This is a genomic window from Nocardioides limicola, from assembly GCF_016827675.1.
Lineage (GTDB): Bacteria > Actinomycetota > Actinomycetes > Propionibacteriales > Nocardioidaceae > Nocardioides > Nocardioides limicola.
The window spans coordinates 109,438-162,416 of sequence record NZ_JAERJA010000009.1; the positions used below are offsets into that span (position 1 = coordinate 109,438).

50 protein-coding genes and 1 tRNA gene (1 of these 51 running past the window's edge) are annotated in these 52,979 nt (G+C 69.4%); 33 read left to right on the forward strand and 18 right to left on the reverse strand.

Annotation, left to right across the window (positions count from 1 at the left end; genetic code table 11):
- Window positions 1–36, reverse strand: the beginning of a protein-coding gene (locus JKG67_RS14855; protein ID WP_203338113.1) for an NUDIX hydrolase. Its footprint begins 675 nt before the window's first position; only the first 36 of its 711 coding nucleotides appear in the window; the start codon lies at window positions 34–36; the stop codon falls past the left edge of the window.
- A 92-nt stretch (window positions 37–128) separates the two neighbouring features.
- Here JKG67_RS14855 and JKG67_RS14860 point away from each other — a divergent pair, with 92 nt between their 5' ends.
- Complete coding sequence (locus JKG67_RS14860; protein WP_203338114.1) at window positions 129–1,169, forward strand: SPFH domain-containing protein; 1,041 nt, start codon at window positions 129–131, stop codon at window positions 1,167–1,169.
- A complete protein-coding gene (locus tag JKG67_RS14865) occupies window positions 1,166–2,047 on the forward strand; it encodes a diacylglycerol kinase catalytic domain-containing protein (protein WP_203338115.1) in 882 nt (293 codons plus the stop codon). The genes JKG67_RS14860 and JKG67_RS14865 overlap by 4 nt, the downstream gene beginning before the upstream one ends.
- 4 nt (window positions 2,048–2,051) lie before the next feature.
- On the opposite strand, the gene JKG67_RS14870 is transcribed toward JKG67_RS14865, so the two are convergent.
- Window positions 2,052–2,864, reverse strand: coding sequence for a septum formation family protein (locus JKG67_RS14870; protein ID WP_307816585.1), 813 nt, complete (start codon window positions 2,862–2,864; stop codon window positions 2,052–2,054).
- Between the two features lie 219 nt (window positions 2,865–3,083).
- Between JKG67_RS14870 and JKG67_RS14875 the strand changes: the two genes are divergently transcribed.
- The gene (locus JKG67_RS14875; RefSeq protein WP_203338116.1) at window positions 3,084–3,584 is read left to right on the forward strand and encodes a hypothetical protein; all 501 of its coding nucleotides are present in this window, start codon (window positions 3,084–3,086) and stop codon (window positions 3,582–3,584) included.
- Between the two features lie 53 nt (window positions 3,585–3,637).
- Here the strand turns inward: JKG67_RS14875 and JKG67_RS14880 are convergent, their stop codons facing one another.
- Window positions 3,638–4,132: an NAD(P)H-dependent oxidoreductase gene (locus JKG67_RS14880; RefSeq protein WP_203338117.1), complete on the reverse strand. Its 495-nt coding sequence runs from the start codon at window positions 4,130–4,132 to the stop codon at window positions 3,638–3,640.
- Window positions 4,133–4,291: 159 nt separating this feature from the next.
- Between JKG67_RS14880 and leuA the strand changes: the two genes are divergently transcribed.
- Window positions 4,292–6,022 carry a 2-isopropylmalate synthase gene (leuA, locus tag JKG67_RS14885; RefSeq protein WP_203338118.1) on the forward strand — a complete coding sequence of 577 codons (1,731 nt, stop codon included), beginning with the start codon at window positions 4,292–4,294 and terminating at the stop codon, window positions 6,020–6,022.
- A gap of 6 nt (window positions 6,023–6,028) precedes the next feature.
- On the opposite strand, the gene JKG67_RS14890 is transcribed toward leuA, so the two are convergent.
- Window positions 6,029–6,514, reverse strand: a complete 486-nt coding sequence (locus JKG67_RS14890; RefSeq protein ID WP_203338119.1) for a gluconokinase — start codon at window positions 6,512–6,514, stop codon at window positions 6,029–6,031.
- Between the two features lie 42 nt (window positions 6,515–6,556).
- Between JKG67_RS14890 and JKG67_RS14895 the strand changes: the two genes are divergently transcribed.
- Window positions 6,557–7,252 carry a FadR/GntR family transcriptional regulator gene (locus JKG67_RS14895; protein ID WP_203338120.1) on the forward strand — a complete coding sequence of 232 codons (696 nt, stop codon included), beginning with the start codon at window positions 6,557–6,559 and terminating at the stop codon, window positions 7,250–7,252.
- Between the two features lie 22 nt (window positions 7,253–7,274).
- On the opposite strand, the gene JKG67_RS14900 is transcribed toward JKG67_RS14895, so the two are convergent.
- Together JKG67_RS14900 and JKG67_RS14905 are read right to left on the reverse strand one after the other, a co-directional pair.
- On the reverse strand, window positions 7,275–8,729 hold the full coding sequence (locus JKG67_RS14900) for a GntP family permease (protein WP_203338121.1): 1,455 nt from the start codon (window positions 8,727–8,729) through the stop codon (window positions 7,275–7,277).
- 110 nt (window positions 8,730–8,839) lie between these two features.
- Window positions 8,840–10,423 (reverse strand): acyl-CoA synthetase, encoded by a 1,584-nt coding sequence (locus JKG67_RS14905; RefSeq protein WP_203338122.1) that lies wholly within the window; start codon window positions 10,421–10,423, stop codon window positions 8,840–8,842.
- A 307-nt stretch (window positions 10,424–10,730) separates the two neighbouring features.
- On the opposite strand from JKG67_RS14905, the gene JKG67_RS14910 reads away from it, so the two are divergent.
- On the forward strand, window positions 10,731–12,131 hold the full coding sequence (locus tag JKG67_RS14910) for a Fic family protein (protein ID WP_203338123.1): 1,401 nt from the start codon (window positions 10,731–10,733) through the stop codon (window positions 12,129–12,131).
- 217 nt (window positions 12,132–12,348) lie between these two features.
- On the opposite strand, the gene JKG67_RS14915 is transcribed toward JKG67_RS14910, so the two are convergent.
- Window positions 12,349–14,172: an SLC13 family permease gene (locus tag JKG67_RS14915; RefSeq protein WP_203338124.1), complete on the reverse strand. Its 1,824-nt coding sequence runs from the start codon at window positions 14,170–14,172 to the stop codon at window positions 12,349–12,351.
- A 38-nt stretch (window positions 14,173–14,210) separates the two neighbouring features.
- On the opposite strand from JKG67_RS14915, the gene recO reads away from it, so the two are divergent.
- Window positions 14,211–14,945 (forward strand): DNA repair protein RecO, encoded by a 735-nt coding sequence (gene recO, locus JKG67_RS14920; RefSeq protein WP_203338125.1) that lies wholly within the window; start codon window positions 14,211–14,213, stop codon window positions 14,943–14,945.
- 22 nt (window positions 14,946–14,967) lie between these two features.
- On the opposite strand, the gene JKG67_RS14925 is transcribed toward recO, so the two are convergent.
- Window positions 14,968–15,429: a MarR family winged helix-turn-helix transcriptional regulator gene (locus JKG67_RS14925; RefSeq protein WP_203338126.1), complete on the reverse strand. Its 462-nt coding sequence runs from the start codon at window positions 15,427–15,429 to the stop codon at window positions 14,968–14,970.
- A 35-nt stretch (window positions 15,430–15,464) separates the two neighbouring features.
- Between JKG67_RS14925 and JKG67_RS14930 the strand changes: the two genes are divergently transcribed.
- Window positions 15,465–16,244, forward strand: a complete 780-nt coding sequence (locus JKG67_RS14930; RefSeq protein ID WP_203338127.1) for an isoprenyl transferase — start codon at window positions 15,465–15,467, stop codon at window positions 16,242–16,244.
- Here JKG67_RS14930 and JKG67_RS14935 read toward each other — a convergent pair.
- Genes JKG67_RS14935 through JKG67_RS14950 form a run of 4 tightly spaced genes read right to left on the reverse strand, consistent with a single transcriptional unit; the run spans window position 16,241 to window position 19,578 of the window.
- On the reverse strand, window positions 16,241–16,660 hold the full coding sequence (locus JKG67_RS14935; protein WP_203338128.1) for a Fur family transcriptional regulator: 420 nt from the start codon (window positions 16,658–16,660) through the stop codon (window positions 16,241–16,243). The genes JKG67_RS14930 and JKG67_RS14935 overlap by 4 nt on opposite strands.
- Window positions 16,647–17,666, reverse strand: a complete 1,020-nt coding sequence (locus JKG67_RS14940; RefSeq protein WP_203338129.1) for a metal ABC transporter permease — start codon at window positions 17,664–17,666, stop codon at window positions 16,647–16,649. The genes JKG67_RS14935 and JKG67_RS14940 overlap by 14 nt, the downstream gene beginning before the upstream one ends.
- Window positions 17,666–18,463: a metal ABC transporter ATP-binding protein gene (locus JKG67_RS14945; RefSeq protein ID WP_238998497.1), complete on the reverse strand. Its 798-nt coding sequence runs from the start codon at window positions 18,461–18,463 to the stop codon at window positions 17,666–17,668. Before JKG67_RS14945 ends, JKG67_RS14940 begins: the two co-directional genes overlap by 1 nt.
- Entirely contained in the window at window positions 18,460–19,578 is a 1,119-nt protein-coding gene (locus JKG67_RS14950) for a metal ABC transporter substrate-binding protein (RefSeq protein WP_203338131.1), read from the reverse strand. The genes JKG67_RS14945 and JKG67_RS14950 overlap by 4 nt, the downstream gene beginning before the upstream one ends.
- Window positions 19,579–19,679: 101 nt before the next feature.
- Between JKG67_RS14950 and JKG67_RS14955 the strand changes: the two genes are divergently transcribed.
- From JKG67_RS14955 to JKG67_RS15045, 19 genes are all read left to right on the forward strand, one after another.
- Complete coding sequence (locus tag JKG67_RS14955) at window positions 19,680–20,018, forward strand: antibiotic biosynthesis monooxygenase (RefSeq protein ID WP_203338132.1); 339 nt, start codon at window positions 19,680–19,682, stop codon at window positions 20,016–20,018.
- A gap of 116 nt (window positions 20,019–20,134) precedes the next feature.
- Window positions 20,135–20,575 carry a hypothetical protein gene (locus JKG67_RS14960; RefSeq protein ID WP_203338133.1) on the forward strand — a complete coding sequence of 147 codons (441 nt, stop codon included), beginning with the start codon at window positions 20,135–20,137 and terminating at the stop codon, window positions 20,573–20,575.
- A gap of 554 nt (window positions 20,576–21,129) precedes the next feature.
- Window positions 21,130–22,527, forward strand: coding sequence for a glycine--tRNA ligase (locus tag JKG67_RS14965; RefSeq protein WP_203338134.1), 1,398 nt, complete (start codon window positions 21,130–21,132; stop codon window positions 22,525–22,527).
- A gap of 29 nt (window positions 22,528–22,556) precedes the next feature.
- Window positions 22,557–23,312 carry a hypothetical protein gene (locus JKG67_RS14970; RefSeq protein ID WP_203338135.1) on the forward strand — a complete coding sequence of 252 codons (756 nt, stop codon included), beginning with the start codon at window positions 22,557–22,559 and terminating at the stop codon, window positions 23,310–23,312.
- A complete protein-coding gene (gene dusB, locus JKG67_RS14975) occupies window positions 23,296–24,453 on the forward strand; it encodes a tRNA dihydrouridine synthase DusB (protein ID WP_203338136.1) in 1,158 nt (385 codons plus the stop codon). The genes JKG67_RS14970 and dusB overlap by 17 nt, the downstream gene beginning before the upstream one ends.
- Window positions 24,454–24,735: 282 nt before the next feature.
- Complete coding sequence (locus JKG67_RS14980) at window positions 24,736–25,521, forward strand: VldE C-terminal domain-containing protein (protein ID WP_203338137.1); 786 nt, start codon at window positions 24,736–24,738, stop codon at window positions 25,519–25,521.
- Window positions 25,522–25,689: 168 nt separating this feature from the next.
- Window positions 25,690–26,817: a tyrosine-type recombinase/integrase gene (locus JKG67_RS14985; RefSeq protein ID WP_307816586.1), complete on the forward strand. Its 1,128-nt coding sequence runs from the start codon at window positions 25,690–25,692 to the stop codon at window positions 26,815–26,817.
- Window positions 26,814–27,170 (forward strand): helix-turn-helix domain-containing protein, encoded by a 357-nt coding sequence (locus JKG67_RS14990; protein WP_203338138.1) that lies wholly within the window; start codon window positions 26,814–26,816, stop codon window positions 27,168–27,170. Before JKG67_RS14985 ends, JKG67_RS14990 begins: the two co-directional genes overlap by 4 nt.
- Before the next feature lie 307 nt (window positions 27,171–27,477).
- Window positions 27,478–29,388, forward strand: a complete 1,911-nt coding sequence (locus JKG67_RS14995; RefSeq protein ID WP_203338139.1) for a hypothetical protein — start codon at window positions 27,478–27,480, stop codon at window positions 29,386–29,388.
- A gap of 10 nt (window positions 29,389–29,398) precedes the next feature.
- Complete coding sequence (locus JKG67_RS15000) at window positions 29,399–29,899, forward strand: DUF2716 domain-containing protein (RefSeq protein WP_203338140.1); 501 nt, start codon at window positions 29,399–29,401, stop codon at window positions 29,897–29,899.
- Window positions 29,900–29,960: 61 nt separating this feature from the next.
- A complete protein-coding gene (locus JKG67_RS15005; RefSeq protein WP_203338141.1) occupies window positions 29,961–31,490 on the forward strand; it encodes a hypothetical protein in 1,530 nt (509 codons plus the stop codon).
- Window positions 31,491–31,802: 312 nt separating this feature from the next.
- Window positions 31,803–33,026 (forward strand): deoxyguanosinetriphosphate triphosphohydrolase, encoded by a 1,224-nt coding sequence (locus tag JKG67_RS15010; RefSeq protein WP_203338142.1) that lies wholly within the window; start codon window positions 31,803–31,805, stop codon window positions 33,024–33,026.
- Between the two features lie 236 nt (window positions 33,027–33,262).
- On the forward strand, window positions 33,263–34,192 hold the full coding sequence (locus JKG67_RS15015) for an LLM class F420-dependent oxidoreductase (RefSeq protein WP_203338143.1): 930 nt from the start codon (window positions 33,263–33,265) through the stop codon (window positions 34,190–34,192).
- 51 nt (window positions 34,193–34,243) lie between these two features.
- Window positions 34,244–37,072, forward strand: a complete 2,829-nt coding sequence (gene dnaG / locus JKG67_RS15020) for a DNA primase (protein WP_203338144.1) — start codon at window positions 34,244–34,246, stop codon at window positions 37,070–37,072.
- 68 nt (window positions 37,073–37,140) lie between these two features.
- Window positions 37,141–37,213 (forward strand) — tRNA-Asn (locus tag JKG67_RS15025).
- A 97-nt stretch (window positions 37,214–37,310) separates the two neighbouring features.
- Complete coding sequence (locus tag JKG67_RS15030; protein WP_203338145.1) at window positions 37,311–37,817, forward strand: flavin reductase family protein; 507 nt, start codon at window positions 37,311–37,313, stop codon at window positions 37,815–37,817.
- A gap of 94 nt (window positions 37,818–37,911) precedes the next feature.
- Window positions 37,912–38,961 (forward strand): MaoC family dehydratase, encoded by a 1,050-nt coding sequence (locus JKG67_RS15035; protein ID WP_238998499.1) that lies wholly within the window; start codon window positions 37,912–37,914, stop codon window positions 38,959–38,961.
- Between the two features lie 72 nt (window positions 38,962–39,033).
- Window positions 39,034–39,699, forward strand: coding sequence for a response regulator (locus tag JKG67_RS15040; RefSeq protein ID WP_203338147.1), 666 nt, complete (start codon window positions 39,034–39,036; stop codon window positions 39,697–39,699).
- Entirely contained in the window at window positions 39,696–40,535 is an 840-nt protein-coding gene (locus JKG67_RS15045) for a hypothetical protein (protein WP_203338148.1), read from the forward strand. Before JKG67_RS15040 ends, JKG67_RS15045 begins: the two co-directional genes overlap by 4 nt.
- Window positions 40,536–40,600: 65 nt before the next feature.
- Here JKG67_RS15045 and glpK read toward each other — a convergent pair whose 3' ends face one another.
- Window positions 40,601–42,100: a glycerol kinase GlpK gene (gene glpK, locus JKG67_RS15050; RefSeq protein WP_203338149.1), complete on the reverse strand. Its 1,500-nt coding sequence runs from the start codon at window positions 42,098–42,100 to the stop codon at window positions 40,601–40,603.
- Window positions 42,101–42,194: 94 nt separating this feature from the next.
- On the opposite strand from glpK, the gene JKG67_RS15055 reads away from it, so the two are divergent.
- From JKG67_RS15055 to JKG67_RS15065, 3 genes are all read left to right on the forward strand, one after another.
- Window positions 42,195–43,223 carry a 6-phosphofructokinase gene (locus tag JKG67_RS15055; protein ID WP_203338150.1) on the forward strand — a complete coding sequence of 343 codons (1,029 nt, stop codon included), beginning with the start codon at window positions 42,195–42,197 and terminating at the stop codon, window positions 43,221–43,223.
- A gap of 92 nt (window positions 43,224–43,315) precedes the next feature.
- Window positions 43,316–44,668 carry a class II 3-deoxy-7-phosphoheptulonate synthase gene (locus JKG67_RS15060; protein ID WP_372442110.1) on the forward strand — a complete coding sequence of 451 codons (1,353 nt, stop codon included), beginning with the start codon at window positions 43,316–43,318 and terminating at the stop codon, window positions 44,666–44,668.
- A 61-nt stretch (window positions 44,669–44,729) separates the two neighbouring features.
- Complete coding sequence (locus JKG67_RS15065) at window positions 44,730–45,719, forward strand: threonine aldolase family protein (RefSeq protein ID WP_203338151.1); 990 nt, start codon at window positions 44,730–44,732, stop codon at window positions 45,717–45,719.
- 39 nt (window positions 45,720–45,758) lie between these two features.
- On the opposite strand, the gene JKG67_RS15070 is transcribed toward JKG67_RS15065, so the two are convergent.
- The 5 genes from JKG67_RS15070 to pknB form a co-directional block, all read right to left on the reverse strand.
- Window positions 45,759–46,694 carry an NADase-type glycan-binding domain-containing protein gene (locus JKG67_RS15070; protein WP_203338152.1) on the reverse strand — a complete coding sequence of 312 codons (936 nt, stop codon included), beginning with the start codon at window positions 46,692–46,694 and terminating at the stop codon, window positions 45,759–45,761.
- A 76-nt stretch (window positions 46,695–46,770) separates the two neighbouring features.
- Window positions 46,771–47,808 (reverse strand): 3-deoxy-7-phosphoheptulonate synthase, encoded by a 1,038-nt coding sequence (aroF, locus tag JKG67_RS15075; protein ID WP_307816587.1) that lies wholly within the window; start codon window positions 47,806–47,808, stop codon window positions 46,771–46,773.
- 109 nt (window positions 47,809–47,917) lie between these two features.
- Entirely contained in the window at window positions 47,918–48,421 is a 504-nt protein-coding gene (locus JKG67_RS15080; RefSeq protein WP_203338153.1) for an SRPBCC family protein, read from the reverse strand.
- 72 nt (window positions 48,422–48,493) lie between these two features.
- Window positions 48,494–49,378, reverse strand: coding sequence for a deoxyribonuclease IV (locus JKG67_RS15085; RefSeq protein ID WP_203338154.1), 885 nt, complete (start codon window positions 49,376–49,378; stop codon window positions 48,494–48,496).
- Window positions 49,379–49,406: 28 nt separating this feature from the next.
- On the reverse strand, window positions 49,407–51,449 hold the full coding sequence (gene pknB / locus JKG67_RS15090; protein WP_203338155.1) for a Stk1 family PASTA domain-containing Ser/Thr kinase: 2,043 nt from the start codon (window positions 51,447–51,449) through the stop codon (window positions 49,407–49,409).
- A gap of 142 nt (window positions 51,450–51,591) precedes the next feature.
- Here pknB and JKG67_RS15095 point away from each other — a divergent pair, with 142 nt between their 5' ends.
- Genes JKG67_RS15095 through JKG67_RS15105 form a run of 3 tightly spaced genes read left to right on the forward strand, consistent with a single transcriptional unit; the run spans window position 51,592 to window position 52,741 of the window.
- On the forward strand, window positions 51,592–51,945 hold the full coding sequence (locus tag JKG67_RS15095; RefSeq protein WP_203338156.1) for an Rv2175c family DNA-binding protein: 354 nt from the start codon (window positions 51,592–51,594) through the stop codon (window positions 51,943–51,945).
- Window positions 51,942–52,439 (forward strand): guanyl-specific ribonuclease, encoded by a 498-nt coding sequence (locus JKG67_RS15100; protein ID WP_307816588.1) that lies wholly within the window; start codon window positions 51,942–51,944, stop codon window positions 52,437–52,439. Before JKG67_RS15095 ends, JKG67_RS15100 begins: the two co-directional genes overlap by 4 nt.
- Window positions 52,436–52,741 (forward strand): barstar family protein, encoded by a 306-nt coding sequence (locus tag JKG67_RS15105; RefSeq protein ID WP_203338157.1) that lies wholly within the window; start codon window positions 52,436–52,438, stop codon window positions 52,739–52,741. Before JKG67_RS15100 ends, JKG67_RS15105 begins: the two co-directional genes overlap by 4 nt.
- Window positions 52,742–52,979 lie beyond the last annotated feature (238 nt).

The following is a 52,979-nucleotide window of genomic DNA, read 5'->3' on the forward strand; positions in this document are numbered from 1 at the left end:
CGCGAAGGGTGGATGGTCGGACGCGGCGTACTCCATGGCCACACCCTACTACTTATCGTCGCCTTGACGAGAGCCATTGATTCAGTTATCGTCAATCTCACGATAACTAGGAGGAGAGGGGTCCCCCGATGGCTGACATCACCCGCTATCCGTTCCGCCGCCACCTGCGCGGCAACGCCACCACCCACATCCAGGTGGTACGCCGTGGCAAGGTCGCCAAGCAGGGCGTCGGGGCGTCGTTCTGGTTCCGGCCACTGAGCACCGTGCTGACCGAGGTGCCCGTCGACGACCGGGAGTTGCCGCTCTTCTTCCACGCCTGGACGGCCGACTTCCAGGACCTGACGGTCCAGGCCACGGTGAGCTTCCGGTTCGCCGACCCGGCACTGGTCGCCCGACGGGTCGACTTCTCGATCGACCAGGTCGACGGCGTCTGGCGCAGCAACCCACTGGACCAGGTCGCCGGGCTCCTCACCGAGACCGCCCAGCAGTATGCGCTGGATCAGATCGCCGGCAGCACTCTGACCGAGGCGATGCGCGCCGGCGTCGGCCCGGTCCGGGACGCGATCGCGGCCGGTCTCGGTGCCGACGAACGACTCGAGGACACCGGGATCGCGGTGATCGGAGTCCGGGTCGTCGCCCTGCGACCAGAACCGGAGTTGGAGAAGGCGCTGCTCACCCCGACCCGCGAACAGGTCCAGATCGAGGCGGACCGGGCCATGTACGAACGCCGCGCCGTGGCCGTCGAGCGTGAGCGGGCGATCGGTGAGAACGAACTGCAGACCCAGATCGAGCTGGCCAGACGCGAGCAGCAACTGGTGGCCCAACGCGGCACCAACGCCCAGCGCGAGGCGACCGAGCGGGCCGCGGCGGACCGGATCGCCGTCGAGTCGGAGGCCGACCGGGTGCGGGCGATGGCGGACGCCCACGCCGAGGCCGAGCGGACCACCGGCCTGGCGCTGGCTGAGGCCGACGCGGCCCGGCTGGAGGCCTATCGCGATCTCCCCGAGCACGTGCTGCTCGGGCTGGCTCTGAAGGAGTTGGCCAGCCAACTGCCCCAGATCGACCACCTCGTCCTCACCCCGGACCTGTTGGCGCCGGTGCTGGCCAGAATCGGCGTCGGCCGCCCCGTCTCGGCGGGCGTCGGCCCCGCAGCCGCGGGGGAGTCGTGAGTCTCGCCCCCCGGGTCGTCGTGGTGCACCGGCGTACCGAGTTGGAGGAGTTGCTGGCTCGCCACGGGACCCTCGGCCAGGCCGCCTTCTTCCTGTCCAGCCGCGGCCGGGACCTGGCCGAGGTGCAGGCACGGCACGGAGCGACCCGGCGCGCCATCGACCGGGTCGCCGGCGCGATCCCGGTCGACTGGCGCCGGGGGGCCGTCGAACGGGCCGACCTCGACCGGTTCCTGTTCGCCCCGGGCGACATCGTGGTCGTCGTCGGACAGGACGGCCTGGTCGCCAACGTCGCCAAGTACCTCGACGGTCAGCCGACGATCGGGATCGACGTCGACCCGGGCCGGAACCCCGGGGTGCTGGTCCGCCATCGCCCGGACGCCGTCGACGACCTGCTGCGCCGCACCGACGAATGCCGCGAGCTCACCATGGTCGAGGCGACCTCGGACGACGGTCAGCGACTGGTCGCCCTCAACGAGGTGTTCGTGGGCCACCCCTCACATCAGACGGCCCGCTACCGGCTGGCCGCTCCCGCCGGCGGCGTCGAGCGCCAGGCATCGTCGGGCCTGATCGTGGCTTCGGGCACCGGCGCCACCGGCTGGTGCCGCTCCATCTGGGAGTCACGCCACAGCACCCGGCAACTACCCGGCCCGACCGAGCAGCGACTGGCCTGGTTCGTCCGGGAGGCGTGGCCGTCGCCGGCAACCGGCGTGGGTCAGGTCGAGGGCGAGCTGCTGACCGACGACGCGCTCACCGTCGAGGTCGAGTCGGACCGGCTGGTCGCCTTCGGCGACGGGATGGAGTCCGACGCGCTGTCGCTGTCGTGGGGGCAGCGGGTGCGGGTGGGGCTGGCGCCTCAACGGCTCCGACTCGTCGGGTGAGCGGTCACTGGCTGGTCTTGGCCCAGCAGACCGAACGCCGGTTGCCGACGCGCCACTGCGCCTCGTGGAACCAGGTGTAGCCGTACTCGAAGTCGAGCGGGTAGTTCATCCAGGCACCGACCGACTCGGAGCAGAAGTCCCGGGTGCGCACCTCCACCAGCGCATCGCCGGGGTACTCGTCGTCGTCGCGGCCGAGCCGGATGGTGGTGACGGCCCGCCAGTCGTGGTCGGCTGAGCAGGGCACCTTCACCGAGCCCTCCACGGTCGGCCCCACCGCGCAGGCCATCCACTCGTCCGGCGGCGGAGGCCTGAGCAGCCCCTTCGCGGTCTCCGGCAGCTCCACGAACTCCACGCTCTGGTCGCCGCCGCCGACCGCGTCGCAGCGATACCAGCGGGCCCCCGCTTCCCAGGCCTTCTCCGAGGGGCGGAACCAGGCCCAGCTCAGCATGCTGCGCATCACTGCGCTCTCGTCGGCACCCAGGAACTCCTCGAACGCCTCGCTGCACCGGCGGTAGGCGAAGTTCCCGAGCCGGCTGCTGTCATAGCTCTCCTCGACGAGGCGCTCCGGGAGCTCTCCGACGGCGTACGTCTCAGCCGTGTGCGGTTCCGCGCAGTCCACGATCCGAGTGGCGTTGCTCGGCTCGGCCACATCCTCGGGCGTGAGCATCCGGCAGGCCCCCAGCTCGGGCAGCTCCACCGAGTCCACCTGGTCGGGGTCGAGGTCCCGCTCCGTGGCGCCACCGCAGGCGGTCGTGCTGAACAGCGCCACCGCGGCCGCGACGGCAGCGGCGCGGACGGTACGGCCAACGGGTTGCACGGAGCCTCCTGCGAGAACGGTCCGGCCGATCGTACCCGCGCTCACTCACCCACCGGACGTGCCATCGACAGGTGGCCCGAAGTGGCTATGTACGCCGGGCCGTTCGGTGCCTAGCGTCAATGGGAGTGCGGTCGTGGGCTTCGGACGAGCCGCCGGATCACGGGGAAGATACGGGACCGCCCAATCGAAGAGGGTGAACCTGTCATGCGCAGAATGTGTGTGGCACTCATCGCTGCCCTGGTGGCAGTGATACTGGTCGGCACTCCGGCACACGCGGGGAACGGCCACTTCATCAAGAGCCAAACCTCGGCAAGCATGGACGCCAACGGCGTGCTGACGGTGAAGTTCAAGGAAGCCGGCCTTTCGTCCGGCAGCACGCAGGACATCACGATCGGCGCCACGATGAACGCCACCTACGCGTGCATCAACAACGGCGGCAACCAGCCGTCGGATCCCAAGAAGGAGCTGGTCACAGCCCATCCGACGGCCAGTGGAAGTTTCCCCGCCGCCAAGAACGGGCACGTCACCGGGGAGCTGAGCCTGGCGCCGGTGGCTGCGTCGGACGCCCTGTCCTGCCCGGGCGGGCAGACATCGACGCTGCTGGCGGTGAGTTGGTCGAACATCTGGGTCCGCGATGAGGACACCGGGGCCTATCTCGACATCCCCGGCACCTTCAGCGTGGACTTTGGTGCGCCCGGCAAGGGCAAGGGCAAGAAGTGAGGTACTGACCTAGATGAGGGCGACGGGCGACGCCGCGGCGCCGCCCGTCGTGGTCACTCGCTGAGCAGCGCGGCGATGGTGCCTCCCAACTCGTACGCCGCAGCCTCGGCCTCGGCGGTCACGTCACCCATCACCTCAAGCACGTCGTAGGCCTGCCGCCACCCCAACGCCCCGGTGATGGCCAGCACCGAGCGGACCGCGCCGGTGGTGTCGTACCGGCCATGCACGAGCAGGCCGAAGGGCCTCTTCGCTGTTGCACCGGCGCCTTCGCCCGACGCGCCGCCCGAGTCGTCCAGGGCGCCACCGACGCCCAGGAACGTGGAGTCGAAGAAGTGCTTCAGGGCCCCGGACATGTAGCCGAAGTTCGCCGGAGTGGCCAGCAGATAGCCGTCGGCAGCCAGCACGTCCTCGACGGTCGCCTCCAGCGCGGGACGCTCGCTGAGCTGCACCCCGGAGATCTCGTCGTCACCGGCGCCGGCGAGCAGCGCCGCCACCAGGGCACGCATCGAACGGGTCGGGGAGTGGTGCACCAGCAGCAGGCGGGACATGTCTCCACCTTAGGCGGGATGCGCTACCCTGAATCTGTCATGACGCGCGCGTTCCTGCTCCTTGGTCGCCGCAGCGAGGTCTGACTCGAGCCGGACCCCCTCGCTGCGGAGAGCGTGCTGCGCCCGGCGCCCTTGAACGAAACCCAGCCGAGGACTCTCATGACCGACCTGAGCAACACCGCCAACAATCAGACTCCGTCCGGGATGCCGGTGCGCCGGTACTCCCCGTTCGTGCCCGTCGACGTGCCGGACCGCACCTGGCCGACCAAGAAGATCGAGCGGGCGCCCCGCTGGCTCTCCACCGATCTGCGCGACGGCAACCAGGCGCTGATCGATCCGATGACGCCGGCCCGCAAGCTGAAGATGTTCGACCTGCTGGTGAAGATGGGCTACAAGGAGATCGAGGTCGGGTTCCCCAGCGCCAGTCAGACCGACTTCGACTTCGTGCGTCAGCTGATCGTCGAGGACCGGATCCCCGACGACGTACAGATCTCGGTGCTGACCCAGGCCCGCGAGGACCTGATCGAGCGGACCATCGCGTCCCTGGTCGGCGCACCGCGGGCCACTGTGCACCTCTACAACGCCACGGCGCCGCTGTTCCAGCGCGTCGTCTTCGGGGTCACCCCCGACGAGTGCCGGGGGATCGCGGTCCGCGGCACGGAGATGGTGATGAAGTACGCCGAGGAGTTGGTCGGCGACCTGGTCGGCAGCGAGCGTTTCGGCTACCAGTACTCCCCGGAGATCTTCACCCAGTCCGACACCGACTTCGCGCTGAGCGTCTGCGAGGCCGTCTCGGACGTGTGGCAGCCCGAAGCCGGCCGGGAGATCATCTTGAACCTGCCGGCCACCGTGGAGATGTCCACGCCGAACACCTACGCCGACCAGATCGAGTACTTCGGCCGCGGCCTGACCCGGCGCGAGCACTCCGCGATCAGCCTGCATCCGCACAACGACCGCGGCACCGCGGTGGCGGCCACCGAGCTCGCCCTGATGGCCGGCGCGGACCGGGTCGAGGGCTGCCTGTTCGGCCATGGGGAGCGGACCGGCAACGTCTGCCTGGTCACGCTGGGGATGAACCTGTTCAGCCAGGGCATCGACCCGCAGATCGACTTCTCCGACATCGACGAGGTGCGGCGGACCGTCGAGTACTGCACCACCCTGCCGGTGCACCCGCGTCACCCCTACGCCGGTGATCTGGTCTACACCGCCTTCTCCGGCTCCCACCAGGACGCCATCAAGAAGGGCCTGGAGGACCTGGACCGGCGAGCCGCCGAGCACGGCATCCCGGTCGGAGAGATCCCCTGGGAGGCGCCCTACCTGCCGATCGACCCCAAGGACGTCGGCCGCACCTACGAAGCGGTGATCCGGGTCAACTCCCAGTCCGGCAAGGGCGGAGTGGCCTACATCCTCAAGGCCGAGCACAAGCTGGAGTTGCCGCGTCGGGCCCAGATCGAGTTCAGTCGGGTGATCCAGGAGCACACCGACGCTGCCGGTGGTGAGGTGACGCCCGAGGAGATCTGGCGGGTCTTCTCCGCGGAGTACCTGGACCGGCAGGCGCCGCTGCAGTTGAACTCGGTGCACACCTCCTCGGCGGCCGGGGAGAAGGACCAGCTCAGCGTGCACGTCTTCGTCGACGGAGAGTCACGCACGCTCACCGGCGAGGGCAACGGGCCGATCGACGCGTTCGTGACGGCGCTGGGCGGCATCGGGTACGACGTACGAGTGCTCGACTACCACGAGCACGCGCTGTCGTCGGGCGGCGACGCCACCGCGGCGGCGTACCTCGAGTGCACGGTCGGCGACCAGGTGCTCTGGGGAGTCGGCCTGGACGCCAACATCGTCACCGCGTCCCTGAAGGCCGTCGTCTCCGCGGTCAACCGGTCCGTCTGACCGACCCTAGAGCCGGGTGAGCCAGGCGACGGCTCGGGCCGTCACCTGCTCCAGCGGCGCATCCACGTCGACCACCAGCCCGTCCTCGTCGTCCCGGAGCGATTCCAGGGTGGCGATCTGGGATTCCAGGAGGGACGTCGGCATGAAGTGCTCGCGCGACTCCATCCGGGAGGAGAGCACGTCGGGCGAGCCGACCAGGTGCACGAAGTAGGTTGGCCGGCCCGGCGTCGCCGAACGGAGAATGTCACGGTAGGGCACCCGCAGGGCTGAGCAGGTGAGCACCGTGGACACTCCCTCGGCGTCGCGGGCGGCCGTCCACTCGGCCAGCGCCCGTAACCACGGGAGCCGGTCGGAGTCGGTGAGCGGAATCCCGGCCGACATCTTCTCGATGTTCGCGTCCGGGTGGAAGTCGTCGCCTTCGGCGAGGACCAGGCCCAGGGTGGCGGCGAGGCCCTGGGCCACGGTCGACTTGCCGGTGCCCGAGACCCCCATCACCACCACGTGCAGCGGTCGTGGCTCGCTAGGCTGCGTGGCATGGTCACCTTGCACAGCGGCGTCCTCGACAGTCTCGGTCCGCGGATCGTGGACGGAGTCCTGCCGGCCGGCTCGGTGATCACGTTGGAGTGGCTGGGCCACGAGTTCGGGGTGTCCCGCACCATCGCTCGCGAGGTCGTCCAGGTGTTGGTCTCGATGGGCCTGGTCGAGAGTCGGCGCCGGACCGGGATCCGGGTCCTGCCCGAGCAGGAGTGGGACGTCTTCGATCCGGCGGTGTTGCGCTGGCGACTCGCCGGGGCCTCCCGAGCCGACCTGCTCAGGCAACTCTCCCAGTTGCGGGCCGTTGTCGAACCTTCTGCGGCCGCCCTGGCCGCCCGGCACGCCACCGAGGCGCAGCGCACGACCGTCGTCGACCTGGCCACCGCGATGGAGGACACCGGTGCCAGGGGTGACCTGGCAGCCTTTCTGGAGCACGATGTGGCCTTTCACCGGTTGCTCCTGGAGGCCTCGGGGAACGTGATGTTCGCGGGTCTGTGCGACGTGGTCGAGGAGGTTCTCCGGGGACGCACCGACCACCAGTTGATGCCTCCCGAGCCCAAGCCCGAGGCCCGCCGGTTGCACGCCATGGTGGCCGACGCGGTGGCGCAGGCGAGGCCGGACCTGGCCGAGGCAGCGATGACCGCGATCTGCACCGAGGTGCTCACCGAGATGACCTCACTGACCGGCCGAGACTGAGGACTGCAGCTCAGCGCCACAGTCACGCCAGCCCGATCAGTGCAGCCCCGCCCCAGAGCAGCGCCGCGCACCCGAAGGCGCTCAGCCCCAACGTCGTCTCCATCACCGTCCAGGTGCGCAGCGTGGTCTTCTCGTCCATCCCGAAGAACCGGCTGACCAGCCAGAACCCGGAGTCGTTCACGTGCGAGAGCACGGTGGCGCCGGCGGCGATCGCCATCACGATCAGCGCGATCCGGAAGTCGCCGAAGCCGGCCGCTGCCACCGGTGCGGCGATCAGTCCGGCGGTGGTGGTCAGCGCCACCGTGGCCGAGCCCTGCGCGACGCGCAGTGCAGTGGCGATCAGGAACGCCTGGAGCAGGAGGGGCATCCCCAGATCGGCCAAGGAGTCGGTGAGTGCCTGGCCGATCCCGCTGACGCGCAGGACGCCGCCGAACATGCCGCCGGCGGCGGTGATCAGGATGATCGAACAGATCGGTGCCAACGACTCGTCGAGGATCTTGCTGGTCTGGCTCATCGAGCCCTGCCGGCGGCCCAGCAGCGCGATGGCGGCGAGGAGGGTCGCCAGCAGCGCGATCGGAGTGTTGCCGATGAGTCGGAGGGCGTCGGTCAGCACCGACTGGCTGATCACCTCGGCCTGGATCAGAGTGGACGCTCCGGTGTTCAACGAGATCAACACCATCGGGGTCAGCAACAGGCCGAGCACCAGTGGGAACGATGGGGCGTCAGTGCGCCGCCGGGTCGCCACACCCGCACCGGAACCGGTCGAGGGGCCGTCACTGTCACGGACCGTGCCGTCGTTGTTGCGGACCTGCCCGAACAGGGCGGTGGGCACGTCGACCTGGATCCGGGCGCCGAGGAAGCCCGCCACCCGGTAGGCGCCGACGTACCAGGAGATGATCGCGACCGGGACACCGACGAGCAGGATCACGCCGATGTCGCCACCGAGGCTCACCCCAGCCGCGACCGGACCGGGATGCGGCGGGACCAAGGCGTGCATGGCGGCGAAGGCGCCGGCAGCCGGCAGTGCGTAGAGCAGCACCGATCCGCCGAAGCGGCGGGCCACGGTGAGGATGATCGGGAGGAAGACGACCAGACCGGCGTCGAAGAAGATCGGGAACCCGAAGATCAGCGCCGCCACTCCCAGGGCCATCGGAGCCCGGCGCTCACCGAACCGACCCACCAGGGTGTCGGCGAGCACCTGTGCACCGCCCGTGATCTCGAGCAGGCGGCCGAGCATCACCCCGAATCCGACCAACAGTGCCACCGCCCCCAGTGTGCTGTTGAACCCGAAGGCGAGTGCGGCCGGGATGTCGGCCACCGGGATGCCGGCGGCCAGGGCCGTGAGCACGCTGACGAGCACCAGCGACACGAACGCGTGCAGGCGCAGTTTCATGATCAGCACGAGCAGCGTGGCGACGGCGCCAGCGGCGATGAGCAGCAGCACGGCGGCGCCGTATGCGGGGGTGATTGCTTCCACGTCGGTGTCTCCTGGATCCGGGCGCCTCCGGTGTGATGGCGCTCACGTCCCACCTACTGTGACGCAAAGGTACTACTTTTGCAACCCCCTGGATCGGGGACTCTGCGGCCTCACCGGCCGACGTCGAGGAGCTCGTGCGCCAGGTCGCTGCTGGCCCGGTAGTCGACCTTGCTGACCGGGGTGCGTGGCACCAGTTCGACGAAGAGGATCTCCTTGGGGACCTTGTAGTTGGCGATCAGGGCGCGGCAGTGGTCGCGCAGGTCATCGGCGGAGACGGTGGCGCCCTCGCGGCGCTGGACCAGGGCAGTGACCTGCTGGCCCCAGCGCTCGTGGGGGGTGCCGACCACGGCGGCGTCGAAGACGTCCTCGTGGCGCAACAGCACCGACTCGACCTCCTCGGGGTGCACCTTCTCGCCGCCGGTGTTGATGCTGACCGAGCCGCGGCCCAGCACGGTCACCGAGCCGTCGTCCTCTCGGCGAGCCATGTCTCCGGGGATGGCCCAGCGGCGTCCGTCGATCTCCTTGAAGGTGGCCGCGGTCTTCTCCGGGTCCTTGTAGTAGCCCAGCGGCACCGGCCCGGAGCGCGCCAGCATCCCGGTGACGCCCGGCGGGCAGGGGCGGAACTCGGGGTCGAAGACCTCGACGTCCTCGGAGACCTGGAAGCGGGGGGCGCCGTGCGCACCCTCGGAGCCGTCATCGACCCGTGATCCGGTGGCGCCGGACTCCGAGGCGCCATAGGAGTCGAGGATGAACCGACCCGGCAACGCCTTGCGGATCTCCTCGCGGACCCCCTCCGACAGCGGCGCCGCGCCGTTGGAGACTGCCACCAGACTGCTCAGGTCCCAGCGGTCCGGCTCGGCGAGGATCGCCTCGGCCACCGGCCGGCCCATCGCGTCGCCGAGGAAGGTCAGCGAGTTCACGCCCGCCGCCTCGACGAGGTCCAGGATCTTCTCGGCCTGGAAGTGGGGCTCGGTGTAGAGCGAGACGGTATGACCGGCCACATGCCCGTTGCCCAGGATCCACTGGCTGCCGCCGTGCATCATCGGCCCGCAGGCGAGCAGCACCATCGGGTTCTCGTTCCCGGCGGCCTCGGTGGCGAGCTGTTCGACCGAGTCGATCGGCGCTCCGTAGCGGGCGGCGTTCAGAGCCGCCCGGATGATGTCGTCGTGGCGCCAGACGACGCCCTTGGGCTGGCCGGTGGTGCCGCCGGTGTAGAGCACGTAGTGGTCGTCGCTGCTGCGCCCGTTGCTCGGGCGGTCGGGGGAGGCTGCGGCGAGGAGGGCGTCGTACTCCTCGCCCATCACGATCGTGTGCTTGAGCGTGGGCAGGTCGAGGCCGGCGACCATCTCCGCGAACTCGGGGGCCACGATCGCGGCCACGCAGTCGGCGTTGTCGTAGAGGTAGGCCAACTCCTCGTGCAGGTACTTGTAGTTGACGTTGATCGGCACCGCACGGGCCTTGAAGCAGCCGTAGAGGGCGTCGACCCACTCGATCCGGTTGGGAGCGTGTACGGCGACGTGATCGCCGGGCTGGATGCCCAGCCCGGTCAGATGGTTGGCCAGCCTGGTGGCACGCTCGTCGATCTCGGCGTAGGTGTAGGTGCGGCCCATGGTGAAGACGGCGATGCGGTCGGGCACCGCGTCGGCCATGGCCTCGAGGACGTCGGCAAGGTTCAGGGGAGTGTTCTGGCTCACACCCCTACTCTGCCCGGTAGAACGTGTTCTCGTCTAGTGGTTGGCTCAAACAACTGTTCTTGCGGTAGACACACCGCCACCCGCCCCGCAATACCCTTGAGTGCGCTGCGTTCGGACGTTTTACGGCTAGGATTGCTGCCAATAGGCGGAAATTTCTGGCGTAATCGCTGCATTCGGGCCACGTGGGAGCACTATTCTGACCATGAACGCTGCGTCACATGAACGACACCCTGCTGGCGTGCTGGAGATCGCGCGAACCAGCACCGACCGCGCTCGTCTGTCTCGCCAGCGTAGAGCAGGTCGGGCGTTGCAACTCGCGCCGGGGATCTATGCGGTCGGGGCGACGCTTCCGCCCGCGGCGGTTGCGCGTCATCATCTGCTCGCCGTCGTCGCGCACGTCTGGCCTTCCGCGGTCATCTGCGACCGGTCCGCCCTCGCGGGAGGCCAACCCGTCGACGACTACCTGTTCATCTGCCACCCGCAGCCGCCGCGCGCCACTGCGCTGCGATTGCCGGGAGTGACGGTGGCACCGCGCATCGGACCCGGCCCGCTGCCCGGGGACATGCCGATGCCGGAGGGATTGGTCGTCTCCGGTCCAGTCCGGCAGCTCTTGGAGAACATCCCAGCTCGCGGTCGCCCCGGGAACCCGCCCCGGCTGGCCGGCGTGGAAGCGATCGAAGACAGGATCGAGGAGGAAGCACGTCGTGGCGGGCCCGGGAAGATCGCCCGGATGCTGGAGAGCCTGGAGGTGATTCGGGGGTCCTTCCCCGAGAGATCGGCCGAGAAGGTGCGGCAACGGCTCGCCGCGCTCGTTGGGACCGCGCTCAGCGACACGCCCGTTTCCGCGCAGTACGCCGCACGCTTGGGCGGCCAGCCCTACGACCAAGGCCGGCTGGACCTCATCGCGGGCATGATCGAGACGCTTCAACACACACCGCCATCACCACGGCCAACCCTCGGCGACCCGAGGCGCTGGGAGTGGGAACCGTTCTTCGAGTCCTACTTCTCCAACTTCATCGAGGGCACTGAGTTCGGCGTCGAGGAGGCCCGGCAGATCGCAGTCGAAGGCCTGCAGTTCCATGACCGTCCCCAAGACGCGCACGACATCGCCGCGACCTACCGGCTCGTTTCCGACCACCAGTTGGCCACCCGGGTGCCGCGCACTGGCGACGAACTCGTGGCACTACTGCGCAGCCACCACGCCACGCTGATGGCGGCCCGCCCGGACAAGAACCCCGGCGAGTTCAAGGCCAGGCCGAACTTCGCCGGAGGCTACGAGTTCGTCTCTCCCGATCTCGTCGAGGGCACCCTCCGTCGCGGGTTCGAGCTCCTCGACGGACTCACCGACCCGTTCCAGCGTGCGCTCGCGATGATGCTGTTGCTCACCGAGGCGCATCCCTTCGACGACGGCAACGGCCGAATCGCTCGCATCCTCGCCAACGCGGAGCTCTCACACGCTGGTCAGGTCCGCATCATCGTCCCCACCAGCTACCGCAACGACTACATCGCCGGCCTCAACGGGGTGAGCAACCGTGCCGGACAAGGCCAGACCCTGATCTCCATCCTTGACTTCGCCCAGCGATGGACAGCGGCCGTGGACTGGTCGACATACGAACTGGCACATCAGCAACTGACCTACGCCAACGCCTATGTCGACCCCGGCATCGCAGAACGAAGCGGACAGCGTCTGCGCATGCCGGCTCGCTGAGGCGGCCGGACGTGAGCGGCGTGATTGGTCGATGCAATGTGAGTTCGGTGGGTGAGTCGCTCAGTTGGAGATGGACTCGACGGTCGTCTTGTTCTGACCGCACTCGGTGTGGTGCGCGTACTTCGGCATCCGGCACGCACCGTCAGTCAGCTGCCTGTCTCTCAGCGGCGCGCCCAGTCGTACCTCGATCACGGAGGCAGCGGCAAGGATGGGCCAGTTAGACCCAGAAGTGCCAGATCGCGGTGCTCGTCACCACCATCAGGATCAGGTTCAGCGGCCCCCCGACCTTGGCGAAGTCGGTGAACTTGTAGAGCCCGGTGCCGAAGACCATCGCGTTGGTCTGGTACCCCACAGGCGAGAGGAAGCTGGTGGAGGCGGCGAACATCACCACCAGGACCATCGCGATCGGGGCGATCTCCAGGCCGGCCGCCAGCGTCACCGCCACGGGGATCAGGATCGCCACCGACGCGTTGTTGCTGACCACCTCGGTGAGCAGTGTGGTCAGCGCGTAGAGCGCCATCATCACCAGCAGCGGATGCCAGCCCGCCGCCGGACCGGCGATCAGGCTCCCCAGCCATTCGGCGCCGCCCGACTTGGTCATCGCGATGCCGAGGGGGATCACCCCGGCCAGCAGGAAGATGACGTCCCAGGCCACGCCCGAGTACAGGTCCTCCTTGATGATGCAGCCGGTGGTCACCATCGCCACCACACCCAGGATCGCGGTCACCACGATCGGCAGCGGGGTCAGCGCCGCGCCGGCCACCACGGCCAGCACGATCCCGCCGGTCAGCCACATCCGGCGGCGGTCGAACTCGTCCTCGAACTGGCTCAGCAGCACCAGATCCGGATGCCGACGCAGTCGGGAGAGACCGTCCTTGGCCACCTCCAGGAGCAGGATCTCCCCGACCCGGAGCCGTTCGTCGCCGAGGCGGGCCGCGGTCAGGCTCGGCGTCTCGATGCCGACTAGCCTGGCCCGGTAGCGCGTCCAGAAACCGATCGCGCGGGAGCGCTGGCCCGTGTAGAGCAGACGGTTCCGCACCAGCGCCCGGACCAGGTAGCCCTCCCCATGGGCGACGATCTGGCCGTCCGGATCGGCAAGCACATCGACGGCCTCGTCAGCGATCAGGTCCGCGATCTGCCTGATGGTGCCGCGGACCTGGACGATGTCCCCGGCCGCCAACTCGACCTGCTCCGGGGCATCCCGGAACGACTTGCCGTCCCTGACCACCTTGAGCAACTGCACCGAGGAGGCCTTGCGAGAGTCGCCGAGCGACCTGCCCAGCCACGAACTCTCCGGGCGGGCACGCAGTTCGACGACGAACTCCTCCTCGGCGTCCAGGTCGCCACCGAGGTCCTCCTCGGGCAGCAGGAACCGGCCCACCACCAGGAAGTAGACGAGACCGGTGGCCAGCACGATGAGTCCCACATGGGTGAACTCGAACATCCCGATCTCGCGTTCGAAGCCGGGGGTGTCGGCCAGGATCGAGGAGGCCAGGATGTTCGTCGAGGTGCCGATCAGGGTCAGCATCCCGCCCAGCATCCCGAAGAAGCTCAGCGGCATCAGCACCTTGGCGGCGCGCATGCCGAGGGTGCGACACATCTCCAGCGCGAACGGGATCGCCACAGCTACCGCGGCGGTGTTGTTGACGACGCCGGACATCAGCCCGACCATCGCGGCGGTGACCAGGAACAGGCGGAACTCGGACTGCCCGACGAACGGCAGCAGTCGTCGACCCAGGGCGTGCATCAGCCCCGAACGTTGGATCCCGGCCGACAGGATGAACATCGCCAGCACCGTGACGGTGGCCGGGCTGGAGAGACCGGAGAGCCCTTCGTTCACGTTCGGGAAGGCGCCGGGCAGGTCGATGCCCCGCTCCCGCAGCCACGGCACCCGCTGGACGAGGGGGTCGCCGAGCAGCGGGATCACCATCAACGTCACCAGGATCGCCAGCGCGGTCACGTCCAGGGGGAGCTTCTGGCTGGCGAAGAGGTAGAGCGCGCCCGCCACCACGGCGAACACGATCGCGATCTCGATCGTCATGTGCCGAAACCCTACGGCTCGCACGGCAGAATGGGCGGGTGCCCCTCTATCGCGACGAGGCGATCGTGCTGCGCACCCACAAGTTGGGTGAGGCCGATCGCATCATCACCATGCTGACCCGCCACCGCGGTCAGGTGCGTGCCGTGGCGCGTGGGGTACGACGTACCAGCTCACGGTGGGGGTCGCGGCTGGAGCCGTTCACCCACGTCGACCTGCAACTGGCCGAGGGTCGCTCCCTGGACACGATCACCCAGGCCGAGACCCTGTCCCCCTTCTCGGGGCAGTTGGGTGGCGACTACGAGCGTTACACCTCCGCCTCGGTGATGGCCGAGACCGCTCAGCGCCTGGTCCCGGAGCCGGGGGAGCCGGCGCTGCAACAGTTCCTGCTGCTCGTCGGCGGCCTGCGGGCGCTGGCGTCGGGGGAGCGGGCCCCCGGTGACGTGCTGGACTCCTACCTGCTCCGTTCACTGGCGGTGGCCGGTTATGCCCCCACCTTCGAGACCTGTGCCGGGTGCAGTGCGCCGGGCCCGCACCGGTGGTTCCACGTCAGCGCCGGCGGCGTGCTCTGCGGCAGTTGCCGACTGCCGGGATCGGCGAGCCCCACCCCCGAATCGGTGTTGCTGATGGGTGCCCTGCTGACCGGCGAGTGGGCGACCGTGGAGAGCGGGGACGTACGCCACCGCCGGGAGGCCAGCGGCATGGTCACCGCCTACCTCCAGTGGCACCTGGAGCGAGGTCTGCGGTCGCTGCCGCTGGTCGATCGGGGTCGCTGAGCCTGCGCCCGCGTCGACGTCCCTAGTCGGGGTCGGGGATCTCGTCGTGCTCGATCCACCCGGTCACCGTGTCGTTGAAGCGGGTCAGCGCGCGGGCGAACTCGTCGCGCTCCTGGGCAGACCAGTCGGCAAGGATCAGGTCGAGCATCTTGCGACGATAGTTCTGCGCCTGGACGACGGCCTCCTCGCCCTCGGGCGTGAGCGCCAGCAGCGAGGCGCGACGATCCATCGGGTCGGCCTGCTTGGTGGCCAGACCGAGCTTCTCCACCGCTTGCACCTGTCGGGTGATGGTGGACGGGTCCAGGTTGAACGCGGTGGCGATCGCCCCGAGTCGTTGCGGCCCCTGGGAGTGGATCAGGCGCAGGATCCCGTACGCCGATCGCTCCAGAGCGATGTCCCCCGACGACGTTCGCACGTGAATGGCCACGGTGCGCCTCAGCAGTGTGAACAGCTGCTGCTCGATCACGTTGTTCGGGTTGGTCATGGCGGAACTATAGGCACCGCCTACGCTTCGATGCTGTGAGCCATGCCGTGCGACCACCGACTCCGCATCCCTCGGGCGCCCGACCGCCGCAGATCCCGGCGCAGTTCCTGCCCGAGCACGTGGCGGTGATCATGGACGGCAACGGTCGCTGGGCCAAGGAGCGGGGGCTCCCGCGGACCGCGGGGCATGCCCAGGGCGAGCACGCGCTCTTCGAGGTCGTCTCCGGGGCCATCGAGCTGGGCGTCAAGGCGGTGTCGGCGTACGCGTTCTCCACCGAGAACTGGTCCCGGTCACCCGACGAGGTTCGGTGGCTGATGGGCTTCAACCGAGACGTGGTGCGTCGCCGACGCGAGGAGATGCACGAGATGGGCATCCGGGTCCGCTGGGCCGGCCGCGCACCCCGACTGTGGAAGTCCGTCATCAAGGAGCTCCGGACCGCCGAGGAACTGACCCGGCACAACACCGTGTGCACGTTGACGATGTGCGTCAACTACGGCGGTCGGGCCGAGTTGACCGACGCGGTACGCCGCATCGGTGCTGAGGTGGCTGCCGGTCGCCTGGATCCGGCCCGGATCACGGAGGCGACGATCGCCAGGAACCTCTACGTGCCCGAGTTGTCCGAGGCGGACATGGTCTGGCGAACGTCAGGGGAGCAGCGGCTCTCCAACTTCTTGACCTGGCAGGCGGCGTACGCCGAGTTCGTCTTCAGCGATGTGCTGTGGCCGGACGTGGATCGACGACACCTCTGGGCGGCCTGCGAGGAGTATGCGGCCCGGGATCGCCGCTACGGCGGCGCGCAACCCAACGACGTCTAGGCCGCCGAGCAGTTCGGGCAGGTCCCGAAGATCTCCAGGGTGTGCGAGATGTCGGTGAACCCGTGCTCGTTCGCGATCGCGCTCGTCCATCGCTCCACGGCCGGTCCCTCCACCTCCACGGTGGCGCCGCAGGTGCGGCACACGAGGTGATGGTGGTGGGTGGTGGAGCAGCGCCGATAGATCGCTTCACCGTCCTCGGTGCGCAACACGTCCAGCTCGCCGGAATCAGCGAAGGACTGCAGCGTCCGATAGACGGTGGCCAGGCCGACGTTCTCGCCCCGCCGGCCCAGCAGTTCGTGGATCTCCTGGGCTGAGCGGAAGTCATCGAAACTCGCCAGAGCCTCGGCGACGGCCAGCCGCTGCCGGGTCGGCCGGACGTTGCCCAAGGAGGGTGGGGTCCGTTCAGTGCTCGTCATAGTGGCTCCCGTGCGGTGCGTGCCGATGGCCGTCATGAACATAGTCGACATGGTCGCCGTGTGGGATGGCGGGATGCCCGCAGTCGTCGCTGTGCGTGTGCGGGTGGCCATCTGCCACCTCGTGGGTAGCGGGTTCGGAGTCGGGGAACGGGGTGAGCAGTCGTCGACGGCGCCGCAGCCAGGCCCCCAGCGGCCAGGTGAGCACGAAGCAGGCCAACGCCAGCAGCACGATGGTCGGGCCTGGCGAGATGCGGGCGTGGTAGGAGGCCCACGCCGACAGCAGCAGTCCGCCCACGGACGCCCCGGTGCCCAGGGCCATCGCCGCTATCAGGGTGGTCCGGAACGAGTTGGTGAGTTGCTGCGCGGTGGCGACCGGCACCACCATCAACGCCGACACGAGCAGCAGTCCCACCGTCCGCATGGCCACGGTCACCGTGATCGCGGCGATCACGGCCACCACGATGTTGTACAGCCGCACGTTGAGACCGGCCACCTGGGCGAACTCGCCGTCGTGGGCCACGGCGAAGAGTTGGGGGAGCAGGCCGAGCCCGACGAGGAGCACCACGGCGGCGAGCCCCAGAGTGACCGCGACGTCGTGGGTGGACAGCGTCGAGATGGAGCCGAACAGGTACTCGTGCAGCACCTGGGGGGACTGGCCGGCGATCCCGGTGATCAGCACGCCCCCGGCGATACCGCCGTAGAAGAGCAGGGCCAACGCGAGGTCGCCGCCGGTGCGCCCCTGAGCCCGGATGAGTTCGATGGTGATGGCGCCCAGACCGGCCACGATCACCGCGGCCCAGATCGGCGAGGTGCCGGTGAGCAGGCCGAGGGCGACGCCGGTGACCGCGACATGTCCGATGCCGTCACCCATCAGCGCCAGGCGTCGCTGCACGAGGTAGGCGCCGACGACCGGAGCCGCGACGCCGGTGAACACCGCCGCCAGCAGCGCTCGCTGCATGAACGGGAGCCCGAGCAGGTCGATGAGCAGCGCGTCGACGAGTGGCATCAGCGGGCTCCGGGGGAGTCGAGGGGGCCGCTGACCTGCGGCAGGTGGTCAGGGCGCGGGGCGTCGTGGTGGTGGCCGTGGTCGGGGTGGGCGTGGTCGCGGCCGGCGGGCGGGCCGTCGTAGACGATCCGGCCGTCGCGCATCATCACCACTCGGTCCACGAGCGGCTCCAGCGGCCCGAGTTCGTGGGCGACCAGGATGATCGTGGCTCCCCGGCGCGACAGCAGGCCGAGCGCGTCAGCGAGCGCCTCCTGGTTGGCTCGGTCCACTCCGGCGGTCGGCTCGTCCAGGAACAGCAACTCCGGCTCCCCGGCCAGGGCCCGCGCGATCAGCACCCGCTGCTGCTGCCCGCCGGAGAGCGTGGAGACCCCGTCCCGAGCGCGGTCGGCGAGGCCGACCACGTCCAGGGCGTCCCGGATCGCGGCCCGGTCGTGGCGCAGCAGTGGCCGGAACAGGCGGCGACGGGTCAGTCGTCCCGAGGCGACCACCTCCCACACCGAGGTCGGCACCCCGGACGCGGCACTGGGGCGCTGCGGCACGAAGCCGACGCGCGGCCAGTCGTGGAACTTCGCCAACGGGGTGCCGAACAGGCTCACCGAGCCCCCGGCGGTCGGCCGCAGCCCGGTCAGCGCGCGGATCAGGGTGGACTTGCCTGAGCCGTTGGGGCCGAGCAGAGCGACGAACTCGCCCCGGCGTACGTCCAGGTCGATGCCGCGCAGGATGGGCCGTCCAGCAATGGCGACGGCGCCGTCGCGGACCGCGACGACGCCATCACCTTGAGTGTGGCGGTGGGTCAACACCCTCCTGCCTCGGTGAGGGCCGCAAGGTTGGTGCGCATGAGAGAAAGGTAGTCCTCTTCGCTGCTTTCGTCAGTCAGGCCCTCGATCGGGTCAAGAACTCCCGTCTCGATCCCCATGTCGTTGGCCAGGCTCTCGGCGATCCTCGGGTTGATCAGCGTCTCGGCGAAGACCGTGGTGACGCCTTCGTCCCGGATCACTTGCTGGAGCCGCTGCAGGTCGGCCGGGGTCGGCTCGGCACCCGGCGACAGGCCGGCGATCGGCTCGAAGTGCAGGCCGTACTTGGTCAGGTAGCCGAAGGCGTTGTGGCTCACCACGACGGTGTCGATCGCGCAGTTGGCGAGGCCCGTGGTGTAGGCGGCGTCGATCTCCTCGAGGTCGGAGCGCAGCTCCGCGGCCCGGGTGGCGAAGTCGTCCGCGTGCTCGGGGGAGGCCTCGGCGAACGCGCCGGCGACCGCGTCACCGAGGTCGGCCAACCGGAGCGGGTCCAGCCAGAAGTGCGGGTCCTCGTCGCCGTGGTCGTGACCGTGGTCGTCGTCCTCGTCGTGGCCGTGCTCGTCCTCGTCGTGGCCGTCTTCGTCCTCGTCGTGCCCGTGCTCGTCTTCGTCGTGGCCGTCTTCGTCCTCGTCGTGCCCGTGCTCGTCTTCGTCGTGGCCGTCTTCGTCCTCGTGCCCGTGTTCGTCTTCGTCGTGGCCGTGCTCGTCTTCGTCCTCGTGGCCGTGGTCGTCGTCCTCGTCGACCTCGCGCAGGTCGACCACGTCGGCAGCATCGATGACGACAGCACCGTCGACGACGTTGGCGATCCCGGTGTCAACGGCGGGCTGGAAGCCTGAGAGGTGCACCACCACTGCGGCGTCGGCCAAGGTCGCCGTGTCCCGGATGCTCAGCTCCAGGTCGTGCGCCTCGTAGCCCGGGGCGGTCAGGTTGACGACGTCGAACTCGGGGCCGGCGATCCGGTCGGTGACGTAGTAGAGCGGGTAGAAGGCAGCCACCGCCACGGGGGTCTCGTCGTCGACCAGGGCGTCGCTGCCCGGAGAGCCGTCGACGGTGGCGCACGAGGCGGCGATCAACGGCAGGGCGGCCAGGGCGGAAAGTCGGAACGGCAGTCGCTTCATGAGAACCATTCCAGACGATGGTGAGAATCAAAGTCAAATCAGCGGACGTCGCCACTGCCTTCCACGCAGCGCCGGACGACGTCTCAACTAGGGTCGGGTCCGTGCTGGTCGTCAACCGATTCCGGGTGCCCGGGGATGAAGCGGCAGGTTTCCGAACCGCTGCCGAGGAGTTCCGTGCGCTGATGTTGGGCTGTCCCGGCTCACTGGACGCGACACTGGGTCGCAACGTCGACGACCCGGAGTTGTGGGTCCTGGCGACCAGTTGGGAGAACGTCGGCTCCTACCGGCGCGCGCTCTCGGCGCATCGCGGCGCCGCGATGGCGTTGATGAGGTGGGCCATCGACGAGCCCGGCGGGTTCGAGCGGGTCGAGCCCGGCGCAGTGCTCAACGATCCCTCGGCCCGAGGCGAGTGTGCGGAGCCGCCGACAACTGGTCACTGAGTCACCGATTCAGCCCCGAAATCTGAGGCTGAGTGACCACTTCCGGGTTCGATACGAAGACGCCTGCTCAGCCGCACCCGCCCTGGTGGGGTGAAACAGGATTCCCTCAGCAGGGCATGCCAGCGCCGGATCCTCGATGGATCGTGCTCTCGTCCGACCGACAGGTCGGCATCCCGCAGGATTGCCACGCCCTGGTGGAGGACATCGTCGGCGGTGTATCCGCGACGCAGCCAGTCCGCATGTCCGATCCGACGGTCTCGCTTGAGGTCCTTGCGTTGTTGGGCCTGCCGCCGGTGCTCGCCTCCGTCGTACTCGTGGAAGACCCGAGTCCCTGGCAGCCACAGATCACCACGGGCAACGAAGGCGCCACGCTCATCGAACAGTTCGTGCTGCGGCTCGACTTCGACGCCGCTGCAGACGTGCAGGATCCGCAACAGCGACTCCCAAGGAGACTCGGCGCGGCCATCGGCCAGCGCAAGGGCAGCGCGCATCCTCGGCGCGCCACGCCGACGTCGCTGAGCGATCGCGTCCAGTTCGTCGCGGGTGGCATGGCCTAGGTGTAGAGCGGAGTCCATCAACACCACTACGTCGAGAAGGCCCAGGTCCCGGGCACAGGCCATCACGGTCTCCCCGGCGGTGGCGCATCGAACGCCCTGGATGTGCTCCCAGGCGATCGACGCCGGATGTCGTGTCACGGACAACCCCTGGCGCCTGATTCGAGCATCCTCCACGCCGATTGCTACGAACTCGGGGAGACGGCTCGGGAGCGGCGGTAGCCACCAGCCACGCATCCGGGCGCTTGACAGGTGGGTGACGCAGGCCGCTTCGGGGAGTACGTCTTGCCACGCCAGCAATCGCTGGCCAACCGAGTGATGGGACATGCGTTCACCCTGTCCCGTCGGGGCGACCGACACGGCGGCGGTTGTGGACAAGGCAGGCGAGCGGGATGGTGTGCGTGACAAGTGGTCACTGAGTCACGGAACCGGTCCCGGAATCTGGGGTTGGGTGACCAGTTGCCTCCCGGCCCGGCGATCCAGGGGTGGCGGTCGATAGGCTGAGCCCTTGCACATCACCGGCAGCCAGCCGGTGGGGAGATCAAGGAGTTCGCACCGTGGCCAAGGCGCCCGCCAGCACCGTCGACAACGTCGTCTCCCTCGCCAAGCGGCGAGGCTTCGTCTACCCGTGTGGGGAGATCTACGGCGGCACACGCTCGGCCTGGGACTACGGCCCGCTCGGAGTGGAGTTGAAGGAGAACATCAAGCGCCAGTGGTGGAAGGCGATGGTGCAGACCCGCGAGGACGTGGTGGGCCTCGACTCCTCGGTGATCCTGCCCCGTCAGACCTGGGAGGCGTCCGGTCACGTCGCCACCTTCACCGACCCGCTCACCGAGTGCCAGTCCTGCCACAAGCGGTACCGCGCCGACCATCTGCAGGAGGCGTACGCCGAGAAGAAGGGCATCGACAACCCTGACGACGTGTCGCTGGCCGACGTCGCCTGCAGCAACTGCGGCACCCGCGGCGCGTGGACCGAGCCTCGCCAGTTCTCCGGCCTGCTGAAGACCTACCTCGGTGTCATCGAGGACGAGTCCGGACTGCACTACCTGCGCCCGGAGACCGCCCAGGGCATCTTCCTCAACTTCGCCAACGTGGTCACCTCCAGCCGCAAGAAGCCGCCGTTCGGCATCGCCCAGATCGGCAAGAGCTTCCGCAACGAGATCACCCCCGGCAACTTCATCTTCCGCACCCGCGAGTTCGAGCAGATGGAGATGGAGTTCTTCGTCAAGCCGGGCGAGGACGAGGAGTGGCACCAGTACTGGATCGACGAGCGCACCCGCTGGTACACCGGCCTGGGTATCAACCCCGACAACCTGCGCCACTACGAGCACGCCAAGGAGAAGCTGTCCCACTACTCCAAGCGGACCGTGGACATCGAGTACCGGTTCAACTTCGCCGGCTCCGAATGGGGTGAGCTCGAGGGGATCGCCAACCGGACCGACTTCGACCTCACCACCCACGCCGAGCACTCCGGCACGGACCTGTCCTACTTCGACCAGGCCAACAACGAGCGCTACACGCCGTACGTGATCGAGCCCGCGGCCGGCCTCTCCCGCAGTCTGATGACCTTCCTGGTCGACGCCTATACCGAGGACGAGGCCCCCAACACCAAGGGGGGCGTGGACAAGCGCACCGTGCTCCGCCTCGACCCGCGACTGGCGCCGGTCAAGGTCGCGGTGCTGCCGCTGAGCCGCAACGCCGACCTCTCACCGAAGGCCAAGGCACTGGCCGCCGAGCTGCGCGGCCTGTGGAACGTCGACTTCGATGACTCCGGAGCCATCGGCCGCCGCTACCGCCGCCAGGACGAGATCGGTACGCCGTACTGCGTCACCGTCGACTTCGACACCCTCGAGGACAACGCGGTCACCGTCCGCGAGCGGGACTCGATGAGCCAGGAGCGGATCGGGCTGGACCAGGTGGTCAACTGGTTCGCCACGCGGCTTGTCGGGTGCTGAGGTTGGGTGCCATGTATCACAATGGCCGCGTGAGCACCTCCGTGAAGCGCCCCGCCCCGTTCGCCGCCGCTGCCGTGGCCTTGGCTCTGTTGCTGACCGGTTGCGCCGGCGGGGCGACCGATGAGCCGAGTGACCCCGAGACCACCGAGGTCAACGAGCCGGAGGAGGCCGGTGACGACACCGTCAACGGCCACACGCTGACCGCGCCGGGCACGGCCCTGGAGGTGGGCGAGTCGGCGTACGTCGCGTGGGAGCCGCAGGCCGGCGCCCGAGGCGCGCTGCAGATCACCGTCGACGTGATCGCCCAGGCGCGCACCCGCGACTTCGCCGGGTGGCAGCTCGACGAGGCGACCCAGCGGGCCACCCCGTACTTCGTCATCTCGACCGTCACCAACATCGGCGACCTGGACCTGGGCGGCATCTCGGTGCCGCTCTACCTGGAGAACACCGACGGCATCCTGATCCAGCAGTCGGAGTTCCGCGAGCAGCGCTTCGAGGCCTGCCCGAGCGAGACGCTGCCCGAGGAGTTCCTCACCGGTGCCGAGCTCACCGTCTGCCAGGTGTACCTGGTCCCCGACGGCGGGGAGGCTGCGACGATGACCTTCCGACCCACCCAGGACTTCGAGGCGATCACGTGGGCCGGCCAGATCCGGCCCTGGGACAAGGTCGGCAAGAAGGCCCGCAACCGGATCCTGGCCCAGCTCACCGCGGACGAGGAGTCCGAGGGCGACGCCGACGACACTGAGAGCGACAGCGACACCGGGGCGGATGACGACGAGGAGTGAGGCGCTGCCCGGTCCGTTGCGACTGGGCTCGCTCGAGGTGCCCGTGCCGGTGGTGCTGGCGCCGATGGCCGGGGTCACCAATGCGGCCTTCCGACGTCTGTGCGCCGAGCAGGGTGCGGGGCTCTACGTCTGCGAGATGATCACCTCACGCGGGCTGGTCGAGCGGGACCCGATGACCCGGTCGATGCTGGTCTTCGACGAGCTCGAGACCATCCGGTCCGTCCAGCTCTACGGCACCGACCCCACCCATGTCGGTGAAGCGGTCGAGATCCTGTGTGCCGAGTACGGCGTGGCCCACGTCGACCTGAACTTCGGCTGCCCGGTGCCCAAGGTGACCCGCAAGGGCGGCGGAGGGGCGCTCCCGTGGAAGCGGAACCTGCTCGCCGACATCCTCGATCACGCGGTCCGCGCCGCGACTCCGTACGGCGTGCCGGTCACCGCGAAGACCCGGATGGGCATCGACGCGGACCATCTCACCTACCTCGACGCCGGCCGGATCGCCGAGGAGGCCGGGTGCGCTGCGATCGCGTTGCACGGCCGCACGGTCGCACAGGCCTACTCGGGCGCCGCGGACTGGGAGGTGATCGGTGAACTGGTGCGGCACGTGAGCATCCCGGTGCTCGGCAACGGCGACATCTGGGAGGCCGACGATGCACTGCGGATGGTCGCTGAGACGGGTGCTGCCGGGGTGGTGGTCGGGCGCGGCTGCCTGGGACGGCCATGGCTGTTCCGGGATCTCGCTGCGGCGTTCACTGCCGGCTCCGGTGCGCCCCCGGCGTTGCCGAACCTCGGCGAGGTGGCCCGGATCATGCGGCGTCACGGCGAACTGCTCTGCCAGCACATGGGCGAGGAGCGGGGCTGCAAGGAGTTCCGCAAGCACGTCTCGTGGTACCTCAAGGGCTTCCGGGCCGGCGGCGAACTGCGGCGATCGCTCGCGTTGGTGGAGACGCTGGCACAACTCGACACCCTGCTCGCCGAGCTCGATCCCACCGAGGTGTTCCCCACCTCCGAACTGGGCCGTCCACGCGGTCGGCAGGGCTCCCCACGGAGTCGGGTGGTGCTCCCTGAGGGGTGGCTCGACGACACCGACGGGCGGGGCTGCGAGATCGATGAGGAGACCCTCGCGACCTCCGGTGGCTGACCCCGAAGGGTCGGCAGAAGCCCGCCTGGCGCACGCTGAAGGTGAGTCAGGTCACGTGTGACGGGCGTCGCCCATTTGTCACATTCGTGGGTTCGTGTGCTCTACTCGGTGACTGTGCCTGGCTGCCACGAGTACGCCGGCACCACAGTCAGCACCCGAGACAGCATCCGCGACAGCAAAGGAATCAGCGCAGTGGCAAACCTGAGCCACAAGCGGGACAACCGAGTCCGCCGCACCATTTCACCCAGAACGATCACCGCGTCCGCAGCGACCCTGGTGACCGTGACCGCCATCGCCTTCGGCACCCTCTCCACCGATGTGAGCACAGCCGACGTCGAGGCCACCGCCGACTTCACCCCCATGTCGTTGGGGGACATCACCCAGGAACGGCTCGAGGTCGTCTCCCGGTCCGCGGGCCGAGCCGTGGAAGAGGCCCAGCCGGGGATCCGCGAGGCGCGCCGCGAAGCCCGCGACGCCGCGACCCGACGGGCGATCCGCAACGCCGAGGTCCAGCAGTGGACCACCGCCGCACTCAACCTGTGGACCGGACGCGGCGACAGCGCCGCCCAGGATGGCACCCTGGAGGCCGGCAAGAAGGTCCTGCTCACCGGACGCACCGGCAACGGGCGCGTCGAGATCGTCGTCAAGCAGACGGCGTACTGGGTGACCGAGGGTTACCTGTCCGATGACAAGCCGGTCGTCACCTCCGGTGCCGCAAGTGCGGCGCCCTGTGCGAACGGTGCCAGCGCCAGCGGTGGCGCCAACGTGCAGAAGGTGCTGCGTGCCACCTGTGCCTTCGCCCCCGAGATCCGCAGCTATGGCGGGATCCGTGGCGGCGGTGGGGACCACGGTCGCGGCAAGGCGCTCGACATCATGGTGTCGGGTGAGCGTGGCTGGCAGATCGCCAACCACCTGCGCGCCAACTACCGCCAGCTGGGCATCACCTACATCATCTACGCCCAGCGGATCTGGTCGCTGGACCGCAGCGGCGAGGGCTGGCGCCCGATGTCGAACCGTGGCTCGGCGACCGCCAACCACTACGACCACGTGCACGTGTCGGTCTTCTAGAAACAGTCTATATTACATTAGATGTAAGGATTCGGCGCGTGGCCTGAGCGTGCTTGCGTGACCTCATGCGGCACGCGATGATCCGGCTGGCACCGTGTTGACCTGCGGAAACGCGCCGAAGGTTACTTCTGATGTACGGATCTTACATTTGATGTAAGACTGTCGTGTGTGGACGAACGTGATGGTGAGGTGCCCGGCGCGCGTACGACGGCGCGCCCTGGCAACGTCGCGTTGCTCCGCCCGGCAGAGCAGGTCTTCGAGGACATGCTGGCGGGTTGGGCCGGGCAGCAGTCGTCCCGATTGCTTGCGTCGGTGACGATCCGGGCGCGGGAACGGAGTGTGCGGCGCTTCGTCGAGTTCTGCGGTACCTATCCATGGGACTGGACCCCGGCGGACGTCGAGGAGTGGACGACCCAACTACTGTCGGCGCCGCGGCCGTTGGCGCCATCGTCGATCCGTGGCTACCAGAACGCAGTCGAGCTGTTCTGCACCTATTTGACAGACCGCCGCTACGACTGGGCCGAGCAGTGCATCGCGCTGTTCGGCACCCACCCCACCCAGGTCTGCCACGAGTGGAACACCGCGGTCCATGTCAGCGATCACGAGGCCAATCCGGCTGTCCGGCCGCTGACGCGCGACGAGCTTCAACAGTTCTTCGACTACGCCGACCACCGCGTCGAACGAGCACGAGCCCGAAAGCGCAAGGGCTGGAAGTCGGTGTTCCGCGACGCGACTCTGTTCAAGATGATCTACGCCTTCGGACTGCGCCGACGCGAGGTCGCGATGCTTGATCTGCATGACTTCACCCGCAACCCCGACGCCACCGAGTTCGGCCGGTACGGCGTGTGCAACGTCCGCTGGGGCAAGGCCAGCCGAGGTTCCCAACCGCGCCGGCGGGCTGTCTTGGCGGTCCTGGACTGGACCCGTCCGGTCCTGGAGGAGTACGTGACCGATGTGTTGCCGATGTTCGACCTGGCGGATCGGGCGATGTTGTGGCCGACCGAACGGCAGTCCCGCGTCACCGGCCACCACATCGGGTTGAGGTTCGCCGAGTACCGCGACGAACTCGGTCTCGACCCGGCACTCCACCCCCACTGCCTGCGCCACTCCTACGTCACTCACCTGATCGAGGAGGGCTTCGACCCGCTCTTCGTCCAGCAACAGGTCGGCCACCGCTGGGGATCCACCACCGCCCTCTACACCGGCGTCTCCGGTGACTACCGCAATCGCGTTCTCCGACGAGCGCTCGACCAGGCCATCCAAGCGCCCGATTCCGAGGAAGGATCGACACCATGACCAAGTCCGGCACCAAGACGGTGGCCTACCGCTGGCACTTGCGGAAGGTGATGGCCGACCACGGCATGCACAGCACCACCAAACTCGTCCCTTTGCTCGCCGATCGTGGTGTCGTGATGACCTCGACGCAGGTCTATCGGATCGTCACCGGCGAACCCGAGCGACTGAACATGCAGTTCCTCGCCGCGCTGTGCGACATCTTCGACTGCACCCCCAACGACCTCATCGAGCCCTACGTGGCGTCCTCGTCCACGCGCGGACGCAAGGCCGCCGCAGGTGCGGTGAAGGCGCCGGGCAAGCCCGGCGGCAAGAACCGGCCGACCCGCGCGGTCATCAAGTCCGCCGACAGCTGAGTCGGGTCCAGTGCCCAGGCACGCGGCGCAGGCGTGCCCAGCGTGCGGCCGGCCGCGCAGCGGCCGCGCACCCGGGGTGCTCATGTGCCGCTGCCACGAGCAGCGCCGGTCGGCTGAACGACAGGCCGCCAAGCGATCGGCTCAACTCGCCGCTGTAACTGCTCTGTTGGTGGAGCTCGACCCCTCGGTCACTCAGGCCAGCGTCGAGGATCTGCTGGATCAGGTCGTTCCCGCGCAGCATGCACGCACTCGGTTGGTTGGCCACCTCATAGGGCACCCCGACGTGCTCACGGCCGGCGGGTCAGCCATGCCAAAGCTCGTGGGCGAGCTCATCTACGCAGCGATCGAGGCCGGCATCGACGGACTGGTCTCGCCCGGATGCGCACTGTGTGGCCGACCCCGGACCCTGTTCCACAACCACGGCGATGGTCAACGGATCTGCACGACCTGCTACAGCCGGCTCCGCGTCGCGACCTGCTCGAACTGTGGCCGCGACGGTCAGCGCATCAAGGTCCATGACGACGAAGGCCGTCCTGTATGCGCTCGTTGCCACGAACGCGCCCAAGCACCGGACCTCTGCGCGGGCTGCGGGAAACTCCGCCGCCTGAAACGATCATCCGTCGACGGGCTCAGCTACTGCCGCGGCTGCCAAGCCAGGCGTGCGCCGACCGAACGCTGCTCGATCTGCGGGCAGGACAGCCGGGTCAACGCCCGCGCTACCGATGGCGGTGCGGTCTGCACCACCTGCTACACCAAGACCCGCACCGCCACCGACGTCTGCGACGAATGCGGCACCATCGGACCGCTCAATGCCCGCGCCGACGGACGGTCCGGGGCCGGGAAGAATCTCTGCGGCCGCTGCTATCGGCACCCCAAGCGTGGGTGTGGCATCTGTGGCCGGGTCCGCCGGGTTGCGCTGCGGGCAACCGACACGAGTCCCGACATCTGCCCGACCTGCTACCAGGCGCCGGTGATCGACTGCTCAGTCTGCGGCCAGTCCGGGCTCGGACGACGTGCGACCAAGAACGGCAAGCCGTGGTGCTTCGCCTGCCAGGCGACCGAGTACGTCGACAGCCTCCTGGCGACGGCCGACGGCGCGATGCCCCCGAAGCTGAAAGACGTACGCGATGTCCTGGTCGCCCGGGCCGGCGCTCCCTCGTTGGTCAGCAACTGGCGCAGCACCCAGTCACTTCGCCTTCTCGCCCGACTCGCCGAGCAACCGGATGCGATCAACCACAAAACGTTGGACGAGGAAGGCAACCGCTTCTCGGCGCACTACCTCCGCGCCCTCCTCGTGGCCACCGGCGTGCTGCCCGAACGAGACGAACAGGCAGCCCGGCTCGACCGCTGGGTGACCGAATTGCTGGCAGGTGTCGAGGACCTCAACCAGCGAAAGATCCTGACCCGCTACGCCCGCTGGCATGTTATCGCTCGAGCACGACCCGACCGGCACGGCCAACTCCGACCCGCTGTCGCCGACCGATGCCGACAAGAGATCCGCATGGCCCAACGCTTCCTTATCCACCTCGACGAGCGGGGCGCCAACCTCGCACATTGTCGTCAGATGGACATCGACTCCTGGATCACCGGACGACAGGGCATGAAGGTCCGATTCCTCAACTGGCTACAAGCAGACGGTGAACTCGCAGAGGTAAACCTCCCCGTCCTGGCAGGTCCGCAGGGTCCGGGTGCCACGATCGACCAAGACCAGCAGTGGGCCCTCGTCCGACGCATGCTGCACGACCCGACGAGCGCCAGCATCGAGGACCGCGCCGCGGCCTGCCTGGTCCTGCTCTACGCCCAACACGTCACCACCATCGTCGCCCTCACCGTCGACGACATCGAACTCACCAGCAGCGGCACCTACCTCAACCTCGGCACGGAGCCGGTCGAACTTCTGCCAGACGTCGCTGACCTCATCACTGCGCTCCCTATTGCCAAGCCTTTCGGTGCCGCCCGAACCCTCGCTGACCCGAAGTGGCCCTTCCCCGGCAAGAGAGCCGGGCACCACCAACATTCGAAGTCACTCATGGGCCGGCTCAACCGCCTCGGGATCATCACTCGCGCCAGCCGCAACACCGCGATGCTGCATCTCGCAGCGACCGTCCCGCCGGCCGTGTTCGCCAGCCTCGTCGGCATCGACGTCGGCACCGCGACACGCTGGGCCGAGCATGCCGGTGGCAACTGGACGAGGTACGCCGCTGAACGGAGCCGATAGCGTTGTGGCCGTGGAAGAGGCGGACGACGTGTGGCGTGAGGTCGACTACGAGTCAGCGTGGGCGCCGTTCAACGAGCGGTTCGGGTTCGTCGCCAACTACTACGAGCGCGTACGTCCGGCGATCGAGCTCCCACCCGAGTCTCTCGTCATTGACTTGGGCCCAGTCTTCCAACATGACGGTCCCCGCTTTGCCGCCGGGGAGGATGCGATCAGCGCGGCCGCGATGCGTTCCTTCGTCTGGCTCGCCGATGACGAGGAACTCGTTGCCCTCGACTGGCAGCACCCTGCCTACCGCTACTCACCGGGCCGCCAGGCCACGTCCGCAGGAAGCCCCGTCATCCCGGTGTTTCCCAACGGTGACTACTACGCGCACATGACACCCGACCTTCGCTGGGGCACCTTCGGGCACCCCTGGCAGCAGACGCTGACCATCTGGGGCGCGGACCTCATCGCCGATCTCGGTGCCGAGCTGCTGACGTGGCTGCCTCGACACCCACAGAGCCCGACGTGATCTGCTTGCAATTCGGTAGGGACTGCGGCGGCCGGCACGAGAAGATGAGTGCATGATGTCGTTGACGGAGGCCCGCGAGCTCGCCGCCGACTTGGCATCAAAGGCCACCGGCGGTGGCCCTGACGAGTGGCGCATTGGCGCAACGGAGCTTGAGTCATTGGACGGTCGCTCCTGGCTCGTCCTCGACCAGGCCGCCCGCACCTTCACCCATGCCACCGGAACCCCGGCCAGCGGCGTCCGTGGCTGGCTCAGCCCCAACGTCGATGAATCCACCGGGTTCGTCGCCGCCGTCACGAGCCTGCATGTTGACGGCCGATTCCGGGAACGGGCAACTCAGGTTCTAGCGACGAAGCGCACGAGCATCGCATTCTCGGCGCTCGCTGTTCGACTCCTCGACCACGTCCCCCAAGTCCGCGCGGCCGCATGGGCGAGCCTGAAACCCCACCTCGACGCCAGCACGGCCGTCGTCGTGCTCGACATCATCCTGTCTGGCCGCGGTCGGCAGCACGCGCCCCAGGCACTCACAGACATTCAAGAGGCCCTGACCGCCGACCTCGGCTCTGAAGGCGTTGTCCGAGCGTTCCTCGCGAGCAGCAGACGAAACGTCCGTCGGTGGGCATTCGAGCTCGGCCACCAGTGGCACGTCCTCACCGCCGACCAGCTCGTCGATGCCGCGCGAAGAGACCCCGACCAGTGGCTCCGCGCCACCTGCGCGGACTGGCTTATGTCGATCGGCGCACCGAGCCACATCGCGCAATTGCTCGACGCCAACAGCGTCGAGGGACGGCTCGTCGCGCTCACGCGCCTACCCGATGACCAACTCTCCGACGAGGCGCTCCGGGCGCTCCTGACCGACCGCGCGCCCAGAGTCCGGGAGCAAGCCCGATGGCGTGCACACCGACGTGGACTCGACATCATCGGTCACTACCGCAGTCAACTCGTTGCTCCCTCCATCGCACCACGCGTTCGCGCAGCCTGCCTGGACGGCATCGCAGTCCTCGGCGACGAGTCAGACCTACGTACCTGCATCGATCACCTCGCGCACCCGAACGCACGCATCCGCGCTGCGGCCGTCAACGCCATTCTCGGACGCGCCACCGACGACGATGTCGTCCGTCTCCTTGGCCCCGTACTTCTCGACGTCAGCCCACGAGTCAGCGCAGCCGCCGCACGCTCCCTAGCCCGCCTGGGTGCTCCGCCATCTCTCGCCAATGAGGCTTGGGCGTCAGAACGGCCAGCCAACAGGCGGGCTGCCTGGCGACTCACACGCGCAAGCGGCGGATGGCACCGCGTCGAAGCGGACCTCCGGGCGGCCGGCGACCCCGACACGCACCTCTCCTCGCTCGGCCAAGCCGGCATCTCGAACTGGCTCGCCGTCAGCGCTGCGACCACCTGGGACCGACTCTCCGACGAACAGCACACCCGGATCGCTGACGCACTCGAGGCTGCGGATCTCAACGCTGAGCAAGTCCGGATCGTCGCGTTCCACGCCGGCATCAAACGGCGCGCGAACGCTCCCGAAGGAACGGCAACGTCGGCTCCCCGAGCGCCCGCCCGGCGCCGCTGGCTACGCGCAATCCGCCGCCGCTGACACGGGTGGTGCCGTCCAGCGCACCTACTCGCAAACGGAGGCATTCACGCAGTTCCGACATCAACCATCGCCGGTAAACTCAGAGGCCGAGAACCAGGCGCAGTGCTGCGTCAACCGAGCGAAGGTCGGCTGGGTTGAGGTGGCCGATCGACATCTGGTGATCGTGGGGGATGCCCACCCCTGACGCCTGTTTGCGCGCCATGGGGGCTCCGAGGTGACCAGACGCGTGGGAGTGTGGTCGGGGTTCCCTCGCTGGGCCCTCGTCGTCGGGGTGACGGGCACGCTGCGGGCGATGCCCTAGGCTCGGCGCCGATGGACGGATACGACGCACACGCACGGGAGCGGCTGGTCCCCGAACCGCCGAAGCGGGTGGAGGCGCCCGAGCGCACCCCGTTCGAACGGGACCGTGCCCGGGTGGTGCACTGCGCCTCGTCGCGACGCCTGGCGGCCAAGACGCAGGTGATGGGGCCGCAGAGTGACGACTTCGTCCGCAACCGACTCACCCACAGCCTCGAGGTCGCCCAGGTGGCCCGGGATCTGGCGCGGGCGCTGGGATGTCATCCCGACATCGCCGAGACCGCGGCGCTGGCCCACGACCTGGGGCACCCGCCGTTCGGACACAACGGCGAGCGGGTGCTCAACGATCTGATGGTCGCCCATGGCGGCTTCGAGGGGAACGCCCAGACGCTGCGGATCCTCACCCGACTGGAGGCGAAGACCTTCGACGGGGAGCGTTCGGCCGGGCTGAACCTGACCAGGGCCACCCTGGACGCGTGCACGAAGTACCCCTGGCGTCGCGACGACCCGCAGGGCCCGACCAAGTTCGGTGTCTACGACGACGACCTGGCGGTCTTCGGCTGGCTGCGCGACGGGGTCGACGGCGTACGCCGGTGCCTGGAGGCCCAGGTGATGGACCTGGCCGACGACGTGGCCTACTCGGTGCACGACGTCGAGGACGGCATCGTCGCGGGGATGATCGACCTGTCCCGGGTCCCCGAGGAGCGGGCCGAGGTATGGGCGACGGTGCGCGGGTGGTACCTGCCTGACGTCTCCGATGCCGAACTCGACGACGTGCTGGGCGGCCTGCAACGTGACGGGCTCTGGGCGCAACTGCCCTACGACGGTTCGCGTCGCAGGCTGGCGGCCCTGAAGAACCTCACCAGTGACCTGATCGGCCGCTTCTGCGGAGCCGTGCAGCAGGCCACCTTCGCTGTCGGCCGGACCCCGGTGGCCCGGTACGGCGCCGATCTTGAGGTGCCCCGACAGACCTGGCTGGAGATCAGCCTGCTCAAGGGGGTGGCCGCCCACTACGTGATGGCCACCGACGTACGACAGGCCACCCATGCCCGTCAGGCCGACCTGCTCAACGAGCTGTTCAGCGCGGTCGCTGCCGAACCCGAGCAGCGCCTGGACGTCACCTTCGCCCAGGACTTCGCGGCCGCCGGCGACGATGCGGCTCGGCACCGGGTGATCGCCGACCAGATCGCCTCCCTCACCGATGCCTCAGCGGTCTCCTGGCACGCCCGCTGGTGCTGACCCCGCCCAAGCACCGGGAGTCTCGGTGATCGAGTGCCGAGGGGCCGCTGCCCAGGTGTGGGGTGCTGTTCGGTGATCGAGTGCCGCCGAGGGGCCGCCGCCCAAGCACTGGGGTGCTGATTCGGTGATCGAGTGCCGCCGAGGGGCCGCCGCCGAAGTGTGGGGTGCTGATTCGGTGATCGAGTGCCGCCGAGGCACGAGGCGGTGTATCGAGATCACCTCGTACGCTGGCCGCCATGGACCTGAGGATCTTCACCGAGCCCCAGCAGGGCGCCACCTACGACGATCTGCTCGCGGTGGCCCGCACGGCCGAGGAGTTGGGCTTCGACGCCTTCTTCCGCTCCGACCACTACGTGGGGATGGGCACTCCGGGGCTGCCCGGGCCCACCGACGCCTGGATCACCCTGGCCGGGCTGGCGCGGGACACCAGCCGGATCCGGCTCGGCACCCTGATGACCTCGGCCACCTTCCGACTGCCAGGCCCGCTGGCCATCGCCGTCGCCGGCGTGGACCAGATGAGCGGCGGCCGCGTCGAACTCGGCCTGGGGGCCGGCTGGATGGTGGGGGAGCACACTGCCTACGGCATCCCCTTCCCGGACACCGGCGAGCGGTTCGACCGGCTCGAGGAGCAACTCGCGGTGATCACCGGCCTGTGGCGAACCCCGGCCGGGGAGGGGTTCAGTCACGACGGTCAGCACTATCGGTTGACCGATTCACCGGCGCTGCCCAAACCGACCCAGACCCCGCATCCGCCGATCCTGGTCGGCGGCAAGGGGAAGCGTCGTACGCCGTTGCTGGCGGCCCGGTACGCCGACGAGTTCAACATCCCGTTCGAGAGCATCGAGACCACCGTCGACCTGTTCGCGAGGGTGCGCGCAGCCTGCCGGACCGAAGGGCGCGACCCCGACTCGTTGATCTACTCCAACGCGCTGGTGGTCTGCTGTGGCGCCGACGAGGCCGAGGTGAGGAGGCGCGCTGACGCGATCGGACGGGCGCCCGACGAGTTGCGGGCCAACGGTCTGGCCGGGACCCCCGCCGAGGTCGTCGACCGGATCAGCGCCTACGCCGAAGCGGGCTGCCAACGCGTCTACCTGCAGGTCCTGGACCTGAGCGACCTGGCCCACCTGGAGCTCATTGCCGCCGAGGTCATGCCTCGCCTCGGGTGACCTCCGGCAGGTGCGCCCCGGGTGTGGGAACCGGGCCGTAGACTCCCCGACGTGGCCGGGCGGATCAAGGACGAGGACATCGCAGAGGTGCGCGAGCGGGTGCGCATCGACGAGATCGTCTCCTCCTACGTCACCCTCCGCAACGCCGGCGGCGGCTCAATGAAGGGCCTGTGCCCCTTCCACGACGAGAAGTCGCCGTCGTTCCACGTGACCCCGAGCCGTGGCTTCTTCCACTGCCTTGCCGGAGAGACCCGGGTGCTCACCGATCAGGGTGTGCGCGAGATCCGTGAACTGTCCGGGGGTGTCCACCGGGTGCTCGGGTCCGGTGCTCAATGGGTTGCCGCACCCTTCAAGTCCTACGGCATTCAGCGCCTTCACCGGATCACGCTGACCCGGAACCGGCAGGTCAAGGAGTTGTATGCGACCGACGGCCACCGCTGGTTCGTCAGAGCCGGAGCCAAGCGCACGAACCGACGCGAGGTGCTTACCCAAGATCTGAAGGCAGGCGATGCGCTTGCCTACACGTTCCCCGGATCCCGCATCCGCCGGACCACGCCGTCACCTTTCGGTATCGCCCACGGCTTCACCTACGGCGACGGCACTCGCTCGGGGACCGGATCCATGGCACTGCTGTGTCCTCCCAAGGACCTGGCCATGCTCAAGTGGTTCCCGAACAGCCACACCAGCGCGTCCGGGGAGAACCTGCTGGTGCACCATCTGCCGGCGTTCTTCAAGGACCTGCCACCGCGCACCGAGTCAGTGTCGTACCTCTACGGCTGGTTGTCCGGCTACTTCGCCGCCGACGGGTGTGTGGCCCAGGACGGGACGGTGATCTTCAACTCCGCCGACCGCAGCGACCTCGAGTTCGTGCGGGATCTCTGCACCCGGTTGGGCATCGGCACCTACGGCGTGACCACCCAGGTCCGTGCAGGATTCCCCGGGCGAGAGCCGAGCGAAGTTCACCGAATCCACCTCATCAACGAGGACCTCCAAGAGAACTTCTTCCTCCTCGACGAACACCGCGAGCGCTTCCTGGCGGCCGACAAGAGCTTCGCCCGTCGAGGGTGGATCGTGCGGTCGGTGGAGCCAACAGACCGGGTCGAGGAGGTCTTCTGCGCCGAAGTGCCTGACGGTCACGCGTTCACCCTTGAGGACAACATCCTCACCGGCAACTGTTTCGGTTGTTCCGAAGGCGGCGATGCGATCAGCTTCCTGATGAAGATCGACGGCATCACCTTCACCGACGCCGTTGAGCGACTCGCCGACAAGTACGGCGTGGTGCTGCGGCGCGAGGACGGCGGAGTCCCGGAGCGTCCCAAGGGTCCGGCCCGGCAGCGGTTGATCGAGGCCAACAAGGTGGCTGCGGAGTTCTACGTCGGGCAGTTGGCCACCCCCGAGGCGCTGACCGCCCGGCAGTTCCTCGCCAGCCGGGGCTTCGATCGGGACTCGGCCGACACGTTCGGGGTGGGCTTCGCCCCCCGGGACGGCGACGCGCTGCTGAAGCACCTGAGGCAGTCCAGGTTCACCGAGGAAGAAGTGGTGGCCGCGGGACTGGTGGCCATCGGCCGCTCGGCGTACGACCGGTTCCGTGGCCGGCTGCTGTGGCCGATCCGGGACTCCTCGGGCGACGTGATCGGCTTCGGAGCCCGGCGGATCTTCGACGACGACCGGATCGAGGCCAAGTACCTCAACACCCCCGAGACGCCGATCTACAAGAAGAGCCAGGTCCTCTACGGCATCGATCTGGCCCGCCGCGAGATCGCACGGTCGTCGCAGGCGGTGGTGGTCGAGGGGTATACCGACGTGATGGCCTGCCACCTGGCCGGAGTCGGCACCGCCGTGGCCACCTGTGGCACCGCCTTCGGCGACGAGCACGCCCGGGTGCTGCGCCGGTTCCTGCACGACCACGAGGAGTTCCGCGGTGAAGTGATCTTCACCTTCGACGGGGACGCCGCCGGCCAGCAGGCAGCGATGCGCGCTTTCAAGGGCGACGCCAACTTCGTCTCCCAGACCTATGTGGCGGTCGAGCCGAACGGACTGGACCCGTGCGACCTGAGGCTGAAGTCCGGTGACGAGTCGGTCCGCGAGTTGATCGCCCGTCGAGTGCCGCTCTATCGGTTCGTGCTCGCGAACATCCTGGAGCGCTATGACCTGGACCGCGCCGACGGCCGGGTGGACGCGCTGCGTGAGGCGGCCGCGCTCGTCTCCAGCGTCAGGGACCGGTCCAAGGTGGACGCCTTCGCCCGCGAGATCGCCGGGCTGGTCGGCATCGACGTCGAGGAGGCCCGGTCCGAGGTACGCCGCCAGGCCGCCCGCGGCAAGTCCACGCCGGTGCGCGGCCAACGCGACCCGGCTCCGGCCGGATCGACCGAGCAGCCCGCCCCCAGGCCGCCGCTGCCGGATCTGCGGGACCCGCGGTTCGCGCTGGAGCGGGAGACGCTGAAGCTGGTGATCCAGCACCCGGCCGCGGTCGGAGCCGGGATCTCCGAGGTCGGCGACAACGACTTCACCCACCCCACCTATCGCGGAGTCTGGCAGGCGGTGGCCGCCACCGGCGGCCCGGCCGCCGGGGTCACCGACTCCGGCTGGGTGGCGAAGATGCGCGACCAGGCCGCCGACCCCGACGTGATCGCGCTGCTCTCGGCCCTGGCCGTGGAACCGCTGCCCACCAGCGGTGCCCCCGATGCCCGCTACGTCGCCCAGCACGTCTTCCGGCTCTTGGAACTCACTGCGCAACGCCGGATCGCCGACATCAAGTCCAAGTTGCAGCGGACCAACCCGGTCGACCAGTCGGCCGAGTACAACAAGATGTTCGGCGAGCTGGTCGCCCTGGAGCAGCACCGCAGGTCGCTGCGGGAGAAGGCCGTCGGCGAACGCTGACCACGGCGCCGACCCCGGATTTCACCTCGCACGCGCGGAGTTGCTAATCTGTGCGGGCTGCCAAGCGGTCCCCTGTAGCTCAACTGGCAGAGCATTCGGCTGTTAACCGGAGGGTTGTTGGTTCGAGTCCAACCGGGGGAGCATCGGAACCCCGTCTGATCTGCGGAAACGCGATCCGGCGGGGTTCAGGCATTTCGCCGTACGACGTTCTGGAGCCGGTCACGTACCCTCAGGACGCGTGACCATCCACACCGACCACCCCTTCCTCGGGGACGACCGCGACCCGGTGCGGCAACTGCGCGGCAGGCTCGGCGGCACTGTCAGCCTGTGGACCAGCGGCGACGAGGACGGCCGGGCCGGCCTGACCGTCTCATCCGTGCTCGTCGCCCCCGGTGAGCCCGGCCAGCTGCTCGGGCTGCTCGACCCGGACTCGGACCTCCTCGAGGCGCTCACCTCGACCGGCCGGGCCGTCGTACAACTGCTGCGGTGGGAGCACCGGATGCTCGCCGACCAGTTCGCCGGAGTGGCCCCGGCCCCCGGCGGCCCGTTCCGGCAGACCGACTGGACGCCCACGTCGTGGGGGCCACGTCTCGCCGACGCCGGGACCTGGGCCGGGGTGCTGCTCGAGGACGACCGTGAGGTCGGGTGGTCGAGGCTGGTCACCTGTCGCGTCGAGCACGTGGAGATCGCCGAGGACATCGATCCGCTGGTGCACCAGCGCGGCCGCTACCAGCGACCCGGATGAGGGCTGTGCGCCGCCCAGGGGGTGAGCCCGCCACCGGGACACGTTCCCCAGCAGGCGAGAATGACCGCGCCGGACCGAGCCGATGAGGAGCACCATGAGCAAGACACTGGTTTCGAAGCCCTGGGCGGGCAACTTCTTCGAGGACTTCCGCCTCGGGCAGGTGATCGAGCACGCCACCCCGCGCACCGTCACCGAAGGCGACCGGGCGCTCTACGGGGCGCTCTACCCGACCCGGTTCGCGCTCCCGTCCTCGGCAGCGTTCGCCGCCTCGGTCGGACTGGCAGCGCACCCGGTGGAGGAACTGATCGGCTTCCACATCGCCTTCGGCAAGACCGTGCCGGACATCTCGCTGAACGCGGTGGCCAACCTCGGCTACGCCGAGTGCCGGTTCCACACCCCGGTGCTGCCCGGCGACACGCTGAGCACCACCTCGGAGGTGATCGGGCTCAAGGAGAACTCCAACGGCAAGACCGGGGTCGTCTACGTCCGCTCCACCGCCACCAACCAGCGGGGCGAGGTCGCCATCGACTGGGCGCGGTGGGTGATGGTGCGCAAGAACGACGTGGACGCCGCCGCTCCCGAGACCGTGCTGCCCGACCTGGCGCCGGCGGTGGCCGCCGCGGACCTGATCGTGCCCGCGGGCCTTGACTTCACGGCGTACGACTTCGCGGCCGCCGGTGAGACGCACCGCTTCGACGACTACTCGGTCGGCGAGAAGGTCGACCACGTCGACGGAGTCACCCTGTCCGAGTCCGAGCACATGATGGCCACCCGGCTGTGGCAGAACACCGCCAAGGTGCACTTCAACGTCGAGGCCCGGCCCGATGGCACCCGGCTCATCTACGGCGGGCATGTGATCTCGATGGCCCGGGCGCTCTCCTTCAACGGACTGGCCAACGCCCAACTGATCGCGGCGATCAACGCGGGTGCGCACACCTCTCCGGCCTTCGCCGGGGACACGGTCTATGCCTGGTCCGAGGTGCTTGACAAGGCTGAGACGAGTGCTCCGGGTGTGGGCGCGCTCCGGTTGCGGTTGGTCGCCACCAAGGGCCGCGACGAAACGATGACGTTGCGCAACGACGAGGGCAAGTACGCCGACGGCGTCCTGCTCGATCTCGACTACTGGGCGTTCGTGCCGCGCTGACGTCGCCGGGGAACCGACCGCGGTCGCTACCGTAGGGCCAGACCAGACGACGCGAGGCGGACGGAGGCCCAGATGGGGGAGGCGGACGAGAAGTCGATCCGGGTGATGGTCGTCGACGACCATCCGATGTGGCGCGACGCCGTGGAGCGAGACCTCGCCGAGGCCGGGCTGACCGTGGTCGCGGTGGCGGCGAACGGTCGCGAGGCGCTGGCACGGTTCCCCGCGGCGCGCCCGGACGTGCTGGTGCTCGATCTGCAGATCCCTGAACCCAACGGGGTCGAGGTGACCGCTGAGGTGGTCCGTCAGGATGCCGCGGTCCGGGTGCTCATCCTGTCAGCCTCCGGGGAGCACGACGACGTCCTGGCCGCGGTCAAGGCCGGCGCCACCGGCTACCTGGTGAAGTCCGCCTCGCGGACGGAACTGCTGGACGCGGTACGCCGGGTGGCCGCCGGGGACACCGTGTTCACGCCGGGGCTGGCCGGGCTGGTGCTGGGGGAGTACCGCCGACTCGCCGAGCCCGGGCACGACGACGACTCCCCGACGTTGACCGACCGGGAGACCGAGGTGCTGCGTCTGGTCGCCAAGGGCCTCAGCTACAAGCAGATCGCGGAACGGCTGGTGGTCTCGCACCGCACCGTGCAGAACCACGTCCAGAACACGCTGCGCAAACTGCAACTGCACAACCGGGTGGAGCTCACCCGCTATGCGATCGAGCAGGGACTGGACGAAGAACTGTGACGCTGCTGCAGGTCGCCGACGGGCTGTACGGGCTGCCGCCGGCCCAGTTCACCGCCGCCCGGGACGCGGCCGTTGTCGCCAACCGTGCCGAGTCCCCTGAGCTCACCGCCGCGATCCGCGCGCTACGCAAGCCCACCACGGCGGCCTGGGTGGTCAACCTGCTGGTACGCCGCGACGGCGGCCAGGTGGGCGACGTACTGGCCGTGGGGGCAGCCATGCGCGAGGCCCAGGCAAGCCTGGACGGCGCCGAACTCCGTGCCCTGACCAGCCAACGACGTCAGCTCACCGCAGCCCTCACCACCCGGGCTCGTCGACTGGCCAGCGAGGTCGGCGTCGCAGTCTCGACCGCGGTAGCCGAGCAGGTCGAAGCCACACTGACCGCAGCCGTCCTCGACGCCAGCGCCGCCGAAGCCGTCCAGTCCGGGCTGCTGGTGACTGCCCTCCGGGCCACCGGAGTGGACACGGTGGACGTGCAGGCGGCTGTGGCCACCCCGGAGGCGCTCGGACATCACGCCACCCCCGACACGGCCCTGCGTTCGGTCGGGGACCCCGACGCCACCGCGCGGGCGGCTGCGAAGGCAGCCCTGGTCGCTGCCCGCCGTACGGTCGCTCAGGCCAGGCGCGAGACCGAGCGGACCGCCCGTCAGTTGGCGGACCGTCAGGCCGAGGCCGACAGGCTCACTGCCCAGATCGAGGAGCTGCGCAGCCAGTTGGCGGCCACGACGCAACGGCGCGACGTGCTCGACGCAGCCCTGACCGATGCCGAGAGCGCCCACGCTGACGCCGTCCGTGCGCTGGCCGAGGCTGAAGCGGTCCAACGAGCTGCCGAGATCTGACACCTCGGCTGCCGGAATGTGACACCTCGGCGGCCGAGATGGGCTACTTCGGCGGCCGAGATGGGCTACTTCGTGGGGGCCCAGTTGCGGGAGCGGGCGACCGCCTCGATCCAGCGGGCATGCGCGGCGTCGGCCGCCGCCCGGTCCGTCGACGGCTCGAAGCGCTGGTCCAGCTGCCAACTCGCCCGCAGGTCCTCGGTCGAGGACCACAGGCCGACACCGAGGCCGGCCAGGAAGGCAGCCCCCAGCGCGGTGGTCTCCACGATCCGCGGCCGCTCCACCGGGACCCCTGACTGGTCCGCCTGCAGTTGGCAGAGCATGTTGTTGGCCGCGGCGCCGCCGTCCACCCGGATGGTGGCGTTGGCGCCCATCGTGTCCAGCACGTCGCGCACCTCGAAGGCGATCGCCTCCAGGGTGGCCCGCACCAGGTGTGCCCGGGTGGTGCCCCGGGTCAGTCCGATGATCAGGCCCCGGGCCTGCGGATCCCAGTGCGGGGCGCCCAGGCCGGTCAGCGCCGGCACGAAGACGACACCGCCCGAGTCCGGCACCGTGCGGGCGATCGCCTCGGTCTCCGACGCCTTGCCGATGATCTGCAGACCGTCGCGCAGCCACTGCACCGCCGCCCCGGTGACGAAGATCGCCCCCTCCAACGCATAGGTGGTCACTCCGTCGGGGGAGCGCCACGCCGGGCCGGTGAGCAGGCCGGCGTCACTGCGGACCAGTTCCGTGCCGGTGTTGGTGACGATGAACGAGCCGGTGCCGTAGGTGCACTTGGAGTCGCCGGGGTCGAAGCCGGTCTGGCCGAAGAGCGCCGAGGTCTGATCGCCGGCCAGGCCGGCGATCGGGATGTCGAGATCACAGAAGACCTTCGGGTCGGTGTTGCCGATCACCCCCCAGTTGGGGACCAGTTCCGGCAACGCCTCCCGGGGCACGTCGAAGAGGCCACACAACTCATCCGACCAGTCGCCCGCGGCGATGTCGTAGAGGAGGGTCCGGCATGCGTTCGACGCATCGGTGACGTGCCAGGTGCCCCGGGTCATCCGGGCGATCAGATAGGAGTCGATGGTGCCGATGGCGTACCGGCCCGACTCCACCAGCGCCCAGGTGTGCGGCTCGTGCTCGCGGATCCACTGCAGTTTGGTGCCCGAGAAGTACGGGTCCAACCGCAGTCCGGTCAACTCGGTGACCCGGTCGCCATGCCCCTGGGCTCGCAACTCCTCGCAGATCTGCGCAGTACGGCGGTCCTGCCACACGATCGCGCGCCGCGGTGAGGCCAGCGTCTCCCGATCCCACAGCACGATCGTCTCGCGCTGGTTGGTGATCCCCACCGCCACCGGGTCGGCGCTGCGGCGGTGGTCCCGTCGCAGCGCCGCCAGCGCCGCCTTGGTGGCCTCCAGGGTGGCCTGCCAGATCTCCTCCGGAGCGTGTTCCACCCAACCGGGCTGCGGGAAGTGCTGGGCGAACTCCTGGTAGCCGCGGGCCACGATGTTGCCGTCACCGGCCACCACCATGGCCGTGACTCCGGTGGTGCCCGCGTCGATGGCGAGAACGGTGCTGGCGTCCATGGGCCCTCACCCTACTGTCCGACCCGTGGCCGCGGGTGGGACTGCGCGGGCCACGATCCTTCACCTACTGACCGGTAGCCCACAGGGTGGGGTCATGAAGATCGGCGTACTCACAGGTGGCGGAGACTGTCCCGGGCTCAACGCAGTGATCCGGGCGGTGGTACGCAAAGGCGTGACCGTGCACGGATTCGAGTTCCTCGGCTACCGGGACGGGTGGCGCGGGCCGCTGGAGCAGGTGTCGAGGCCGTTGGGGATCGCGGAGTGCCGCGGCATCCTGCCACGCGGTGGGACCATCCTGGGATCCAGCCGGACCAACCCGTTCGCTGTCGACGGCGGACTCGACCGGATCCGGCACACCCTCGCCACCGACGGGGTGGACGCGTTGATCGCCATCGGCGGGGAGGACACCCTGGGGGTCGCCACCCGGCTTGCCGAGGCCGGCCTGCCGGTGGTCGGAGTCCCCAAGACCATCGACAACGACCTGTCCGGCACCGACTTCACCTTCGGCTTCGACACCGCGGTCAACATCGCCACCGAGGCCATCGACCGGCTGCACACCACCGCCGAGTCCCACCATCGGGCTCTGGTGGTGGAGGTGATGGGCCGGCACGCCGGCTGGATCGCGCTGCATGCCGGCATCGCCGGCGGCGCCAGCATCGTGCTGATCCCCGAGCAACCCTTCGACATCGACGAGGTCTGCCGCCTGGTGGAGAGTCGGTTCCAGACCAGGTATGCGCCGATCCTGGTGGTCTCCGAGGGCGCCGTGCCCGCCGACGGATCCGGGATGGCCCTGCAGAACGAGCAGAAGGACGAGTTCGGTCACGTCCGGCTCGGTGGCATCGGGGCCCGGCTCGCGGACGAGATCGAGCGCCGTACCGGCAAGGAGGCCCGCACCGTGGTCCTCGGCCACATCCAACGCGGTGGCACCCCGACCGCCTTCGACCGGTGGCTGGCCACCCGGTTCGGTCTGGCTGCCGTGGACGCGGTCGCCGACGGCGACTACGGCGTGATGGTGGCCCTGCGCGGCACCCAGGTGGTGCGCGTGCCGCTCGCCGAAGGCACCGGCGAACTCAAACTGGTCAGCCCACACGAGTACGCCGCCGCCCAGGTGTTCTTCGGCTGACCTCTCGTCGCACAGGCGCTCGGCGAGGGGCCAGCGAGTCCGGATGATGCCTGGAATCGGTGCCCGCTGGCGAGGACGCGTACCCTTGCCGGGTGAGCAACATCCCCGACCTCGCCTCCTTGCACGCGATGGGCGCGGCGCAGCAACCGACCTACCCGGACGCCACCGCCGTCGACTCCGCCGTGGCCACCCTGCGCAACCTGCCGCCGCTGGTCTTCGCAGGTGAATGCGACGACCTCACAGCCAAGCTTGCCGCCGTCACCCGAGGGGAGGCGTTCCTGCTCCAGGGCGGGGACTGCGCCGAGACCCTCGCCGGGGTGACCGCCGACAACGTCCGCAACAAGCTCCGGGTGCTGCTGCAGATGGCCGTGGTGCTGACCTATGCCGCCTCGGTCCCCGTGGTCAAGGTGGGCCGGCTCGCCGGTCAGTACGCCAAACCCCGGTCGAACGACACCGAGACCCGGATGCTGCCCGGCGGCAAGAGCGTCACCCTGCCGGCGTACCGCGGCGACGCCGTCAACGGCTATGACTTCACCCCCGAGTCCCGGGTCCCCGACCCCCAGCGGCTCGTCGACGTCTACAACGCCTCCGCCGCCACTTTGAACCTGGTCCGGGCGTTCGTCACCGGCGGTTACGCCGACCTGCGTCAGGTGCACACCTGGAACACCGACTTCGTGCGCGAATCCGGCGCCGGCAAGAAGTACGAACAACTCGCCGGCGAGATCGACCGGGCCCTCACCTTCATGACGGCGATCGGGGCCGACCCGGTCGAGTTCCACCGCGTCGACTTCCACTCCAGCCACGAGGCGCTGGTGCTGGAGTACGAACACGCGATGACCCGCATCGACTCCCGCTCCAACCAGCCGTACGACGTCTCCGGGCACTTCGTCTGGATCGGCGAGCGGACCCGGCAACTCGACGGCGCGCACGTGGAGCTCCTCAGCCACATCCGGAACCCGATCGGGGTCAAGCTCGGCCCGACCACCACCGCCGACCAGGCGCTGGCGTTGGCAGCCAAGCTGAACCCGACCAACGAGCCCGGCCGGCTCACCTTCATCACCCGGTTCGGCGCCGGCAAGATCCGCGACGGGCTGCCGCACCTGGTGGAGAAGGTCACCGCCGAGGGGATCCAGGTGGCCTGGGTCTGCGACCCGATGCACGGCAACACCTTCGAGGCGTCCTCGGGCTACAAGACCCGCAGCTTCGACGACGTCCTCGAGGAGGTGCAGGGCTTCTTCGACGTGCACCGTTCACTCGGCACCTGGCCCGGCGGCCTGCATGTCGAGCTCACCGGTGACGACGTCACCGAGTGCGTCGGTGGCGGCGAGGCGCTGCGGGACGAGGACCTGGCGCACCGGTACGAGTCCGTCTGCGACCCGCGCCTGAACCGGGTGCAGTCACTGGAGATGGCCTTCCTGGTCGCGGAGATGCTGCGCAAGGCCTGAGGGTCGCCCGTCACGCACGAGGGCGGCGTTGCGGCCGCTCGACGGCCGCTAGGGTGAGCGCGTGATCGACCTGCGCTCCGACACCGTCACCGCGCCCACCGCAGCGATGCGCCAGGCGATGGCCACCGCCGAGGTCGGCGACGACGTGTACGGCGAGGATCCCACCGTCCGCAGGCTCGAGGAGCGGGTGGCCGCACTCTTCGGACATCAGGCCGCCCTGTTCACCCCGACCGGATCGATGGCCAACGTGCTCGCCGTGCGGACCCTGGTCGGCCCGGGGCAGGAGGTGCTCTGCGAGGAGTCCGCGCACATCGCCCGGGCCGAGCTCGGCGCCCACGCGGCGTACACCGGGATCACCATGCGCACCTGGCACGGACCGCACCTCGACCTGACCGCGATCGAGCGGCTCTTCGCCCCGGCGATGGGCCCCTTCTTCGTCCCTACCGCCGCGATCTCGGTGGAGAACACCCACAACTTCGGTGGCGGCACCGTGCTGCCGACCGCAGACCTGCGATCGCTACGCACCTACGCCGACGCCGTCGGCTGCGCCGTCCACCTGGACGGTGCCCGGATCTGGAACGCCCACGTAGCCACCGGCACCCCGCTGACCGAGTACGGCAACATCGCCGATGTGCTGGCCGTCTGCCTCTCCAAGGGGCTCGGCGCCCCAGCCGGCTCCCTGGTCGTCGGTTCGGCGGAGGCGATCGCCGAGTCGCGGGTATGGCGCAAGCGGATGGGCGGCGGGATGCGTCAGGTCGGAGTGTTGGCCGCCGCCGGGCTGCATGCCCTCGACCACCACCTGGAGCGACTCGCCGACGACCACGCGCACGCCCGGCTGCTGGCCGAGGCCGTGGGGGTCGACCCGGCATCCGTGGACACCAACATCGTGGTCTGGCAGCGCGAGGATGCGGCCGAGTTCGTGGCCGCGGCCGCCGGAGAGGGAGTGCGGGTCGCCACGGTCGGCCCCCGCACCCTGCGGCTGGTCACCCACCTGGACATCAGCGACGCGGACGCCGCCAGGGCGGCCGCGGTGCTGGCCGCGCTGAACTGAACTGAACTGAGCTGAGTTGAGCTGAGTTGAGCTGAGCCATCACCCCGCGGTCAGGAAGATCTCGCTCACAGCCGTGAAGTTCCGGCCACGGGGGCCCTGCCCCGGCGCAGTCACCTCATCGATGCGAACCCGCACCGACGTGGTGATCACCGGGTCGATCCGCATCGTCTGCGGCCGCCGGTGCTCCTCCAGCGACTGGATGACCTCGGTGCCGTCGTCGAAGATCCAGGTCACCTCGGTGATCCGACGGTTCTGGCGGTACCAGTTGACCTCGTCCGGGCCCACCTTGTCGGTCTTGGCGTAGCCGTTGATCAGCCCGACCTCGACCAGCCGCGTCTGGCTGGTCAAGGTGAGGAGCAGCTCTTCGCCGGTGCCGTCCCCGGGCATCCGCCACGTCGTCTCGGGGTCACCGTCGACCATGTTCGCCGCCTCGAAGTCGACCCGCTCACCGGTCAGCGACGTGCCCGGGGGAGCGGTGGCCGGCACCTCGATGGTGACGCCCTCGAGGACGTCACCGCTGCGGCGGGGAGTCTCCGGGTCGGCGTCGGCGGGCGGTGGAGTGACCCCGTTCTCGTCGGCCGCACGGTCCGCGGGACCGCCCCCGGCCAGGAGCCAGAATCCGCCGAGCACCAGCACCAGCAGCACCACGATCACGGCGACCAGCCACGACCAGCCCGCTCTCGACCTCTCCCGGTGCCGGCCCGGGTTGGGGGTCGCCTCCGAGTCCGGCACGACGACCGCTGTCGACTCCGACGGAGCCGCGGCTGCGGCAACCTCGTCCGCGAAGAGCGGATAGCGGGCCCGGGAGCTGGCCTCGTCGGCGTACAGCGGGAACCGCGAGGTCGGCTCGGTACGCACCGCCGGGCGTTCTGCGGTGTCGCTCACCGAGGCAGGTCCGCTCTGGACCGGATGGCCGCAGTTGGTGCAGAACCTGCCGACGCTGAGGGCGTGACCGCACTGGGTGCAGAAGCCCACGCACATCCCTCCTCAGCCACGACAACGATGCTGCGGCCACTGTAGTGACCGGCCGAGGATGGATGCTATCCGGAGTTCAGCGTGCGGTGGCTGCTTCGCGGCCCACCAGCGACGGGAGCTGCCGGACCGCCTGGGCGAGCTGCCGCAACTCCTGGCCGAGCAGTGCCTGCGGGCCGTCGCACAGCGCCGTCTCCGGTTGCGGGTGCACATCCACGATGACGCCGTCGGCCCCCACCGCGATCGCGGCCCGGGACAGCGGCACCACCAGGTCCTTGCGACCTGCCGCGTGCGACGGGTCCACGATGATCGGCAGGTGACTGGTGGCCTGGACCACCGGCACCGCCGAGATGTCCAGAGTGTTGCGGGTGCTCGGCTCGAAGGTGCGGATGCCGCGCTCGCAGAGCACCACGTCGAGGTTGCCCCGCTGGGCGATGTATTCGGCGGCCATCAGCCACTCCTCGATGGTGGCGGTCATGCCGCGCTTGAGCAGCACCGGTTTGCCGGCCTCGCCGACGGCCTGCAACAGGGCGAAGTTGGCCATATTCCGGGTGCCGATCTGCAGCATGTCCACATGCTCGGCGACCACGGGCACGTCGCGGGGGTCCACCACCTCGGTCACGGTCGGCAGCCCGGTCCGGCGACCCACGTCGGCGAGGATCCGCAGCCCCTCCTCGCCCAGGCCCTGGAAGGCGTACGGCGAGGTGCGCGGCTTGTAGGCGCCGCCGCGCAGCACCGTGGCACCCGCCGAGACCGCCATCCGGGCCGCCTCCAACGTCTGGTCGGGAGTCTCCACGGCGCACGGTCCGGCGATGAACGTGAACGTGTCCGGCCCGATCGGCACCTTGACGTCGCCCGAGCCGACCCAGACCGTCGACCGCTCCGGATGGTGCTGTCGGCTGACCAGCTTGTACGGGTCGGAGATGCGATGTACGTCGGCGACCCCGGGCAGGGTGCGCAGGTTCAGATGGTGGAAGGACTCGATGTCACCGACCAGGCCGATGATGGTCCTGACCACGCCCTTGCTGACGAACGCCTCGCCACCGACGGAGGTGACTCGTTCGACGACGTGGTCGATCTCCTCGTCGGTGGCCCCGGGGGACATGACGATGACCACGGCGTTTCACCTCGACTGATTGTGGCTGCTCGGGCTGGAGTGATCCTGCCTGGACGAACCTAGCCGAGATGGGGCGAGCCGCCGGAGATTAATCAGGATCCGGAACGGCTCAGCCGGTCAGCACGCCACCGCGCCGGCGTACCACCTCGTCGCGGATGTCCTCGAGGTCGTGCTCGAGCATCCGGTGGGTGGCCTGGTAGCTGAACTCACCGAACACCCTCCAGACGAACTCGGCCGCCTTGCTGCGGTCGGCCATGTCCACCGCCGTGGTCATCGACAGCCGGGTCTCCGGGCCGTCGCTGGCACCGGAGTTCGGGGTGGGAGTGAGGGTGAACGAGGTGACCACGGTGTCGTGGCCGAGCCGGGTCTCGAACTGGGTGCGCATCGGCGGGGTGGACGCGACCACATGCAGTTCCTCACTGCCGTGGTGGCCGAAGAGGGTGCGGTCCTCACGCCAGGTGGTGCCCACCCGGTAGTCGCCCTCGGTGAGCAGCTCGGAGTGCGAGACGCTGCGCAGGATGTCGGCATGCCTGCCGACGTCGGTGATCACCTCCCAGATCGCCTCGGGCGGCGCCGGGATGGTGGTGTGGATGTGGATGACGTGACCGGCCATGGTGGGTCTCCTTGCCGAAGGGGTCCCCCGACCTTCCATGGTGCCCCGAACCGGCCGGGAGGACAACCGCGGTCAGACCGCGGCCGCTCGCAACTCCTTGAGCAGCGGCAGGTCCGGGTCGTCGGCGTCGCGGGAGCCAGGCGTCTCCAGGATGAACGGCACCGCCTCGGTGGCCGGATGGGCGAAGAGTTCGGAGAAGGCCCCGGTGCCGATGTGGCCCTGGCCGATCTTCTCGTGCCGGTCCTTGAAGGCGCCGCGGACGTCCTTGGAGTCGTTGGCGTGGATCAGCCGCAGCCGACCCTCGCCGGCGATCTCGACGATCCGGTCCACGCAGGCGGTGGCGCCGCCGGGGGCGTCCAGGGGCTCACCGGCGGCGAAGACGTGGCAGGTGTCCAGGCAGATCCCGGCCTTCGGATGGTGGTCCAGGGCCCCCAGATAGGCCGTGAGGTCCTCGACGCCGGCACACAGCGACCGGCCCTGGCCGGCCGTCGGCTCCAGCAGCAGCCACGGCGCATCCTCGTCCAGGGAGTCCAGCAGCGGCAGCAGCCCCTCACGCACCTGGGCCATCGCCGCGGCGTACCGGATCTCGGCGTCGGCGCTGTCGCCGGCCGGTTGCACGAACGACCCGGTGTGCACCACCACGCCTTCGGCGCCGATCTCGACGGCCCGGCGCAGGTTGTGCGCGACCAGCGCCACCGACTTCTCGAAGGTTGCCGGTGTCGGCGAGCCCAGGTTCACCAGATACGGCGTATGGATGAACGACCGCATCCCGGTCGTCTCGGTGAGCCGCCGGAACTCCTTGTCCTGGCCGGGGTCGCCCGCCGACGGAGCCCAGCCGCGGGGGTTGCCGACGAAGACCTGGACGGCCTCACAGCCGAGTTCGACGGCGGTGGCGAAGGCGCCCGACGCCAGCCCCTTGCCGACCTGGACGTGGGTGCCGATGGGACGGGGGGTCATGGCCGCCGAGGATAGTCCGCCCCGGGTCTCAGACCAGGTACAGGGTGACCGTGCTGCCCTTGCGCACCTGGGTGCCCGACCCCGGACGGGCCTCGGCGACGTACCCGAGACCGAGGTAGATCTGGCTCTGCGCGGTGTCCACGACCAGCCCCAGCGCCTCGAGCTGCGCGGTGGCTTCGGCGACGCCCATCCCGCGGAGTCCGCGCGGGATGGTCACCAGCTCCGGGCCCAGCGAGACCACCAGCCGGATCTCGTCGCCGCGGAACAGGGTGCCGTCGCTGGGTGTCTGACTGATCACCCGGCCTTCGGGGACCGAGTCGTGGTGGGCCTCGCTGGTGACCACCCGGAAGCGTTGGCCGAGCCGTTCCACGGCGTTGCTGGCCGGGCGGCCGGTGAAGTCGCGGACGTCGTACGGCCGACGGCCGAGGCTGACCACGATGTCGACGGGGGAGTCCGGACGCAGTTCGGTGCCGGCCTCGGGGTCGCTACGGATGATGGTCCCGGCCGGGATCTCCTCGTGATGGCGCTCGGTGACCTGGCCGAGGACGAGGTTGTTGTTCTCCAGTCGGGTGGCGGCTCGTTCCGCGGGCCGACCGGCCATCTCCGGGACCAGGTAGCGCTCCGGGCCCAGTGACAGCATCAGCGTCACCGTGCCCCCGGACAGGACCCGCTGGCCGCCGGCCGGGTCGCTGGCGATCACGTCGCCGGGTGGCACCGTCTCCGAGTACGCCGGCTCCCCGAGCGCAGCGGTCAGGCCCAGCGCCTCGAGACGCTCGGTGGCGGTGGCCTGGTCGACGCCGATCACGGCCGGCACGGTGCTGTAGCGGCCCACGCCGAGCCACCAGGCGCCGAGGCCAGCGGTGCTGGCCACCAGCAACGCGATCAGCAGCAGCACCAGACCACGCCGGGATCGCCGCGGCCGACTCGGCGCTGCTGCTGCCCTGGCCGGCGTCGGGGGCCGGCCCGCGGTTCGGCCCGATGGCCGGTCCGATGGCCGGTCCGGTGCTGCGGATCGGCGCGACGTCGCAGGAGTGGCTGTGGGCAGCAGAGTCGTGTGGTCCGATGTGGAGGTGGACGACACAGCGTCGCTGGGAGCGACCAGGCCCTCGAAGTCCTCGGGCTGGGTGTCCTCGGGAACCACGGCGATCTGACGGGGCCGGAGGTCGGCCGCCAACTCCGGGTCCGAATCCGCTCCGGAGTCGAGTGCCTGGCGCACCCGATGCATCTGATGCAGCAGCACCGCCGCGTCTGCGGGGCGCTGGTGGCGGTCCCGGCAGGTGGCCCGGGCGACCAGCGCGTCGACGTAGTCGGGGAGATCGGGAGCCACCTCGGACGGCGCCGGGACGTCGCAGTGGACGTGCTTGTAGGCGACCTGGATGGGCGACTCGCCCTGGTGCGGCTTCGTGCCGGTGAGAAGTTCGTAGAGCAGGACACCGGCGGCGTACACGTCCGCGCGGGCGTCCGAGGTCCCGTCCACGACGAGTTCGGGGGCCAGGTAGGAGACCGTCCCGATCAGGACGCCCCCGGTGGCGGTGTGTCGGGTATCGGTGCTCACGGCGCGAGCCAGCCCGAAGTCGGCCACCTTGACCCGCCCGTCGTCGGCGATCAGCACGTTCTCGGGCTTGACGTCGCGGTGCACGACCCCGGCCCGGTGGGCGGCGGCCAGCGCGGACAGTACCGGCTCCAACAGGGCCAGGGCGCGGGTCGGGGGCATCGGCGCCTCGGCATGGACGACGTCGCGGAAGGTGCGGCCCTCGACCAACTCCATGGCCAGATAGATGGTGCCGTTGTCATCGCCCTGGTCGAAGACGTTGACCACGTGGGGGTGCGACAGCCGGGCGGCGGCACGGGCCTCGCGCACGAAGCGGGCCGCGAACTCTCCGTCGTCGTCGCCGAGCCCGGGGTGCATCACCTTCAGGGCGACCGTGCGGTCGAGGCGCTCGTCGATGCCGGCGTACACGGTCGCCATCCCGCCGCGGGCGATCCGACTGGTGGCTCGGTAGCGGCCGTCAAGAAGCCGCCCGATCACCGGGTCGTCCGCACCCGCGCGGGAGTCCGCACGCAGCGTCATCGGGTCCTCCGTACTGCCGGACGGGGAAGGATCCGGCCCGCCCATCGTACTTTCGCGGGCATGCGGCCCGGCATCCGCGCGGCCCGGCGTGTTCCTTGGGCCGGGATCGTGCCGGTCGGGACCGGTCTGGGAGAGTAGGGGGGTGGAGACCCCGAAACTCGCCGACCTCGTGGATGAATGGCTCGACTACGCCGAGACCGCCGAAGCGCTCGGGCGCAGTGTCAGTCAGGTCCGGACTCTGCTCCGGGAGCACCAGTTGGCCGCGGCGTCGCCGACGGGCGACCGGGCTCTGCGGGTGCCGGCGCTCTTCATCGCCGACGGTGAGATCGTCAAGGGCCTGCCCGGCCTGCTGACGCTGCTGGCCGACCACGGCTTCGATGACGCCGAGGCGATCGCCTGGATCTTCACCGATGACGACCTGCCGGGCCGACCGATCGATGCCCTTCGGGAGAACCGGGGCACCGAGGCTCGGCGCCGGGCCCAGTTGCTGGCGTGAGCACCGTGTCGCGGCGCACCCGCGGCCTCGTCACTGCGGTGGCGGTGCTGGTGCTGCTGCTGGCCTGGTGGCTGCTGCCCGAGGGCGACGAGCCTGCACCGGTCACCGGCGCCGACCCACAGCAGGTCGAGCCTGCCCAGCCGCCGGCCGGGGATGCCGAGCCGCCGGGTGAGGACGACGAGGCAGCTCCGCCCGAGGCCGTCGACCCGCACTCCGGTCTGCCCTGGGTCGACGTCGCCGACCTGCCTGCCGAGGCTCACGACGTACTGGCCCGGATCGACGCAGGTGGGCCCTTCCGCTATGACAAGGACGGCTCCACGTTCGGCAACTTCGAGCGCCTACTGCCGGCGCAGCGGCACGGCTGGTACCGGGAGTACACGGTCGACACGCCCGGTTTGTCGCACCGCGGTGCGAAGCGGATCGTCACCGGAGGCACCGCCGAGTTCTACTGGACCGAAGATCACTACGAGTCCTTCGAGAGGATCGACCGGTGACCCACGACCTGCCCGCCAGCGCCGCGGTCGACGCCCTGCTCGCCGCCGGCTGGCGGGTGGCGACCGCGGACACGGCAGGGGTCGAGGATCGGCGCGAGGTGTTGGGGCGGATCGGGGAGGCGCTCGGCTTCCCGGAGACCTTCGGCCGCAACCTCGACGCTCTCAACGACAGCCTCGACGACGTGACCGGCCCGGCTGCGCTGCACTGGACCGGCTGGGCGGCGCTCGCGTACGACGACCCGCAGCAGTTCGCGATGATCTGCTCGATCATGGGCGACCGAGTGCTCCTGCTCCTCGGCTGACACCCCTCCCGACCGCCGCCCCCTCTCGGTGGTCGAGTGCCGCCCGGTCCGGTGGTCGAGTGCCGCCGAGCTTGCGAGGCGGTGTATCGAGACCACCCCCCCGGCCGTCCGGGGACGCTCCTATGTTGGGTCAAGGGGTCGGTGTTCGAGTAGTCGGTAGAGGTCGCGGGCGATGTAGCGCTTGAGGCAGCGTCGGATCTCTCGGGGGTTCTTGCCTTGGCTGGTTCGTTTCTCGGTG

Coding starts and splice junctions, on each gene's coding strand:
- JKG67_RS14860 (WP_203338114.1), top strand. CDS start 129: ATGGCTGACATCACCCGCTATCCGTTCCGCCGCCACCTGCGCGGCAAC.
- JKG67_RS14880 (WP_203338117.1), bottom strand. CDS start 4,132: ATGTCCCGCCTGCTGCTGGTGCACCACTCCCCGACCCGTTCGATGCGT.
- leuA (WP_203338118.1), top strand. CDS start 4,292: ATGACCGACCTGAGCAACACCGCCAACAATCAGACTCCGTCCGGGATG.
- JKG67_RS14890 (WP_203338119.1), bottom strand. CDS start 6,514: ATGGGGGTCTCGGGCACCGGCAAGTCGACCGTGGCCCAGGGCCTCGCC.
- JKG67_RS14895 (WP_203338120.1), top strand. CDS start 6,557: ATGGTCACCTTGCACAGCGGCGTCCTCGACAGTCTCGGTCCGCGGATC.
- JKG67_RS14915 (WP_203338124.1), bottom strand. CDS start 14,172: ATGACGATCGAGATCGCGATCGTGTTCGCCGTGGTGGCGGGCGCGCTC.
- JKG67_RS14925 (WP_203338126.1), bottom strand. CDS start 15,429: ATGACCAACCCGAACAACGTGATCGAGCAGCAGCTGTTCACACTGCTG.
- JKG67_RS14935 (WP_203338128.1), bottom strand. CDS start 16,660: ATGACGAGCACTGAACGGACCCCACCCTCCTTGGGCAACGTCCGGCCG.
- JKG67_RS14940 (WP_203338129.1), bottom strand. CDS start 17,666: ATGCCACTCGTCGACGCGCTGCTCATCGACCTGCTCGGGCTCCCGTTC.
- JKG67_RS14950 (WP_203338131.1), bottom strand. CDS start 19,578: ATGAAGCGACTGCCGTTCCGACTTTCCGCCCTGGCCGCCCTGCCGTTG.
- JKG67_RS14960 (WP_203338133.1), top strand. CDS start 20,135: ATGCCAGCGCCGGATCCTCGATGGATCGTGCTCTCGTCCGACCGACAG.
- dusB (WP_203338136.1), top strand. CDS start 23,296: ATGACGACGAGGAGTGAGGCGCTGCCCGGTCCGTTGCGACTGGGCTCG.
- JKG67_RS14990 (WP_203338138.1), top strand. CDS start 26,814: ATGACCAAGTCCGGCACCAAGACGGTGGCCTACCGCTGGCACTTGCGG.
- JKG67_RS14995 (WP_203338139.1), top strand. CDS start 27,478: ATGCCAAAGCTCGTGGGCGAGCTCATCTACGCAGCGATCGAGGCCGGC.
- JKG67_RS15010 (WP_203338142.1), top strand. CDS start 31,803: ATGGACGGATACGACGCACACGCACGGGAGCGGCTGGTCCCCGAACCG.
- JKG67_RS15015 (WP_203338143.1), top strand. CDS start 33,263: ATGGACCTGAGGATCTTCACCGAGCCCCAGCAGGGCGCCACCTACGAC.
- JKG67_RS15035 (WP_238998499.1), top strand. CDS start 37,912: ATGAGCAAGACACTGGTTTCGAAGCCCTGGGCGGGCAACTTCTTCGAG.
- JKG67_RS15040 (WP_203338147.1), top strand. CDS start 39,034: ATGGGGGAGGCGGACGAGAAGTCGATCCGGGTGATGGTCGTCGACGAC.
- glpK (WP_203338149.1), bottom strand. CDS start 42,100: ATGGACGCCAGCACCGTTCTCGCCATCGACGCGGGCACCACCGGAGTC.
- JKG67_RS15055 (WP_203338150.1), top strand. CDS start 42,195: ATGAAGATCGGCGTACTCACAGGTGGCGGAGACTGTCCCGGGCTCAAC.
- JKG67_RS15080 (WP_203338153.1), bottom strand. CDS start 48,421: ATGGCCGGTCACGTCATCCACATCCACACCACCATCCCGGCGCCGCCC.
- JKG67_RS15085 (WP_203338154.1), bottom strand. CDS start 49,378: ATGACCCCCCGTCCCATCGGCACCCACGTCCAGGTCGGCAAGGGGCTG.
- pknB (WP_203338155.1), bottom strand. CDS start 51,449: ATGACGCTGCGTGCGGACTCCCGCGCGGGTGCGGACGACCCGGTGATC.